Source organism: Myceligenerans indicum, assembly GCF_016742955.1.
Lineage (GTDB): Bacteria > Actinomycetota > Actinomycetes > Actinomycetales > Cellulomonadaceae > Myceligenerans > Myceligenerans indicum.
Map to the genome: position 1 here is coordinate 1 of NZ_JABBYC010000040.1, position 44,318 is coordinate 44,318.

Below are 44,318 nucleotides of genomic sequence, written 5' to 3' on the forward strand. Positions count from 1 at the left end.
CCTTATCGTCGGCAGCGTCAGATGTGTATAAGAGACAGGTTCTCGAGGGCTCCGACCGGCCGGTAGCCCTGCTCGGCCAGATCATCGATCACACCCTGGACCGAGGTCGTGAAGTCTGACGGGGCCGCCAAAACCCGATACCGCACCGTGTCGATCGCCTCGGCCAGCAGGTCCGTCGCCGCGACACCCTCGATCCGCCGCGCACCGGAGGCCAAATCGGCGTACAGCTCCTGATCAGGCTTGAACCGTCCGGCCGTCTCGTCCAACCGAGCCCCGGGATGACCGGTCACGACGTCGGACATCACCCGCGTCCACTCCGGCTCGAGCCTGCGCACGTCGCCCAGGAACTCGTCCGGGGCCGCCTGCTGTCCCGCGCTCAGCACCAGCCGTCCATCGGGACCGCGCCACGAGACCGGCTCCATATCCGCAACCCCGGCGTGCCCGCGGCCACCCGCGGCCGGACCGTTCCCGTCAGCTCCATGGGAACTGTCACCGCCAGAACCGGCGGCAACGTCACGACGACCAACGCCCGAGAAGTCTTGGCCATCACCAACCTGGTCCGGCGTTCCGCCCTGGCCGTCGGTGTGTTCCAGACGCGTGTCTGCCTCCTGGCCGCCGACCACGACCGGGTCTCGTTCGAGCACGCCCGCCCGGGCTTCCGCCGTCGCGCCTTCCACCCGGAAATGCGCCGGGTCGCCGGAATGAGACGGCACGACGTCGTTGTCCCGCATATGCGGCGGACTTGCGAGCTCCGGACCGTTGCGCCGTGGGAGCGGGTTGTCGTCAACGCTCCGGACGCCGTCGGTGGTGAGCGGCTGGGTGGGCGCCTGCTGGGTCGCGTCGGGGACCAGTTGCGGATCCGGCTGGCGCATCGGCGCAGCGCCGGACCTCCCGTCGGGCGTCGCCGCGGAGGCGGCGTCGGAGGTGGTTCCGGCGGTCGTCGTGGAGCTGGCCGCGACCGTGGTCTCGCCCGCCGCGCCCATGGCCGGCGGGCGCGGGTTCGCGTCGCCGCTGCCCCGGCTTGCGCCAGTCAGGTCGAGGTTGTCGATCAGCTTGCGCGTACTGACGAACCCTGCGTCGGTGAGCGTGCCCAGCGGGTCCATCGCCCGATCGATCCGCGCAGCGACCTCCAGCGCCCTGTCGCTGGTGGCCACATCCAGGACCCGGCCGGCCACACCCAGAATCTTCCCAGACCCGGTGCCGGGGCGCGTGTTGGGGCGGATGCCGTCAGCATCAAGACCGCGTGTCGTTCTCGCCCCGCCACGCACCGCCCGCAGCGTCTTGACCACACGGACCGCGCCCAGACCGGGTAACGCGAGCAGCGCCACGTTCCCCGCCGCACGCATGGGATCGGTAGCCCACAGGTCCCAGGCAACCAGGCCTTTACCCATCTCGAGCCACGCGTCCCCGGCCGCGCCCGCCTGCCACCAGTCGCCGGTCTCCGCATCCCGGCCCAGTAGCTCGCCTACCCCGGCCCACGTCTGGCCGAATGCGTCGGCGCCGGCCAGCCCCACCATCGCGCCCGGGCCCTGCAGCCCGCCCCAGATCCCATCCACCCACACGCCCTTGAGCAGGCTCGTGACCGGAGCCAGCGGGTCCCACCAGTCGTGCTCCACGGGCGGACCCCACGGCAGAGCCTGCTGCGGCGCGGGGTTGTAGATGTTGGACGCCGACCACATGCCCGGGGTCGCTGCACCCCAGCGCGCCGCACCGTCCAGGCCGCGGACCTTCCGCGCGCACCGCTCCTCCGCCTCGGCCTGGTCGGCCCTCAGCTTCGTCATCGCGGCGATCAGCCGGTTGTACTCCGCGACCGCCAGCGAGCTCAACTGCCACGCAGGCTTCTCACCAGCGACCCAATCGCTCACTTCCACCAGAGCCCCCGCCCACTCGGGGTGGACCTTGCCGTTGAACGCCTCCACCTGCGAGATCAGCAAGCCCCGACGCCGCACCACCTCCCGGTAGTCCTCGGCCAGGTGGCTCAACGCATCGGCGACCGTGCGCAGTTCGTCGGCGAACTGGGCCGCCTGGTCCCTGACCGGATCCATCACCCGATACAACTGACCCGCCTCAGGGGCCCGATACGACTCCCGCAACCCCTGCCACACCGCGGCCACTCGCGCACCGCGCACGTGGATCCTGCCGGCGACCGCTCTCAGGCTCGCCGCAGCCGCCTCCACCTTCTCCGGATCCAGGCCCCCGCCCGGAACCTGGACCGGATCGATCACCGCCGCCATCCCTGCGCCCTACTGCCCGCGCTCGAACGACGCCCGACCCCCACGCGGCGTCGACACACCCGAGGCCGTCTCACCCGCCGCCACCCGCTGCTCGGCCGCCATCTCCTCGTCCCCCTGCAGGTACACCCGCAGCGCGGTACCGGCACCCGTGATCCCGTCCTGGACACGCTCAGTCATGCCCCGCAGCGTCGCGGTGCGGTTCTCCAGGAACCCCGCCAACGCGTCGGCGACCGGCTCCGCACCGGCCGCACCCTCCACCGCGGCCTCCACATGCACTGCGGGTTCGCGCAGCGCCTCGGCCAGATCCTCACCAGCATTCTGAGCGTTCACGAGCACCCGCCGGATCGCCTCCGGATCAAGGCCCCAGCCCTCACCGCCGTGCATCCCTCATCCCCTGTTCAACTGGCCGTCGCCGTCGCCGTGAAGTTCACAGTGATCGTCGTGAAGTTCGCCGTCATCAAGGTCGCCACTGCCGCGCTCTACGCCACCGCGGGAGCCGCCACCGCCTCGGCCTCGGGCCCCGCCGCTCCCGTACAGAGCGGTCCGGTCACCGCCGATCTGCCTGTCACTGGCTCAGGACCTGGTACTCGCCGACCCTGATCCGGGTCGTGGCGGTGAAGTCCAGCGGGATCGTTCCGGACTGGCCGCCACCGGTCCACTCCACGACCCAGTACGACGTGGCCGCCACCTCGTACGGGTCGCCCTGCTTCTCATACCGGTGACCGCAGTCCGGCGAATCGGCGATCCCGAACCGGTCCTCGTACGGCGTGCCCGTGCCGTCGCACGTGATGACGGTCCCGTCCCCGAAGTCCCAAACCACCCGCCGCACCCGCGCCTCCGCGCGCACGGTGACGCCGCCCGCGCTGGCCTCCGCTGAGATGGGGCCGTACGTCGCCGGGGCAGGCTCCGAGACCCACGCCCACACCGGCAGGCCCACCGCGCCGATCTTGCCGGACTCGTCGTCGGGCACGATGCCGATGTCGATCGGCCGCAACTGCATCTGATCGATCGCCCGCATCGCCAGCACCTCCGGATCCGGACCCTGCTCCGGCGGACCGGGACGCCACACCAGGCCGGCACCACAATCCGCGTTGTCCTGATCCGGCCGCTGGATACACGGGTACGGGAGGCACTCCACGATCACGCCGTCGTCGCGCCCCTCCCAGACAGGGTCATCCTTCGCCGGCCACTCGCTCTCCGGGACCCGGGACACGTAGCAGCGGCCGTCCCAGATGGCGTCACCGCGGGTGCACGAGATCTTCCTCTCGCCGTGGTAGCAGGCACGCTCCCTACCCGAGACCGGCGCCGTCGTCCCCGGCTCCTCGCCAGGAAGTTGGCCAGGACAGACGATCTCTGTCTTGACGACGCCCTCGGTATCCGTGGTCACTTTCTTGTAGCACCCGGGCGGCACGTCCTGCTGCTCGGACCCTGCGGCAGCAGCCGGTGACGCCACAACGATCGCGCCGAGCATCAGCGACATCGCCAGCACGGCGACGGAGACGAAGGAGCGCACGTCAGCACCCCTCATTCGAGACCTCGCTCTTCACGAAACTCCACTGCCCGCCCGGCTGACCTTGCAGGGCAATGTTCAGCAGGACCCGCTCGGCGCCCCCCAGAATTGCTGAGCTGCCGTCAGGGTTGACGATGTCACGCTTGCTGTTGTCCAAACAGACGCGAAAGTGCACACGCTGGCCGGTGATCTCCTCGCGCAGCGGATTCCCTTCGAAGTGCGCAAACTCGATGCTCTCGATCGAAGGCGCGCCGACCCACTTCTGCTCGAGCAACTCGAACGACTCCCAGCTCTGCTGCTGGGCCTCCGCTACGTCTCCGGCGATGTAGTGGTTGTCGTTGAGCTCCCAGAACGGACTCTCACCCTTCTGCGCGTACTTCGCGGAGATCTTGAGGTACTCGCGGTAGCTCTTCTCCGCCGCAGCCGCCCGCTCCGCGATGGCCTCCTCGGCGCGGTCAGCCGATGGAGACGGCGACGGGCTCGGACTGGCAGCTTCGACGCTGGGCGTCGGCATCTCGACCGGCTCCCCCTGGCACGCAGCCAGCGCCAACCCCAGCACGACGACGGCGGCCAGCCCCGCCAGGCGCTTGATCTTGCGAGTCATGTTCTTCCGGCACTCCCCGGTAGCGGTTGGGTGGTCACGCCCCGAGGCACCGCGCCCCCAGCACGACAGTGGACAAACTAGCGCAAACCTAGCCGTGAGCTGGACGCGGCCCGGGCGCGACACGCGGAGACCTGCCAACCAGCTGGAAGCACCCGAGACCCTGACAAAGGTGGCAAGATACCGACGGCATCAGCCATCCCCCGAGGGCACCCGAGCAGGACTCGGGCCCAGCCAAGGAGCGATCGGAACCAACGTGGCGACGGACACCCCACCCGCGACCGGATCCGGTCCCCCGGCCGGCATGACCACGGCGCATGTCCGCCAGGCCGGCATCGCACTTCCCCCGGCGGCCGACTTCATCACCTCAACGTGGCTGCAGCATGAGTCGCGCGCCGCCGTCGTCGGACTGTCCGAGGCGCGCTCCGACCTGCTGCGCCGCACCCTCGACCCGGAGCTCGACGGCGACAAGATGTTCGTCCTGGTCACGGACGAGCGCAGCATCCTCACACCCGTCATGCACGCAGCGCTCCGTTCGTCCGGCGCGGCCTGGGTGGTCCGCGAAGACGCCGGCACCCTGCGCGACGGCTTCACCGGCCGCGGCGCCACCCGCATCGCCGACCTGATCGCCAGCCGGTCCGCCGGGCCCGCCGGACCGTCGTCGTACCCAACGGACACGCCGACGCGCCGGCCCGACGCCGATCCCCCCACTCCGTCCGACGGCGCCATTCCCGGCGAGGCAATTCCCGGCGACGACGTCGCCCCGGACAAAGGCTGGGACGACAACGCAGCCGGCCTGCACACCGCCTCCCGGCCCGCGCCCACAGACACAGACACAGACACAGACACAGACACAGACACACGATCGCCGATCTTCCTGCGCCAGATCCCCGACGACGTCCCCGACCACGCCCGCGCACACCTGCTCCGCGCCGCCGCCTTCCCGCAGGCCCGCCAGCTCCACGTCTCGCTGTCGGTTCACCACCACCCCCGCGCCACCACGGCCCTGGGCGGCACCACGCAGACCATCCTGGAACACGTCCTGGGCACGCACCCCACGTCCTGGGGCACCCGCGAGCCCGCCCTGGCGCCGTGGGACCCCGCCGCACTGACCGAGTACGCCCGCGAACACATCGCGAACGGCCCGCGGCTCGTCGTCGTCGGCGAGAACGCCGTGGGCACCATCACCGCACGCCGCACACCCGACGGCATCGAAGAAACCACCCGCCTGTGGCTGAACGCCGGCCCGCCCGGCACCGAAGCGAACGCGCGACTCGCCCGCGTCACCGACGCCCTGGCCCTCGTCTCACGACAAGCCATCATCGGCTCCGGCCTCGCCCTGACCCACACCGGCCGAGCCGACCTCAACATCCCGCCCCTGCTCGAACCACCTCCCACACCACTTGCACTGGCCATCGGGGCATCCACGCTCGAGACGGCCGGCATCAACGTGGACGACGCCGCGACCCGGTTCGGCGGCCTCCGCGCAGGTTCCCGCCACCTGCCCGCCCTCGTCATCCCGCTCGGCACACCCGAACGCCCGGACCATGCCCGCCTCACCGAGATCCTGCGCGAGCTCGGACCAGCCACCCGCCCCCTACAGAAGCACCACTGATGCCCCGCGAGATCACCATCCTGGCGCCCCGCCCCCTGACCGACGCCGAGATCCTGCACGCCGCCACAGGCGTCCTGCCCGACATCGGCGTGCGCCGCATCAATCCCGGCGCACTACTCCAGTTCGCTGCCCCCACCGACGACGGCGTCCAGATCGTCCTGACCCTCGAGCAACCTGCCCTCCTGCGCGCGCCCAAGGAGGTCGAGCGCCTCCACCCCGACGTCGTACTCCCCCACACGTTGCGCGAGGCGATCGCGCGGGCCGCCGATGACCCGGCCACCGCCGAGTGCGTGTGGATCGAAGCGACCGCACCCGCCACCCCGTTCGGGCTGGTCGGAATCCAGATCTGCCGGACCCTCGCCGACCTGACGGACGGCACCTGCATCATCCAGGACGGCCGGTAGGAGCCGGAGCCGGCACGACGGGCGCATCGTCGCCGGTCAGCTCGTGGCCCTGGATCTCCTCGATGACCGGACCGGCGAATGCCTCCGCGACGTCCTCAGGAGCCTTGGCTTCATCAGTGACTCCAGCCTTGAAGCCACCGAAAGCGGGCCTCTGTCAGGCTCGCCGGCCAAGGTCGTCTCAGCGGCTGGGGCGCTCGAAGATGAGCTCCAGGCCGTCCTCCTCATCCCACTGTTCGCCGTTCTCGACGAAGCCGAATCCGGCGATGGTGGCCAGCGATGCTTGGTTGGTCGGGCTGATCGTGGCCCGCACGGTCCGTACCGCGGGTTCGGCCGCCGCACGTTCCAGGAGCGCGGTCACGATCGCCTTGGCGAAACCCTGTCGCCGGTACGCCGGGTCGACGGTGTAGCCGATCTCCACCATGCCGGCCTCGTCCGGTGGACCGTGGAATCCGGCATAGCCGACCACGATCTCGTCGGCCACGACCAGCTTGACGAGCCACCCGAAGGTGCCGGGGTCCCGGGTCAGCTGATCGAGGCGGTACTGCCACAGCCACTTGGCCCTGTCGGTCAGGAACTCGTCGCCGAGTGGGAAGCCGAGCTCGGTCTGTGCCGCGGGGCGGTCGCCGGCCAGCAACGCACGCAGCGCCGCACCGGTCATCTCGACGAAGCGAACCGATCGGGAAGGAGTAGTAGTCATCGCGCACATCCTCAGCCCCTGCGGCCCCGCCGGACCAACCATTTACCTCAACGCCGTTCGGTGAGGGAGGACCTGTCCGGACTCACCCAGCCGGGGCGTAGATCACGACCCAGTGGTCCCGCTCGGCGTCGTGCAACATCTCGCTCTGAAAGACCTGCCACCCACGAGCCGGGTGGTACAGGTGCTTCTCTGCGGACTGCGTCACGGATACCTCGCCAAGCGCCCAGTAGTTCTGGAAGGCGACGCTGGTCGTCGAGAGATCTGCGCGGAGTGACCGGAGGTATTCGTCACCCGGGTACCGTCCCATCGCCGCGCGTAGCTCGGCGGTGGCCCACTGGGCGTACTTGTGCGCTCCCTCGTCTCCGAGGACGACGCGCGCGGTAGCCATGAAGCCATGCCAGACGATGTTGCGCCTGAAGCGTCCCTCGGTGGGGAGGGATCCGAGGATCTCGGTGGCGGCCGCGTTGCGTGCCACCACGTCCAGCCGTCCGTCGTGAACTGTGACGGGGACCGTGTCATCGAGGCAGCGCAGCAGTCGGCGGAGTCCTGGCCGGAGCTCACTGTCGGGCGCCAGCGGCTCGGGCGGTACCTCACCTGCGAGTCGGAACAGGTAGTTCCGTTCGGCAGCCGTGAGGCCTACGGCTCGGGCCAGCGCGGTGAGGACCCCGCGTGACGGGCGAGGGGCACGCCCCTGCTCAAGACGGGTGTAGTAGTCGACGGATATCCCTGCGGCCTCGGCCAGCTCCTGGCGACGCAGTCCGGGAACCCGTCGCCGCGACACCCGCCCTGCGGCCCTCTGCTCGGGAGCAGCCACCATGGCTCGTCGACTACGCAGGTATTTCGCGAAGTCTGCCCTTGTCTCCATCGGCATGAAGACAGTATGAGCCCTCGTCCCTCGCGTGGCCCTGCCAGTACCAGGCTCAGGTGGGCCTTCCCCCGGCCTGGAACGGCGCCGCATAGTCGTCGCAGAGCATGCCGCGCGCAGGCAGGCGCGGATGCTCATCGATCAGCAGCAGACCATCCAGAGGGAGGGGCCTCGTGCCCACGAACCGCATCGCACTCGTCACCGGAGCCAACCAGGGCATGGGCAAGCAGGTGGCGAAGGAGCTGGTCGCCGACGGGCTCACCGTGTACCTCGGTTCCCGCGACCTCGTCCGTGGTGAGAAGGCGGCCGTCGAGATCGGTGAGAGCGCCATCGCGCTCCAGCTCGACGTGACCGACGCGGCCTCGGTCGCCCGGGCCGCCGGCCGGATCCAGGAGGAGGCCGGCCGGCTCGACCTGCTCGTCAACAACGCCGCCATCTCCAGCACCCGGAGCGACATCCAGGACATGGAGGAGCTGCGCGCGCTGTCGCGGCCAAGTGTCGCATCGCTCGACGAGATGCGAGCCGTGTGGGAAGTCAACGTCTTCGGCGTCCTGGCGGTGTATCAGGCGATGCTGCCGCTGCTGCGCGAGTCGTCGGACGCGCGGATCGTGAACGTCACCAGCGCGCAGGGCTCGCTCACGACCATGGCCGACCCGGCCTTCCCGTTCCACGGGACCTTCGAGCCGGTCTACTCCGCGTCCAAGACCGCGCTCAACGCCACGACGCTGTCCATGATGATCGAGCTGGAGTCCACCGACATCAAGGTCAACCTCGTCTCGCCGGGGTTCGCGAACACCGCCCTGGTCAACTTCCAGGGCACGGAGTCGGTCGAGGACGCCTGCCGGGAGGTGGTGCGCGTCGCCCGCCTCGGGCCGGACGGGCCGTCCGGCACCTTCACCTTCTGGGAGGGCGCCGACCTCCCGTGGTGACCGGCCCTCGGCATCCGTCGGGGGGTCGGGACACAGGAAACATCCTCTCGGCAGCGCCACACGGCGCTGCATCCCTGTCAGGTGTCGCCCCTCCGTGCAGCAGATCCTGCTGACGGGGTGAGCTCGGTGCCTGCACCTGCAAGACCCCTGGCTGTGGCCTGAAGGAGGCGGGTCAGGCGAGGCTCGAAGTCCAGTGCGACATGACCCCACGCCGGTTCCTCCTCGTAGAGCCGGGCAAGGACGGGAGTGGGGTGCGCGACCTGCCAGAGATTGGCAGCCTCCACCGACCACGAGGGCGCCGAAGGTGACGGCTCCCGCTGGCTCGCCGACAGCTGAACCATGCCGCGTACGCCTTCGCCTGACGCACCGACGCCGATCCTCTTGTCGGCACCGGTGAGGAACGGGATCTTCACAGTCAGGTCCTTTCGTGACGGCCCAGCGGCCGCTCACGTCGAGCGGCCACGAGGAGAGCACCCCAAAGGTGGCGGCTCGGCCGACGGGATCCGGCCGACACATCCTGCCGGTCGCCGAGAATTCCTCCGTCTACGGCCGCCGTTGTCGTCGCCGCCGGTCGACGTGCGGCGTGCTCGTCATCCGGCAGGTCGGCTCGTGGAGGCGTTGTCGACGACGCCGACGTCAGCGCCGACGTCGTCGCCCTCGGCCCCGTGGAGAACGGCGTCCACCAGGCCGGGGAAACGGGCGTCGAGGTCCTCGCGGCGCAGCTCGACGTAGCAGCGCGTGCCCTCCTGCCGGGTGCGGGTGACGCCCGCGTCACGCAGCACCCGCAGGTGGTGGCTGAGGGTGGACTTGGCCACCGGTGCACGCAGTTCGCCCCATTGGCGTTCGCGGCCGTCGGCCAGGACGCGCAGCAGTCCGACACGGATCGGATCGCTGAACGCCGCCACCACGGCGATGAAGGTGATCTCGTCACGTTCGGGGTGTCGCACCTGCCTCATAGGGCCATGCTACGTTGTCGTTCGTCGTTCTACGAACATCGAACAAGGAGAGTCATGGCCGTGCCACCCCTCGAAGACCCCACCGGTCAGGTCGCCGTCGTCACCGGCGCCGGCTCCGGCATCGGCCGCGCCACCGCACGCGCCCTCGCCGACGCCGGAGCACACGTGCTGGGCGTGGGGCGCCGTATCGACGCGCTGGAGGAGACCGCCGCCGGACATCCGGGCATCGCCGTCCACCCGGCAGACCTGCGCGCCCCGGACACCGCCCAGCAGGTGGTGGACGCCGCGGCCGAGCGGTGGGGCCGGCTGGACGTGCTCGTCAACAACGCCGGCGCCACGAAGATGATGCCGCTGGCCGACACCAACGCCGCGGACATCACGGCCCTGTTCGACCTCAACGTCACCGCGCCGAGCCTTCTGGCCGGCGCCGCGCTGCCCCACCTGCGCCACGCCCGCGGCTCGATCGTGAACATCTCCAGCACCTTCGGCCACCGGCCGCTACCCGGCGCCGCCCACTACGCAGCCTCCAAGGCGGCCCTGGAACAGCTCACCCGGAGCTGGGCGATGGAACTCGCGCCCGACGGCATCCGCGTCAACGCCCTGGCTCCTGGACCGACCGAGAGCCAGGCCCTGGCCGCCGCCGGGCTACCGGAAGCGGCCATCGAGCAGATCAAGCAGCAGGAGGCCGACCGCATCCCCCTGGGCCGCCGCGGCGAACCGCACGAGGTCGCCACGTGGGTACTGCACCTGACCGCCCCCGCCACCACCTGGCTCACCGGCCAGGTCCTCACCATCGACGGCGGTCTGGAGCTCACGTAGCCCCGAACCAGAGCGTCGACGCCGGGTGACCAGCGGCGGCCGGGCGACTTCCTGTCGAGCGGCCGACGCGGACCGCCAGAACAGCTCAGGGCGCGTGCGGCGCCGGCCGTTGCACCTGCGCGGCCAAGCTCTGGGGTGCCTGGATGCAGTAGGAGTCGGTGAGCAGCTCGGCCAGTTCCTCCCAGTCGGTGTGCCCGTCGAGCACCATGCCCACGGCGTTGCTCCCCCAGCTCGCCTTGAAGTACTGCGGCCCGAGGTGCTGGAACGCCTGGACCTCGTCAGGCTCGGCGCGGAACGTGATCCGGACCAGGCCGTCCTCCCCTCCGAACACATGCCCCACGGTCGCGTCACGGACCTTCCACGCGACACCGGTCCAGGCGTCGTGCTCACGGCAGTCCGGGAGGCGTTCGAGGACGGCGGCGACTCGCTGGACGAAATCGGTCGGGACGGGTGCACGTTCGCTCACCCCAGGAGTCTCGCACCAGTGACTGACACGGCCCGCGGCCTCTCGGCCCGGATCCGGGGGACGACTCGATGGACCATGCCCCGGCCAGGCATGCTGTACCCATGCCGAAGACCTTGCCCACGGGCCCCACGGTGATCGACGACGACAGCGAGGTGCGCTTCGTCGCCGGCGCCGACCAGTTCGCGATGCGCCTCAAGAACGGACACCTCCATGTGCGCGCCATCGACGCCGGCGGCGCAGAAGCCCAGCTCGCCGTGATCCCCACGTCACGCAGCACCGTCAACCTGCAGATCGAGCACCCGATCCCGCCCGGGCCGGTGGACGTGGAAGGCCCGACATCGCGCTGAGAGCGCGGACCCCTCGTCGGGTGCGGCCCTGATCGCCACTCCCCCGCGTTCCTGACCCCGCGGAACATCGACCCCGCACAGCACAAGGCCGACGCGCTCGACCGAGGGTTCCGCGGCTTCCCCTGAGCCGCGGCACCACGACACACCCCGGCAACACGGCGCTGACTACTCTGCGTCATGAGCACCAGCCTCTCCCTGCGCAACGCCCTGTCGGTCTGGTCCGTGGCCGGCGAGAGCCCCGGCGACGTGCACGTCGCCGACGGGCACGTGGCTCGGACGGCCCGGGAGGGAGCCCCGGAACTCGATGCTTCCGGATGCGTCGTCACCCCGGGACTCGTCAACGCCCACCATCACCTGCTCCAGACCGCCTTCCGCACCCTGCCCGGCACCCGCGGCGTGCCGATGCGGGAGTGGCTGCCGACCATGGCGGCCGCGTACCGCTCCGCGGGCGTCGACGGCGGCCTGTCCCATGCGGCAGCGCGCGCCGGGATCGCGGAGGCCCTGCTCAGCGGCGTCACCACGGTCGCGGACCACCACCTCACCTGGCCTGCGCCCGCCGAGCCGAGGACGAACGCCACCAGCTTGCTCGACGACGACGTCGCGATCGCGGACGGCGTCGTGCGTGCGGCCCGCGAGCTCGGCGGGCGGGTGGCGTTCGTGCGCGGCACCGCGGGCGACGACGCCGCCGTCGCGGCGGCGAGCGCCGAGGCGATCGCGCGGGCGTTCGCTCCGGCGCACGGCGGGGTGGGCGACGACGGGATGGTGCAGGTGGCGGTCGGGCCGGCGGGCGTGCACAGCGACCGGGAGGACACGTTCGCCGCGCTCGGCGAGGTGGCACGCAAGTTCGGCCTGCGGCGGCGGACCCAGGCGAACGAGCAGGTCGACACGGAGATCGCCGCCTCCCGCTACGGGCGGCGTCCGCTGGAGCTCCTGGACGCGTGGGGCTGGCTGGAGGAGGGGGTGACGGTCGCGCACCTGTGCGACGTGCACGACGACGAGATCGCGCTGCTCGCGGATCGCGGCGTGACCGCCACGCACGCGCCCGGGTGCGATGTGCCCATGGGGTGGGGTGTGGCACCCGTCGCGAAGCTTCTCGCGGCCGGGATCACGGTGGGGCTGGGCACGAGCGGCGGCGGGAGCAACGACGCCGGGCACCTGCTCGCGGACGCACGGCTCGCGCTTCAGGTCTCGGGTCTCGTCGGCCGTCAGCTGACGGCGCGTGAGGTGCTCGCTGCGGCCACGGCGGGCAGCGCCGACGGCCTGGGCCGTCCGGAGCTCGGCCGGATCGCTCCAGGAGTCCCGGCCGACCTGTGCGTGTGGGACGTCTCAGGGGTCGCGGACGCGGGCGTCGCCGATCCGGTCGGCGGCCTGCTCTGGGCGTCGCCGGGGCGCCGTCCGCGCCATGTCGTCGTCGGGGGCAGGATCGTGGTGCGCGACTACCGGCTCACGGCCGGGGACGAGGCCGAGATCTCAGCCGCTCTGCGAGAGCGCGTCGGCCGCTGACCCACCCGGTGTCCAGGCGGTCGGGTCACGCGGCGGGGCCCGACCATCTGGCGCGGAGCGCGTGTCCGGCTGCGGTCCGTGCAGGCTCGGATGCCGTCCCGCGGGCGGAGCTGCCCGGCCACGGGCGTGGCCGGGCGCCCGGAGGATCCTCAGACGTCGAGCACGAGGCGCGGGCAGGCCGCGCGGGAGACGCAGACCATCATCACCGGGCTCGTCTCCCGCTCTGCGGGAGTCAGCACACGGTCCCGATGGTCGACGTCCCCCTCGACGACCACCGTCTCGCAGGTCCCGCATGTGCCTTCACGGCACGAGGAGACAGCGAGCACGTCGTTGTCCTCGAGGACCTCGAGGACAGAACGATCGGTGGGCACGTCCAGCACGTCACCGGTCGACAGCAGCTCGATCTCGAAGGGTTCGGGCCGGACGGGCTCGGGAAGGTCGCCCGCGGTGAACGGCTCGACGTGGAGGCGGGTGCCGGGCGTGGCCGCCGCCGCGATCGCGTCGAGCATGCGTGACGGCCCGCACGCCCAGATCGGTGCGTTGTCCGACGCCGCGACGAGGGCGGCGACGTCGAGGCGTTCGCCGTCGTCGGACACGTGGAGGCGCACCCGCTCGCCGTGGGCGGCGAGCTCCTCGGCGAACGGCAGGGCCGCTCGCGAGCGCACGGCGTGGTCGAGGGTCCAGTCGGCTCCTGCGTCGGCCGCGGCGCGGATCATCGGCAGCAGGGGTGTGATGCCGATGCCGCCCCCGACGAACACGACCCGTTCGCCGCGGGCGGGGGCGTCGAAGGCGAAGTTCGACCGCGGCCCGCGAGACCGGACGAACTGGCCTGCCCGGAGCCCGTGGACGGCGACGGAGCCGCCCCGGCCCGCGTCCTGGCGGAGCACGGCGATCCGCCAGGTGCCGCGGTCGGCGGGGTCGGAGCAGAGCGAGTACTGCCGTTCGCGGCCCGAACCGAGCATGAGGTCGATGTGGCTCCCTGGAGTCCACGCGGGCAAGGGGCGGCGGTTCGAGGCGGCGAGGTCGAGCGCGACGATGCCGTCGGCCACCTCGGTGCGTGCGGTGACGACGAGTTCGCGCTCGACGTCGCTGAAGAAGCTCACGTCCTGTGTCCTTTCTCCCGCCGCTGCGGCGACGGGTGCAGCGGCGACCGCTGCGACGACGACCGGGGGGCGATGCGTTCCTTGACGACCAGCAGCCGGTACGGCTCGCCGTCGTGGCTCCCCCAGCGGTGTCGGGTGCCGCCGGGGAAGTACAGGGACTCGTCGACGCCGAGCGTGAAGACGCCGTCGTCGCCGAGGTCCACATCGACCGTGCCGAGGAGCACGGTGACGAACTCGTCCTCGCCGTGAATGTGGTACTCCCCGCGCTCCTGGTGCGTGCCGCGAACGTCGATGGGAGTGAAGCGGGTGTCGCCGTGCACGAGGATGCGGGCCTGTTCCTTGCCATAGGTCCCGGTCGTCGCGTCGCTGCGGGAGACCTGCACACCCGGGACGCCCGCGTCGATCGTGCTGCCCGACATGAGCTCGATCTGGCTCGTTCCCAGTGCGAGCGCGATGCGTCCGAGCGAATCGAGGCTCGGCCGCGCGAGACCGCGCTCGACCTGGCTGAGGAACGGGTGCGAGAGGCTCGCCTGACCGGCGACCTGCACGATCGTCAGCCCCAGCTGTCTTCGCCGCGCGCGGATGCTCGCACCGAGTCGTTCGGCGTCCTCGTTGTCCATCTGTACTCGTCTTCTCCTCGTCCCGGAGCCTGCCCCGCCGATGCGGCAGGGACGGAAATCGCGACGTTACGCCAGGGAAACGTCGGGACCGTACGGTCACTGATGTTGATCAGATCAACATCCGAATTCTGACACAAGGTGCGTGACATGAAGACCTCGGCCCCGATTCGCCTCCGCCGCGCGACGCTCGTGGACGGCTCCGTCGTCGACGTCTCGCTCGCGGCGGGACGGATCGCGTGGATCACGCCCGCCGGCCACGAACCTGCCGGCACACCGCTCAAGGACCTCGCCGACGGCGTGCCCGACAGTCCTGCCGACGGCCCCTCCGGCGCGACGGAACTCGACCTCGCCGGGTATCTCCTGCTGACGGCACCCGCCGACCCGCACGCCCACCTCGACAAGGCGCTCTCATGGGACGCCGTCCGGCCGCCGTCGGGCGACCTGCGCACGGCGATCGCCTCCTGGCGTGCCTACGCCGCCACCATCGACAGCACCGAGATCGCCGGGCGTGCGACGCTCGCCGTCACGCAGTACCTCGCCAACGGCACGACCGCCGTCCGCACGCACGCCGACGTCCCCGCCGAAGGTGATCCCACACGCGCCGTGCGCGCCCTGGCCGAGGTGCGGGAGCGGTTCTCCGGCCGCGTACACCTGGAGATCGCCGCGCTGGCGGGCCCGGACACGGCCGACGACAGGATCACGGCCGCGCTCGATGCCGGCGCCGACCTCGTGGGCGGGTCCCCGCACCTCGCCGACGACCAGCTCGCCGATCTGCACCGGCTGCTGGACATCGCCGAGCGACGCGGCGTCGGCGTCGACCTGCACATCGACGAGGACCTGCGTCGCGGCGACACGCTCATGGCGTTCGCGGAGCGGACGCTCGACTGGACCGTCGTGCGCTCGGCGGGCCACTGCGTCCGGCTGTCGACCATGCCGGCCCCGCAGCTCGACGTCGTCGCCGAGACCGTGGCCGCGTCCGGCATCGGCGTCATCGCCAACCCCATGACGAACCTGTGGCTCCAGGGCCGGCAGGAGCCCGTCGGGACACCCCGGGGCATCGCGCCCCTCGACCGGCTGCGCGCCGCCGGCGTCCTGACCGCCGCGGGCGGCGACAACGTGCGCGACCCGTTCAACCCGCTCGGCCGGGCCGACGCCTTCGAGACGGCGATGCTGCTCGTCGTCGCCGGGCACCTCCCCATCGAGGACGCCTGGCGCGCCGTGAGCGACGACGCACGCTCCGTGATGGGCCTGCCCGACGCCGGCCCCCGGGTCGGCGCGGCGGCCGAACTGCTCGCCGTACGTGCGCGGTCCCTGCCCGAGGCGATGGCAACGGCGCCCGCCGACCGCATCGTCATCTCCCGCGGACGCGTCGTCGCCCGCACCACGACCACCCGCTGGATCGACACCGACATCGACACCGACTCCGGTTCCGCTGCTGGGTCCGGCCCCGGGCCGGATGCCGGACACGGCGACGGCACGTCCCGATCCGACAGGTCCCGAAACGGCATGTCCGGCAACAGCAAGGAGGACGCCGCATGACCATTCCCGCCGTCGATCCCGCGGCCCGCACGACACCTGGCGAGACTCTCGTCGAGTTCCGCGACATCGGCATGACGTACGAGACCGGCACGACAGCGCTCGAAGGGGTCGACCTCACGGTACGTCGGGGTGAGTTCGTCACCGTCGTCGGCCCGTCGGGCTGCGGCAAGTCCACGCTCCTGCGCATCGCCGCCGGGCTCGAGAGTCACACCGACGGCACCTGCGAGACGAGCACCGACCGCGTCGGATTCGTGTTCCAGGACGCGACGCTCCTGCCGTGGCGCTCCGTACGGCGGAACGTCGAACTGCTCGCCGAGCTGAACGGTCTGCCCGCCGCTGAGCGCGCGGAGGCGGCGGCCGAGGCCATCGACCTCGTGGGCCTGGCCGGATTCGAGTCCTCGCTGCCACGGCAGCTCTCGGGTGGCATGCGGATGCGGACCTCGCTCGCCCGATCGCTCACCCTCGACCCCGACCTGTTCCTGTTCGACGAGCCGTTCGGGGCGCTCGACGAGATCACCCGCCAGCGCCTGAACGACGAGCTGCTCCGCCTGTTCGCCGAGCGCGGGTTCGGCGGCCTCTTCATCACCCACTCCGTCGCCGAGGCGGTGTACCTGTCGACCCGCGTGATCGTCATGTCGGGACGCCCAGGACGGATCGTCGACGTCGTGGACGTGCCGTTCGACCTGCCGCGAGACCCCGAGGTGCGCTACACGGCGGAGTTCGGCGAGCTCGTCGGACGTGTCTCGCACTCGCTCAAGGAGGCACACGCATGACCCAGCTCGCCAACACCCCGAGCACGACGGCGCCGGACACCACGACGCCCGGAGCGACCGCGCCCGTCTCGGGACGACGTCGTCGCGCCCTGCTCGCGACCGTCTGGCCGCCGCTCGCGGTTCTCGTCGTCATCCTCGGCTCCTGGACCGCCGCGAGCGCCCTGCTGGGCGACCAGAGCTTCCTCCTTCCCGCGCCGCACCGCGTGATCACCGAGGGGCTCGGGGACCCGATCGTGCTGCCGGAGATCGTCGAGGCGCTCGGGCAGACGGTCCTGGTGGCCTTCATCGGTCTGGCGATCGCAGTGGTCCTGGGGGTCGGCTGGGCGATCGTCATGCTCCAGGCCCAATGGGCGGAGCGGTCGCTCTACCCGTACGCGGTCATCCTGCAGTGCATCCCGATCCTCGCCCTCGTCCCGCTCATCGGGTTCTGGTTCGGCTACGGGCTGCCCGCCCGCGTCATCGTGTGCGTGCTCATCGCCCTGTTCCCGATGGTGTCGAACACGCTCTTCGGCCTGCAGTCGGTCGATCGATCGCACCACGAGCTCTTCCGGCTGCAGCGGGTGAGCCGCTGGACCACGCTGTGGAAGCTCCAGCTTCCCGCCGCTCTGCCCGCGATGTTCGTCGGCCTGCGCACCTCGGCCGGGTTGTCGGTCGTCGGCGCGATCGTCGGCGACTACTTCTTCCGCCGGGGCACCCCTGGCCTCGGCTCCCTGATGAGCACCTACACCTCGCGCCTGCTCGCGCCCGAGCTCTACGCCTCGGTCCTTGTCGCGGCACTCCTCGGCGTCGTCATCTTCGTGACGTTCGGCTTCCTGGCCCGCCTCGTCGTCGGCCGCTGGTACGGCGCGACGAAGTCCTGACCCGCCCCCCCCGGAAAGAGAGAACCATGCCCTCCAACCCGCGCCGCCGCCACCTGGCCGCCACGTCCCTCCTGGGTATCGCCGCGCTTGCGCTCACCGCGTGCTCCCCCGGCACCGATGACGCGTCCGCTTCGGCCACCGACCTCGAGATCGGCGCCGTCGACCTGTCCGAGGTCTGCCCCGCCACGATCGTCGTCCAGACCGACTGGAACCCCGAGGCCGAGCACGGCCATCTCTACGAGATGCTGGGGGACGAGTACACCGTCGACGCCGACAACAAGTCGGTGTCCGGCCCGCTCATGGCCGGTGACGAGTACACGGGCGTGGACCTCGAGGTGCGTTCCGGCGGTCCGGCCGTCGGCTTCAGCACCGTCCAGTCCCTCATGTACCAGGACGACTCGATCACGCTCGGCTACGTCCACTCGGACGCGGCGATCTCCAGCTCCGCGACGACACCTGTCGTCGGCGTGCTGGCGCAGATGGACGTCAACCCCCAGATGGTGATGTGGGATCCCGAGACCTATCCCGACGTCCATGACATCCCGAGCCTCGTGGACGCACTCCAGGAGTCGGGCGGCGCATGGCGCTACTTCGGGGGCGCGGCCTACATGGAGTACCTCATCGCCTCGGGCACCGTCCCCGAGGAGCTCACCGACGGCAGCTATGACGGCACTCCCGCCGGGTTCGTGACGGACGGCGGCATCTCCGCGCAGCAGGGCTTCGCGTCTGCCGAACCCTACATCTACGCCAACGAGGTCCCCGCATGGGGCAAGCCGATCGACTACGCGCTCATCTCCTCGACCGGCTGGGACATCTACGGCTCCGCCGTGTCGGTGCGCGCCGACCGGCTCGACGAGCTCTCACCGTGCCTCACCGAGCTCGTGCCGGTCATGCAGCAGGCCGTCGTCGACTTCGTCGAGGAACCCTCCGACGCGACCGCCCTCATCCTCCAGCTCGTGGAGGAGTACGACAACGGCTGGACCTACACCGACGCCGGCGCGCGGTACGCCGTCGAGACCCTCGTGGCGGACAGCATCATCTCCAACGGCGACAACGCGTACATCGGGGACTTCGACCCCGAGCGCGTGGAGTCGTTCTTCGGTATCGGGATGGACCTGTTCAGCGGAATCGCCGCCGACGTCGACCCCGACCTCACGCCCGAGGACATCTACACGAACGAGTTCATCGACCAGTCGATCGGGCTCTGATGACCTGCCAGGACACCGACCGCCAGGTCGCGGCCGGACAGGACACGGTCGATGCGGACACCATCGCCGTCCTGCACGAACGCCTCGTGGCGGTGCTCGGTTCCCGCGGCGTCTCCAGGGACACGCGCCTGCTCGAACGCGCGTCCGTCGACGGGGCACGGATGTCGCCGGTCATCAGCGAACTCCTCCCCCTCGGCCTCGCGCAACTCGTCGCCTTCCCGACCACGGCCGCTCAGATCGAGGAGGTGGTCCACGCCGCGGTCACGCTCGGCGTTCCTGTGACACCGCGCGGCAAGGGGACGGGCAACTACGGGCAGGCCATCCCTTCGCGCGGTGGCCTGGTCCTGGACATGTCGCGCGCCCGGGCGGTCGTGGCCGTCGCGGACGGCGTCATCACGGCGGAGGCCGGGGCCACGATGCTCGCCCTGGAACAGGCCGCGCGCGAGACGGGGCAGCAGCTGTGGATGTATCCGTCGACGATCAACTCGTCGGTGGGCGGCTTCCTCGCGGGCGGCTCGGGCGGTACCGGGACCATCGAGCACGGCGCGAACCACATGGGCTTCGTCGTCGCGCTCGACGTCGTGGGCGCCGACGGCTCCGGGATGCGGCACGTGGAAGGGGACGCGGCCCAGCACTACGTGCACAACTACGGCACGGCAGGCATCATCGCCCGCACGTGGGTCCGCCTGGAGCCTCTCGTGGACTGGCAGGCGCTCTACGCCTCGTTCCCCGGGTTCGACGGGGCGCTGAGCGTGATCCGGGAGATCGGGCTGCTCGCACCGCGTCCGCGCCTCGTATCGGCCGACCCGGCCGAGATCTCGCAGGCGCTGCCCCCGGACCCCGCCATCCCCGGGGGACGCTCGAGTCTGCGCGCGATCGTCGCCCCTGACGCGCTCGGCCGGACGAGGGCCCTCGTCGAGACCGCAGGGGGACGGGTCGAGGACGTACGCCCCGGTGCGCAGGCGTCGGCCCGGCTCTCGACGCTGAGCTACAACCACCCCATCGAGTGGCTGCAGAAGACGCGACCCGGGTTCTACTACCACCTGGAGGTGGGCGGCGACATCCTGGCCGACGACGCCCGCCTCGTGCAGCAGACGATCGGCGGCGGCCTGCTGCACGTCGAAGCGGGGCACACCGTCCCGATCGGCATGCTCGCGGCGGAGTACCGCGGGCCCGACGAGGTCGAGGGGGCGATCGAGCGCCTCACGGCCATCGGCGTGAACGTGCACAACCCGCACCAGTGGAACGTCGACTTCGAGCTGCCGCGCACGGTCGCGCTCGCGCGGGAGACCGACCCGCGCGGGCTGCTCAATCCTGGAAAGCTCAACCCCGGGTACGCCGGGCCCACGAAGGGATCCATCCGATGACCGAGCCCGGGAGCGGTGACTCCATGAACCGGCTGCTCACCGATCTGCCCCAGCCCAGGGCGGCCCGCCTGCTGGCCGAGAGCTCCATCGTCGTGCAGCCGATCGGCGCACTGGAGCAGCACGGTGCCCACCTCCCGCTCAGCACGGATCTGGTCATCCCCGACGCCATCGCGACGGCCGCCGTCGCGCGGGCGGCTGCGGACGGGGTGGACGCCTGGCTGCTCCCCCCGCTCGCGGTCAGCAAGAGCGACGAGCACCACTGGGCGCCGGGAACCATCTGGCTCGAGGCGTCGACGCTGTGGCGCACGCTCGTCGACGTCGGCCGGTCCGTGGCTGCCACCGGGGCGGGAACCCTGGTGTTCGTCAACGGCCACGGCGGCAACACCGCGCTGCTGCAGGTCGTCAACCGGGAGATCCGGCGGCGCTCCGGGCTGCGGACGTTCAGCATGGGATCGGGCGTCCAGCGTGCCGGCGACGGCACGCAGGGGCGCGACGAGCTCGGCATGGGCATCCACGCGGGGCACTCGGAGACCAGCGTCATGCTCGCGCTGCGTCCGGAGCTCGTGGACATGCGGGCCGCCGTGCGCAACGTGCCCGAGCATCTCGCCGACTACGAGACCATCGGCTTCAACGGCTACCCCGTCAGCTTCGGGTGGACGTCCGACGACTTCGGCGCGAGCGGCGTGATCGGCGACCCGACGGGCGCCACGGCGGAGTACGGCCGGCAGCTCGTCGAAGAGGGCGTGTCCTTCGTCTCGCGCGCGCTGTCAGAGGTCGCGCGCTTCCGGCACGCCGGATGAGCGACAGGAACGACGTCCCGGCGGCGCGGACGCGACGACCGGTCCTCGACGGGCACGCACCCGCGGACCCCTTCGCGCTGCTGCGCGACTGGGCGCCCGCGAACGACGACCCGGACCGGCCGTGCGCGACGCTGGCGACCGTCGACGAGGCGGGCCTGCCTGACGCACGCACAGTCCTGCTCTCCTCGGTCACCCGCGACACGGTGACGTTCCACTCAGCGACCGACAGCCGCAAGTCGGCGCAGCTGCTCGCACACCCGCGTGCCGCACTCGTCGTGCGCTGGGACGCCGAGGCGAGACAGGTGGTGCTGCGAGGCCCCGTGTCGCAGTCCTCGGCACGGGAGCGGCGGATCGCCTTCGCTCGCCGCTCTCGCTACCTGCAGGTGCTGGCCTGGCTCAACACCCCGGAGCTCGCCGGTCTCGACCGCCCCGAGAGGGAACGACGCTGGGCGGCCTTCGACCAGGGGCATCCGGACCTGGAGCCGCCGCCGAACTGGGTGGGCTATGCCCTGCGACCGGCCGACATCCTGTTCTGGGAGGGATCCGCGGACGGACCCAGCCGCCGCGTGCGCTACCGCCGGCCGGCGGGGGTCTGGGAGATGGAGGCACTTGCCGGGTGAGCATCCGGCGGGGCGGCGCCTGCCGGGACCGTAGGCGCCTGTCACGATCGTGACCTCCCCCGTCAGGCGCGCGCCTTGCCACCTGATCCCCTGACGGACGGAGCCGCCTCGGGCGTGAACCGAGGCTGGACGGGCAGCAGGCGTCATTCCCCTGAGCAGGTCGGCCGAGGCTCCGGGCCATCCCGTCCGCAGGCCGCGCCCTGAGAACTACGACACCGCACTCTCGTCCTGCCTTGAGCTGGCGCAGCAGCCAGTTGACGCGGGTACGCGGACGACCGTCCTTCGGGGCGTCGACATCGATCTGTGCGGTCACCGTGCCCGCACGAAGATCTGCGACGACGCCCAGGTCGCCGACCGTGTCAGGAATCCGGACCATCGCGCACCCGCCGTCTGCGAGACTACAACGATGAAAATCCACACCGCCCGCCCACCGATGGGCTGGAACAGCTGGGACTGCTACGGCACCACGGTCACCGAGGACGAGGTACTGGCCAACGCCCGGTTCATGGCCGAGCACCTGCTGCCGTACGGCTGGGACACCGTGGTGGTGGACATCGACTGGTCCGACCCGACCGCCCGGTCCCACGGCTACAACACGGACGCGCCCCTCCACCTGGACGCCCACGGCCGCCTGGTCCCGGACCCGGGCCGTTTCCCGTCCTCGGCCGGCGGCGCCGGCTTCGGCCCCCTCGCCGACCGGATCCACGCGCTCGGCCTGAAGTTCGGCATCCACACGATGCGCGGCATCCCCCGCCGCGCCGTCGCGCGCCGCACACCGATCCTCGGGACCTCGGTGACGGCCGACGTCGTCGCGGACGACACGAACGTCTGCGAGTGGAACCCGGACATGCTCGGCCTCGACCACACCCACCCCGCGGCGGGGGCCTACTACGACTCCACCCTGGCGCTGTACGCGGACTGGGGCGTGGACTTCATCAAGGCCGACGACATGCTCTGGCCTTACCAGGCCGACGACATCGCCGCCTACGCCCGCGCCATCGAGCGCACCGGCCGTCCCATCGCGCTCTCCCTCTCCCCCGGACGCGACCTCTCCCTCTCCCGCCTCGACCACCTGCGCCGGCACGCCACCATGTTCCGGATCTGCGACGACCTGTGGGACCGCTGGGAGGACGTCGAGGCCAACTTCGCGCGGTTCGCCCGCTGGGCGCCCCACGCGGGACCCGAGAGCTGGCCCGACGGCGACATGCTGCCGCTCGGCCGCATCGGCCTCCGCGCCGAACGGGGCGAGCCCCGCGACGACCGCCTCACCCGGCCGGAGCGCATCTCCCTCCTCACGCTCTGGGTGATGGCCCGCTCGCCGCTCATGGTGGGTGGCGACCTGCCGTCGTCGGACCCGGACACGATCGCGCTGCTGGCCAACACCGACGTGCTCGATGTCCACGCCCGCTCCACCGGCAACCGTGAGCTGTTCCGTGAGGGCCCGCTCGTCCTGTGGGGTGCCGAGGGGGACGACGGCGTGCGCTGGGCGGCGGTGTTCAACCTCGGCGACGAACCGCTCGACGCGGTGCTCGACGCCGGGGACCTGGACTTCCCGCCCGGCGGTACCGTCCGCGAACTGTGGAGCGGCGAGCAGGTCCCGCTGGAACCGGTCACCACGCAGTCCGACGACGCCCGCGGCGTCTCCCCCGGCAGCGCGGCGCTCCGCGTCGACCTGCCGCCACACGGCGCGGCGCTGCTCCGACGGGACGGCTGACGGCGGCGAGCACGCGGAGACCGATGTCGTCCCGGCGCGGGACGGCACCGGCCACCTCCTTGCCGCCCGCAAGGACGGTGCTCATCCGGGCGGCGTCGGTCTGCCGGTCGCGCCCTCGGGCTCCGCCGGGACGGGTGCCGGAGCCCCGGCCTTGCGCCAGGCGATGAGTGCCGCGATGAAGACCAGCAGGGCGTTGAGTCCGTGCAGAGCCCCGAAGACCGGGTACGAATGCCCCAGCGCCGGGAGAACCTGCGACTGGATGACCACCAGGACGAAGGTGATGACCCCCCACAGCAGGAGCGCCCTGCTCCTCATGAAGAACGAGATGATCGCGAGAAGAAGTGCGATCACCGGGATGATCAATGACCCGCTGAGGCCATGGATCATGAAGCCTCTCTCCTCGGTGAAGTTCCACGCACAGTCCTCGCACTCCATCATCTCCTGGGTGAAGGTGTTGCCCTCGTCGATCCACTTGGCGAAGCCGAAGAAGGCCCAGGCGATGACGGCGGCCTGCACGAGCACTCCGAGTGCCACCAGCATCGCGAGAATCCTGTATGTCATGCGCATCTTCCTGTCCCTTCAGTGAAATCCGGTCCAGTTGACGTTCTCGGCACAACAACCTGTCACGCGCCGAAATCCTGGTGAGTTCGGCTGAGCCCGACCTCTTTCGACGACAAGAACCCTCCGTTCGAGACTAGGCCAGCCTCGTGATGACGGCACGCTCGCCGAAATGTCTCCGAGGAATCCCCGGCGGCCCTCGCCTCATTCCGTGAACGCCGGCGTCCCGACGCGTAGCCGGCGGCATCACCGACTGGAGGCATTGGCGGCCCCGCGCGAGACTGCCTCCATGGCGACCACCAGCGCGGCCCTCCTGCTCTACCGGCGGCTGCCCGACGACGGGATCGAGGTCCTGCTCGGCCACATGGGCGGGCCGTTCTGGGCGCGCAAGGACGCGGGCGCGTGGACCGTGCTCAAGGGCGAGATCGGTCCCGGCGAGGATCCCCACGCCGCGGCGCTGCGCGAGGCGCGCGAGGAACTCGGGCGGGAGCTGCCGTCGCCGCCGGTCCCGGACCTCGAGCTGGGCGAGGTCCGGCAGCGCGCCGGCAAGAGGGTCCTGGCCTGGGCCCGCGAATGGCCTCGGCCGGCGCCCGGTCTGGAGCGCATCGAGAGCAACACCGTCGAGATCGAATGGCCGCCGCGATCGGGGAAGCGCATCGAGGTCCCGGAGATCGACCGCGTCGCGTGGCTCACGCCCGACGACGCGCGCCGCCTCGCGGTGAGCGCACAGGCCGCGTTCGTCGACCGCCTGGAAGGCCTGCTCGCGGGCGCTGCTCCCTGAGGGGCAAGCCCGGAGCCCGGGCGCACCCGCCTACCGGCCGGGACGACGGCTCGCGGCCGCTCCGCGGTGACACGCACCCTCCCCGCGCCTCACGGGCCGGCTATCGCCCGGCGAGCTCGGCGACCGCCGCTGCGAGCCGATCGGCGGCAACGGCACCGACGACGAAGTAGGTGTAGCCGATCTCCTCCCGCCGCCGCTGGATCTCCTCGGTGGCCGCCACCGGGTCATCGGGAAGGAAGGCCAGCGAGTCCGCCGCCCGCAGTGCGGCCGGATCGAGGTCGGGTGGTGCCATGAACGGTGCCACCGTGTCTCCCACTGCCGGGACATGGAGCGCGAGCTCGACGTCCCGGCCGGGGCGGAAGGCGCGCACCATACCGGTGACGAACGCGCGGGTGTCGTCCGGCATCGCCGCGATGGTGACCGTGTCGGCGACCTCGGCGGCCAGCGCTTGGGCCTTCGGCCCCCGCACCGCCATGACGACCGGCGTGTGCCGGTCGGGACCGTCCAGTTCCCGTAGCGTCGCCACGGTCTCCCGCACCCGGTCCAGGCGCTCGCGCGGCAGGACGGTGGGCATGCCGAGTTCCCGGAGCTCGTCCTCGATCCCGGGCCGGCCGGTACCGATGCCCATCTCGAACCGGCCCTCGGTCAGGACCGACAGGGAGTGCGCCTCCCAGGCGGTGCTCCAGGCCGGGCGGAGCGGCGAGGCGTACACCCAGGTTCCTACCCGCAGGGGTGTGCGTGCCGCCGCGAAGGCGAGAGCCGGGCCGGGCGCCGGTGCCCAGCGCGGCACGTCGGGCATCAGCAGCGTCGAATAGCCGCTGTCGGCGAACCGCCGCACCCGGTCCCGCCACGCAGACACGTCGGTGGCCGGTGGAGCGACCACCCCGAACCGAAAAGACCTGGTCATGCCTGGACTCCCCACGCCGGTGCAGGTCAGCGGTCACGAGCGCGACGGTCGCTGACGTCCAGGCCGCCGTCGTCCCCGACATCCTATGAGATCAGGCCCCTGTCTCCGCGGCCGGGACACGCGGTCCTCCTGGCCAGGGGTCGAGGCGCACACGGCGAGCGGCGCTCACGGGCCGTCCCACTCCACGACGAGCCGGCGGCCGACGGCGGTCACCTCGGTGCCGAACGCCGTGCAGGCGCGCCGGAACCGTTCGGTGATCCAGTGGGCCTCGTGGGGTGCCGCGAGGCGGGTACGGCAGTAGTCCAGCGCCAGCGGCACGGCCTCGAGCCGGACGGGCCGGCCGCCGTCGTCGAACGTCACGAAGAACAGGAGCCCCAGGTCGTTGCGCAGCTGGGGGTGCGTGGCGTAGTCGTCGATGAAGTCGCCGAGGTCGTACACGACGGAGTCGTCGACGCCGTGGAACACATGCGCCGAGTGACCGGCGACAAGGGTCGCACCGGCTTCACGGAAGGCCTTCGCGGCCGACCGGACGTGCGGGAGGGGGTGGGTGACCATGTTCGGGCCCCAGTGCGGCATCACCAGGACGACGTCGGTGTCCAGCCCGCCGATCGTGGCCGACAGCCACTCCGGAGTTCCGCGGTGGAGCTCTGCGAAGGCGACCCCCGGACGGCCGGGGCCCGCGGCGTAGGCGGCGGGGTGGTCCGTGACGGAGACGACGCCGACCCGAAGCCCCGCGGCCTCGAGAACGGCCGGGGCGCGGGCCGCGGCCTCGTCGACACCCGCCCCCGCCCAGGAGATCCCCGCATCGGCGAGGTGGTCGAACGTGTCGAGGAGCGCCTGCTCGCCGAAGTCCAGGGCGTGGTTGTTGGCGAGGGTCACACAGCTCACCCCGAGGTGCCGGAGCACCCGGGCGGCGAGGGGCGGGGCACGGAAGAAGAACGGCTTGGCGGGATCCGGCCAGGGTGTGCCACGGGCGGAGACGGCGCACTCCAGGTTCAGGACGAACAGGTCCGCCTCGTGCGCGACCTCCACGAGCTCGTCGCTGAACAGCGCGACCGGCGGGACGACGGCGAGGCGTTCGGCGACCTTGCGGCCGAGCATGGTGTCGCCCGCCAGCGCGATCTTCATGACACACCACCTCCTACCCAGCTTGCCTCCGCATGCCGCCCGGGGCCAAGAGCGCGCCCGCGCGAGGCCGGGCCACGTGCCGGCACCTGACGGCCCCGCTTCGCCGCGCCCACCTTCCGGACGCCGTTCGCCGCACGGGCCGCCACGGACCGCGAGACATGCGTCCACGGCTGATGCACGACGCCCCGGGCCCGGGCGACACCTCGCCGCGACCCGCCCCGCGGTATACGGTCGTGGCGGCCCGAGGAGGATTCATGAGCAGTGACGAGAACCCGGTCGACGTCAAACCCCGCTCCCGCCAGGTGACCGATGGCCTGGAGGCCACCGCGTCCCGCGGGATGCTCCGTGCCGTGGGGCTGGGCGACGACGACTTCGCCAAGCCGCAGATCGGCGTCGCCAGCTCGTGGAACGAGATCACCCCCTGCAATCTCTCCCTCGACCGGCTGGGCAAGGCCGCCAAGGAGGGCGTGCACGCCGCGGGCGGGTACCCGCTGGAGTTCGGCACCATCTCCGTCTCGGACGGCATCTCCATGGGGCACGAGGGCATGCACTTCTCGCTCGTGTCCCGCGACGTCATCGCCGACTCGGTGGAGACCGTGATGCAGGCCGAGCGGCTGGACGGGTCGGTGCTGCTGGCCGGGTGCGACAAGTCGCTGCCGGGCATGCTGATGGCCGCCGCCCGGCTGGACCTGTCGAGCGTCTTCCTCTACGCGGGCTCGATCATGCCGGGCTGGGTGAAGCTCACCGACGGCACGGAGAAGCAGGTCACGATCATCGACGCCTTCGAGGCCGTCGGGGCGTGCTCCCGAGGGCTGATGAGCGAGGACGACGTCGGCCGGATCGAGCGCGCCATCTGCCCCGGCGAGGGTGCCTGCGGCGGCATGTACACGGCCAACACGATGGCCTCGGCGGCCGAGGCGCTCGGCATGTCGCTGCCCGGCTCGGCCGCGCCGCCGTCGGCCGACCGCCGCCGCGACACCTGGGCCCACCGCTCGGGCGAGGCCGTGGTGAACCTGCTGCGGCACGGCATCACGGCACGCGACATCCTCACCAAGGAGGCGTTCGAGAACGCGATCGCGGTGGTCATGGCGTTCGGCGGGTCCACGAACGCGGTGCTGCACCTGCTCGCCATCGCCTACGAGGCCGAGGTGGAACTCACTCTGGACGACTTCTCCCGCATCGCCGACCGCGTCCCGCACCTGGGCGACCTCAAGCCGTTCGGGCAGTACGTGATGAACGACGTCGACCGCATCGGCGGCGTGCCCGTGGTGATGAAGGCGCTGCTCGACGCCGGGCTGCTGCACGGGGACGCCCTGACCGTCACGGGCCGCACCATGGCCGAGAACCTCGCCGAGATCGCCCCGCCCGACCCGGACGGCAAGATCCTGCGCGCCATGGAGAACCCGATCCACGCAGAAGGCGGCATCACCATCCTGCACGGGTCACTCGCCCCGGAGGGCGCCGTCGTGAAGTCGGCCGGCTTCGACTCGGACGTGTTCGAGGGCACGGCGCGCGTCTTCGAGCGCGAGCGCGCCGCGCTGGACGCCCTGGAGGACGGCACGATCCAGGCGGGCGACGTCGTCGTCATCCGCTACGAGGGCCCCAAGGGCGGGCCCGGCATGCGCGAGATGCTCGCCATCACCGGCGCGATCAAGGGTGCGGGCCTGGGCAAGGACGTGCTGCTCGTCACCGACGGCCGGTTCTCGGGCGGCACCACCGGCCTGTGCGTGGGACACATCGCGCCGGAGGCCGTGGACGCCGGGCCGGTCGCGTTCGTGCGGGACGGCGACCGCATCCGGCTGGACGTGGCCGCCAAGACCCTCGACCTGCTGGTCGAGCCGGAGGAGCTGGACGCCCGCAGGACGGGCTGGGAGCCGCTCCCCCACGGCTACACGCGCGGAGTGCTCGCCAAGTACACGAAGCTGGTGCAGTCGGCGTCCACGGGAGCCGTGCTGCGCTAGGCCCCGGATCGTGCGGCCGCCGGGCCCGGGTCTGCCCCCGGCCCGCTCGGCGGCCCGGTACGCGTGGCGTTCCGGTACGCGCGGGAGGCAGCGACGACCCGGCCGGCAAGCTCTGTCAGCGCGCGCAGGTCCTCCGCCGTGAACCGTGCACCCACGGCGTCCGCCCACTCCTGCTGCTCGACGACGATCGCGCCGATGGCCTCCCGGCCCCGCTCGGTGGGGACCAGGAGCTTCGCACGACGGTGGCGGGGGTTGTCGCTCCACTCGGCCCAGCCGCGGCCGGCCACGTCGTTCGCCACCCGCTGGACGCTCTGCCGGGTCAGACCGATGCGCCGGGCGATCTCCGAGACCGGCAGCGGCCCGTCCAGCACGGCGCCCAGCACCTGCCACTGGGCGGGCGTGAGCTCGTGCGGGGCGGTGATCATGGCAGCCGCGGCCAGGAACTCGCCGTTCAGTGCGAAGGCCGGCAGCACCAGTGCCGTCAGCGCGTCCCCCTCAGGCGTCCTGCCACTCACGGGTGGCCTCCCTCAAGGCGTAGAAATGCTCGGGCCGGCGGGTGTCGTAGAGCTGTTCCCAGGCGTCGACGACGGGCTCGGGCTGAAGACCCGTGAGACGCGCGACCGCCGCGGTGAAGGGGATCGCCTGCAGGCCGCTCGCCGTGGTGATGCCCTGATCGGTCACCACGGGAGCATCCACGTAGTGGTCCCCGCCCTGGTAGCCGCTCATCCGCAGGAAGGACGCGTCGTTGGACGTGTGCCGGCGGGTGTCGAGCAGGCCACCCCGGGCCAGCAGGTAGGTCGCCCCGCAGATGGCGGCCACGGGAACGTCCCGCGCGAGCAGGACGCCGACCAGGTCCAGGAGCCGCTCGTGGCCCTGGCCGTATCGGTCGCCACCGGGGATGACCAGCGCCGCGAGCGACTCGTCCGAGGCGAGCGCCTCCAGGTCCGTGGTGGGCCGGACCGGGAGACCGCCCAGCGAGCGCACGGTGTCCGTGCCGTCACCGGCGAACTCGAGGGTGAACCGGCCCGGCCAGACCGCCTCGGCGCCGGCGACCTGGGTCGTCAGATAGGCGTACTCCCAGTCGGCCATGGTCTCGGTCGTGTACAGGGCGATCGTCCGTCCGCTCATCGCCGCTCCTTCGTCAGAATGTTGTCAGCAGACTGTCATTTTGACAGCATGCTGACATAATGACAAGGGGTGAGCCGGTACCTCCGGATGGCAGAGCGCTGCCCGCGGCCAGGCACTCCGGGACGGGGCGCCCGGCATCGGTGACGTGGAGCCGGCAGGGCTCACCGCTCGTGCGGATGCCCGGCGGGCGAGTCCACAGGGCACTGGTTCATCCGGTGGACGGGAAGCCGCGCACCGGCCTCCTGCCGTGCCCCTGCCCGCGGGCCGGTTCCCGCCAGGCCGAACCAGGACGCGAGCGCCGCGACGCCGAGGAGCCCGGCCCCGATGAGCATCGCCGTGCGGTATCCCGCGGTGAGGCCTGCGCTGTCACCGGTTGCCGTGGTGGACAGGCCTGCGATCACGGGCACCACCGCGATGGCCAGCAGGCCGGCGCTCCGCGCGATGGCGTTGTTGATCCCTGACGCGATGCCCGCCAGGTTCTCCGGCGCGGCACCGAGCGCCGCCGCGGTCAGGGGCGCGACCGCCACCGAGAGCCCGAGGCCCAGCAGCACCGCGGTGGGCAGCACGTCGGTCAGGTAGGTGGCATCGGCGTCGATCCGCAGGCCGAGAAGGAACCCGCAGCCGGCCAGGACGGTTCCACCGCTCATCAGCGGCCGGGGCCCGATGCGTTCGCTCAGCGCCCCGAACCGTGCGGAGAGCAGCAGCATGAGGATCGTGACGGGGAGCCCGGCGAGGCCGGCGGCGAGCGGTGACCAGCCGGTGACCAGCTGGAGCTGGAGCACGACGAGCAGGAAGTAGAGGGACAGCGCCCCGTACATGAAGAGCGTGACGACGTTGCTCGCGGCGAAGACGCGGTCGGTGAACAGGTCGAGACGAACCAGGGGGTCGCGCGCCCGCCGCTCCACGATCACGAACGCCGCCCCGCAGAGGCACGCCAGGCCGACGGCGCCGGTCACCGCCGGGGTCCACCCGGCGGGACCGGCCTCGGTCAGCCCCCAGGTCAGGAAGGCCAGCGTGAGGACCACCAGGGCCGCACCGGGAAGATCGATGCGGCTCCCGGTAGCGGACTCGTCCCGGCTCTCGGGGACGTGCCGGATGCCGGTCCAGATGATCATCGCGGCCAGCGGCACGTTGATCAGGAACACCAGGCGCCAGCTGTACCCGGCCAGCCAGCCACCGAGGAGCGGGGCGACGGCCGTGGAGACCCCCGCCAGGCCGGACCAGGCCCCGATCGCCTTCGCACGGTCGGCACGATCGAACGAGGCGGAGATGATCGCCAGGCTTCCCGGGGTGACCAGGGCAGCGCCGACCCCCTGGAGCGCGCGGGCGGCGATGAGCATCCCTTCGCCGGCGCTGACCGCGCACAGCACCGAGGCGAGGGTGAACCACACCGTGCCGACCAGGAAGGTCCGCCGGCGCCCCCATCGGTCCCCGAGCACGCCGCCGATCAGGATCAGCGCCGCCAGCGTGAGCGTGTAGGCGTTGGTGATCCACTGCAGCCCGGTGAACCCCACGGTGAGGTCCCGGCTGATCGGAGCCAGGACGACGTTGACGACGCTCCCGTCCAGCATGACCAGGCTGGAGCCCATGACGGTGCCGGTCAGCACCCACCGTCCCTGCGCGCTCCCGATCCGGAGCCGGGCCGTCGCCATCCGGGTCAGGCCTCCATTGCGCCGACCGGGTCGGCGTCGTAGGCGGGGAGGCCGTCGATGCTGGTGAGATTCTTGCGGCGGCGGTAGGCCTGCTGCCCGTCCTCGCCCTTGCGCTCGAAGAACGGTCCGAGCAGGTCGCGCTCGCCCTCGTACGACATGAGCGGCACGCTCCAGCCGCAGCTGTCGGACACCCGTTCCACGTCGACCACGATCACCGCCCGGGCACCGGGGATGTCGGTGAACCGGCTCGCGAGGGCGGGGTACTCCTCGTCGTAGCGGGTCACGACGCGGCCCGTGCCGTGGAGACGGACGATGTTGGGCGCTCCCTCGAACGCGCAGAACATCACGGTGATCCGCCCGTTCTCACGCAGGTGCGCCACCGTCTCGCTGCCGCTGCCCGTGCCGTCGAGCCAGGCGAACGTGTGGTCGTCGAGCACGGCGAACGTGCCGGGCAGTCCGCGCGGTGAGACGTTGACGTGTCCGTCCGCGGCGAGGGGAGCCGTCGCCACGAAGAACAGGTGCTGGCGTTCGACGAACTGGCGCAGCCGGTCGTCGATCCGTTCGTGCAGGTTCATGCTTGCATGCTGCCAGCCCCAGGACCCCACGTCACGACCCGACCAGTTCCTCCCCCCGGGTGGCGACGCCCGGGGTGCTCGCGGTCCGCGAGCCCCCCCGGGCGTGAACTGCCGCCTCCGCCGCAGGCGTGCGGGTCGTCAGTGCGGAAGCGGGATGACCGGGCACTCGAACGACTTGACGACGCCGTTGTCGACGGCGAGGCCCAGACCGATCGCGTCGGCCACCTCCTCGGCGCTGCCGAGCACGTTGTCACCGTCGGAGTCGCTCGCCGCGAGCGCGGCGCCGTAGCCGGACGGGAACGACAGGGCGTGGACCATCCAGCGTCCGCCGTTGTAGTCGGTGTCCCCCGGAGCGGCCTCGGCAACGTTGAGCTGGTTGCCGCCGAGGTCGTAGATGATGTCGAACGAGTGGTCCGGCGCTCCGGTGCCGGACAGGTCGGTGGGCGTCCCGACGGTCCGGTAGGCCGTCCCGTCCACATAGAAGGCCTCCCCGCTCACCCCGGCCTGGGCGACGGCAGCGGGCAGCAGCGCGGCTCCGGCCGCGAGGGCGGCGGTGCCCACGACGGTGAGCATGCGGCGACGGTTCATGATTCTCCCCTCCGGCCGGCCCTTGTGGCCGGCTCGTCTCCACCTCACCGCGTGGCGTCCTCCAGATCCATGACGGGAGGCTTACACCGTGCTTACGAGGTGGTGACGCGCCTGCTCGCGGCGTCGGCGCGCCCCGGCGGGCCTCCCTGCGGCATCATGGCAAGTAGTACTCAGGGGCGGGAGGCCTCATGGACGCGGCACCGACCACGACCCACCGGACCATCGCCGTCGTCGGCGCGTCAGGCGCCGGCAAGACGACGCTCACCGAGGCGCTGCTGCACCGAGCCGGAGCGATCTCGCGTGCGGGCCGCGTGGAGGACGGCACCACGGTGAGCGACCACGAGCCCGAGGAGACCGCCCGGGGGATCTCGCTCGGCCTCGCGCTCGGGACGCTCACGTGGAGATGTCCCGACGGCACCGAGGGCACCCTGACCCTGGCCGACGCTCCCGGCCACCCGGACTTCGCCGGAGCGGTGGACACGGCCCTGGCGATCGCGGACCTCGCGCTCGTCGTGGTCAGTGCGGTGGACGGCGTGCAGCCCGGCACCTGGACCGCCTGGTCGGCCGCCGAGGCCCTCGACGTGCCGCGTCTCGTGGTGGTGACCCAGGAGGACCGGTCCCGCGCCGACTTCCGGCGGGTGCTGGGTGAGCTCCACCAGGCGTTCGGCGAGCACCTGTGGCCGATCGAGCTGCCGCTGGGCGAGGGACAGTCCTTCGGCTCCATCGCCGACCTGCTCGGTGAGTGCGTCCTGGTCTACGACGAGGCGGGCGGGCATCACGAGGAGGACCTGCCGGAGGGCGTCCTGGACGAGGAGCACCGCATGCACGTGGACGTCACCGAGGAACTCGTGTCGCACGACGACGATCAGCTCGACGCCTACCTGTCGGGCCAGGAGCCGTCCGCGGCGGACCTGGAGCGGACGCTCGCGCACGAGGTCTTCGTGAACGACGGGGTGCCCGTCATGGTGGCGTCCGGCGTGACGGCCGCGGGCGTGGACCGCGTCGCGGACCTGCTGTACGAGCTCGCGCCCGCGCCGGGTGAGCGGGACGCCCGCATCGTCGTCGGCGCCGGGAGCGACGGCGCACGGGGTGACGGCCCCGAGCCTGCCGGGTCCGGGGACGACGACGGCCAGTCGCTCGCCGTGGCCACCGACCCGTCGGGCGAGCCCCTGGTGCACGTCTTCCGCACCGTCGCCGACGCCTACGTGGGCCAGGTGTCGATGCTCAAGGTGCTCTCCGGCGTCGTACATGCCTCGGACCGGCTGCGCAACGCGACCACAGGCACGGACGAGCGCGTCCACGGCCTGTTCCGGCTGCAGGGCAAGGAGCATCTTCCGCTCGACCGGCTCGCCGCGGGCGAGGTCGGCGCCGTGGCGAAGCTGAGCGGTTCGCCGTCGGGCACCCTGCTGTGGTCGCGGCCCTCGGGACGGGCGCGTCCGTTCCTGCCGCCGCCGCGCGAGCCCGTCTACGCCGTGCAGGTCGTGCCGGAGTCCCAGTCGGACGACGAGCGGATGCCGGCGGCGCTGGCCCGGCTCGTGGCCGAGGACCGGACGCTCGTCGTCGAACAGGTGGGCGACACGACGGTGCTGCGCGGCCTCGGCGACACGCAGATCGCCGTCGCGGTGGAGCGGCTCGCGCGCGTGTTCGGCGTCCACGTGCGGACGGGCCCGGTGCCGGTCGCCTACCGGGAGACGATCGCCCGTCCCGCGCGGGCCGAGGGCAAGGTCAAGAAGCAGTCCGGCGGGCACGGGCAGTTCGCCGTCGTGCAGTTGCGGGTCGAGCCGCTGCACGACGGCGAGTTCGAGTTCGTCGACTCCGTGGTGGGCGGCGCGGTGCCGCGCCAGTACATCGGCGCGGTCGAGCGGGGCGCGCGTGACGCCATGGCGGCGGGCGGGCCGCAGGGGCATCCCGTCGTGGACCTCCGGGTGGAGGTGTACGACGGCAAGGCGCACTCGGTGGACTCCTCCGACATGGCATTCCGCACGGCGGCGGCCACGGGCGTCCGGGCAGCGCTGGCCGAGGCCGGCACGGTGCTGCTGGAGCCCGTGTCGCTGGTGACCGTGACGGTCCCGCCCGAGCGTCAGGGGGCGGTGCTCACCGACCTGTCGGGACGGCGCGGGATCGTCTCGGCGACCGAGCTGGCCGACGGCGGCCGCGCCCGCGTGGTCGCCACCGTGCCGGAGGCGGAGCTCGGCGGCTACGTCCTCGACCTGCGGTCGCTGACGGGAGGCCGCGCGGAGCTCACGATCCGGCCCGCGGGCTACGAGCGCGTACCGGGCGCCGCGCGGACGTAGCCGTCACGGCAGCCGCCGCTGCCGTCAGTACTGCAGCCCATCGGCGGCCTGCCGGTGCGGCCACAGCGCGACGGCCAGGCCGGCGCCGGCGCTGAGGACGTGCAGGACGTTGTCGGCCGCGTTGATGTTCAGGAAGTTGACGTCCGGGTTGCTCACGGCGACCAGGCCGTACGCGAAGGCCGCGCCGTACCCGGCCACGAGCAGCCAGCCGAAGGTGCGGGCCCGGCCCGGGGTGGACGACAGGGCGATGCCGGCGACGCCGATCAGGAGATGCACGATGTTGTGCAACGGGTTGACGGCGAAACCGAGCAGGGTCTGGTCGTGATCGTGCTCCGCGAAGCCGTCGAACCCGGTGACGAAGAATCCCAGCACGCCGACGAGCAGATAGACCGCGCCGATCGTGAGGGCGAGCCATTGGTGGACCGCGCGGGTGCGCTGCGCGGACATGGACTGAGTCATGGTGGTGCTCCGTTCCGGTCGGGGACCCGTCGCCGGATCCCGAGGTCGACAGTTCGTACCCGCCTGCCGCGCGGCCGTGGGGCGGGTCGCTCCGCCGTGGCCGCGGCCCCGGCGAGCCTCGTACCTGGTGTTCGGAGCCGCGCCCGGATCGGATGGGACTGTTTTCGGGTGACTTGTTCCGGCCCTAGGCTGGACCCATGGCGCTGGCCGTATGTCTGCTGTTCGACAGCCCGACCGAACGGACCCTGCGAAGGCTGTGGCAGCGGCTCGAGGCCGACGGCGTGCCCACGCTGGCCACGCACACCCACGGCCGCCATGTGCCGCACCTGTCGCTGGCGGTCCTGCGTTCCTGGGACCTCGACGCGGTGCGCGCCGCCATGGAGTCGCTGCCCGACGCCGGGCCCACCCCCGTCCGGTTCGACGCCGTCGCCGCGTTCCGCCGGGGCCGGATGCACCTGGTCCCCGCCGTGACCAGCACGCTCGCCACGCGCCAGGAACGGGTCGTCGCGGCGCTCGACGCGACGGACGAGGATCTGCACCGGCACTACGTCCCGGGCGTGTGGAGCCCGCACGTCACCGTGGCGCCCCGCGTGCGGCTGGACCAGACCCCCCTGGTCCTCGAGGCGGCCTACGAGATCCTGCCCCTGACCGGCACGCTCACCCGCGCGGCTCTCGTGGACGCCGGCACGGGTACGGTGCACCCGCTACCGACGGTCCCCTGACCGGGGCGGTCGAGGGGTGGGCCGCCGACGCCCCGCGGCTCAGACGGCGGACCAGCCGCCGTCCGAGGCGATGACCACGCCGTTGAGGTTGACCGAGTCGGCGGACAGCAGGAACGTGATCGACGCCGCGAGCTCGGCCGAGGTGGCCAGCGACGGGATGTTGCCGCGGTAGCGGGCGAGCTTCTCGCCGCCGAACTCCGCGTCCTTCGGGACGGTGATGCCGGTGGCGACGGCTCCCGGGGCGACGGCGTTGACGCGGACGCCCGTTCCCGCGTACATCACGGCGGAGGACTTGGTCAGGCCCACGACGGCGTGCTTGGACGTGGTGTAGGCGACGCCCGCGGCCGAACCGCGCAGGCTCGCCTCGGAGGCGACGTTGACGATGCGCCCCTGCCCCGCCTCCAGCATGCCCGGCACGACGGCGCGGGTCAGCCGCATGGTGCCCTCGACGTTGACCCGCATGACCCGCTCCCACACCGCGTCGGTCACCTCGTGGACCGCGGAGTTGTCGTCCATGATCCCGGCCACGTTCGCCAGGGCGTCGACGCGACCGCCCGCGGCTCGCACGATCTCGGCCACCAGGTCCTCGGAGGTGATGTCCCCCGCGACGGCGAGCACGTCGGCGCCCGGCAGGGAGGCGACGAGCTCGTCCAGCCCCTCCTTGGCCAGGTCCACGGCGACGACGCGGCCGCCCTCGCGCGCGACCCGGCCCGCGACCGCGCGGCCGATGCCCGACGCCGCGCCGGTCACGATCACGGTCTGCCCGGCGAACCGGTCCGGCGTGACCGCCTCGGTCCACGTGGCGGCGGCGCCGGAGCCGTCGTCGGCGTCGGCGGCGTCCGGGGCGGCGTCCCTGTAGGCCGCCACGAGGGCGTCGACCATCTCGGCGGGGAACTTCCCCTGGGAGAGCGTGACGAGCTGGTCGAGGGGGAGGTTGCGCGCCGGGGCGAGCGCCTCGGGCGAGCCACCGCCCTGGGCGAGCATCGCGGTGAGGATCGGACCTCCGACGGGGTGGTCGAGCCACTGGCCGACGGTCGAGGAGGCGGTGAGAGACATGGAGTGCTCCTGTCGATGAAAGAACCGGACAATACTGTCCGGTAGATAGGGTACGTCCATGTCAAGCCCTCGCGCGAACCTCGGCCCGGCCGCTGCGGCCCGCAACCGCGCCGCACTGCTGAACGCGGCCCGCACCGTCTTCTCCGAGCTCGGCCCGCACGCTCCGCTCAACGCCGTGGCGCGGGCGGCCGGCGTCGGGCAGGGCAGCCTGTACCGGCATTTCCCGGACCGGCAAACCCTCGTCCTGGCCGTCCTGGAGGAGCAGGTGGTCACGCTCGAAGAGGCCGCCGGTGACCCGGACACCGACCTCACCGGCCTGCTCGGGCAGGTGACCCGGCACGCGATCGACTCCGTCGTGGTCATCGACATCGTCTCCGCGACGCCGGACACGCCGCCCGACCCCCGCCTGATGGAGCTACGCGGCAGGGTCGCCTCGGCGCTCGGCTCCCGGCTCCCCGACGCCGTCGCGACAGGGAGCGCCCCGGCGGGCACGACGGTCGACGACGTCCTGCTCGCCGTCGAACTCGTCGCCACCGCGCTGACCCGCCGGCCCGCGGCGGAGCGCGCGGACTACGCGGCACGCGCCTGGAAGCTCCTCGGGTTCCGGGTCACCGCCGGGGCGTGACCGGACCCCGGCGGGGTGGCCGGGCGCTCATCCCGTACGCAGCACGTCCAGCGCATAGGTGGTGCCCCCGTTGCGGTCCACGCGCCACCGGGGGCGGGAGTCCGCGGTCAGGAGGAACGTGAATCCGGCCGCGACGAGCGCCCGCTCGAGGTCGACCATCGAGGCGGCGCCCACGTCGATCGCACCGCGCGAGGCCCAGGACGTGGCGGAGGTGGCCACCCAGACCTCGCAGGAGGCCAGGGAGGACCGGGTGTCGGCCAGCGTGACGCGCACGGTGACGACCCCGCCGGGTGGCATCGCCTCACCGACCACGGCCGTGACGTCCTGCACGAGCCGCGTCCATCGGCGGCCGGGGGCGGCGTCGTCGGCCCCGGCGGGGGCGCCGCCGGCGGAATCGCCGTTCCAGGCGCGCATCAGGCGCTCACCCCCTGTCCGTGCGGCGGCTCCCGCCTCAGGAGGGGCGGTGGCGAGTGCCGCCGGAAGACCGGTGCGGGGCTCATCTCAGGAAGGGTCGTCATGTCGCGCTCCAGCCGTCTTCGCGGATGCCGTGACCGATACCGTGACCGGCCCGGCGACTCGTCCGGAATCTCGTGCGGTGACTCATTCGGTGACTCGTCCGGTGACTCATCCGGTGACTCATCCAGTGACTCACGGCGTGACTCACGCCGCGACGTGCCGATGACGCCGGCGCGGCACACCCGCCCGCCGTCACAATCCACTCTGATACCTGTAAACCCTCTCAAGTGCCACAGTCGTGTGGCAGTCAGTTCTAGAGTTGCACTCGGGTGCGTTGCGGGGCGTAAGGTGTGAATCTCCCGTCCCGCCGACGTTGGGATACCGATGGACGACGAGTTGATCGGCAAGCGGATCAAGCAGCTCCGGCATGCCCGGGGCGTGACGCAGGTCTCCCTCGCGCAGGAGGCGAAGATCAGCCTGTCGCTGCTGCGGAAGATCGAGCAGGGGGACCGGGACGTGTCGCAGCCCGTGGCCGCGACCGTGGCGCGAGTGCTACGCGTGGACGCGAGCACACTCACCGGGCAGCCGTACGACCGGGAGGGCAGCTCCCCGGACCGCATCCACAAGCTCATCCCCGACCTGCGGCGCGCCCTGAACCGCTGGGACCTCCCGACGGCGGACCCGGACCTCCCGGCCCGCCCGGCCGGCGAGCTCACCCGTGACGCGAGGAACATCGCCGAGCAGCTGCAACAGGGCCACAACACGCAGCTCGCGGAGATCCTCCCGCCCCTGCTCACCGAGGCGTTCGCCATGGTGCACGCCACGGACGACCAGCGCGACCGCGACATCATCGCCGACGCGCTGCTCACCTACGCCCACGCCGCGCACACCGTCGCCCACCAGACCGGTTACGAGGACCTGGCGGCGAACGTCGAGGACCGCATCCAGTGGATCGCCGGGCTCACGGACAACCCGGCAGCGGACGGTTTCGCCGCGTGGATGCGGACCACCTCACTCATGCGTGACGGGCTGTACGACGGCGCCCTCTGGCTCCTGGACACCGTCCGCGCGGCGGTCGACCCGGGCGGACGGGACGACGACGCCCTCCTGACCGTCGGCTCGCTCCACCTGCGCTCCTCGCTCATCGCCGGACGCGCGGGCGATCTGGACACCGCGATGGACCACGTCGAGGAGGCGCACGGCATCGCGACCCACCTGAACACGGACACGGACAACGACTGGTCGCACCTCGCGTTCGGCCCGTCGAACGTCGCGATCTACCGCGTGGCCTGCGCCGTGGAGTCGGGCGACGGACCACGCGCCCTCGCCGTCGCCGACCGGACCCGCCTGCCGAGCCACATGGTCACGCGGCTGCCCACCCGGGTGGCGCACCACAACCTGGACCTGGCGCGCGCGTACTTCTGGCAGGGGATGCACGACAAGGCGCTGGACAGCCTGCTCACCGCCCGGAGGACCGCGGCGCAGCAGACCCGGCACCATCCCACGACACGCGAGGTGACGAACCTGCTCGTCCGCGCCCACCGGCGGGGCAACGAACCGCTGGCCCGGTTCACCGCGTGGCTCGGACCCGGCGACGACGACTGGTAGGCCGCCCGGCCCGCATGCGGCGAAGGCCTTTCGCCCCTTCCCGGCACCCTCCCGGCCACGCAGAATCGGGGGCATGGCGGCGCACCGGACACGACCGACGCACTCCTCGCCCGCCGCCCGCGCGGCATCCCCCCGCTGGCTCGGCACCTATGTCGTCCTGGCCCTCGCGTTCTCCTGGGCGTGGTGGATCCCGATGGCCGTCACCGGTCAGGTCTCCCGCGCGGGACAGGGCTGGCCCACCCACCTGATCGGCCTCACCGGTCCCGCCCTCGCCGCGATCGTGGTCACGGCACTGGCCGACGGCGGCCCCGGGCTGGCCGGCCTCTGGCGGCGCGCCGTGCGCCTGCGGGTCCAGGCCCGCTGGTGGGTACTGGTCGGCGCCACGCTCGCGCTGAGCGGTCTGGGCTTCGTCGTGGGACGGCTCGACGGCACGCCCGTGCCCCTGGGCGACCTGACGCTCTACTCGGGGGCGCCCGCAGCCCAGGGCCTGACCCTCCTGCTCGTGGCCTGCTACCTGCTGGTCGTCAACGGATACGGCGAGGAGCTCGGCTGGCGGGGGTTCCTGGCTCACCACCTGCTGCCCAGGTTCGGGCGGCTGGGCACGGCCACCCTCGTCTGGGTCGCCTGGGCGCTCTGGCACGCACCGCTGTTCCTGGTGGTGCAGAACTTCCGGGACTTCGGCCCGGCCGGAACGGTCGGATGGCTCGTCGGGCTGTGGTTCGGCTCCTACTTCCTGACCTGGCTCTACGAGTCCGCGGGGTACTCGGTGCTCGTCGTCGCCGCCTGGCACGTCGCCTACAACATCGACACCGCCACCGAGGCGACGGCGGGCCTGACCGCGGCCGTGGTCTCGACGCTCGTCATGGCGGCGGTCGTGCTCCTGCTGGTCCGGGCGGCCGTCGTGCGGCACGCTGGATCGCGCGCCCACGGCGCGCCGGCGTCGTCGAAGGAGGAAACGTGAGGGATCAGGAACATCGGCCGGTCACGCTGGACGGCAGCGCGGAACCGGCCGACGTCGTCGCCGTCGCCGACGGCGCCCCGGTCCACGTCCCGGACGACGCCGTCGCCGCCGTCCACCGGACCCACGTCATGTCGCGGCGGCTCAGCACCCGGGTGCCCACCTACGGACGCACCACGGGGGTCGGGGCCAACAAGTCGGTGGCCGTGGCGGACGACGACCAGGGGCTGCGAATCCTGCGCAGCCACGCGACGGAGGCCGGCCCCCGGCTGCCCGCCCGCGCGGTCCGGGCGATGCTCGCGGTACGGCTCAACCAGCTCTGCGCGGCCGGATCGGGGATCGACCCGGCGGTGCTCCGCCCGCTCGAACGGATGCTGAACGACGACGCGCTGCCGACGGTCCGGACCTACGTGTCCGTCGGCACGGGCGACCTGGGCGCCCTCGCGGGCACCGCCCTGACCCTCATGGGTGAGCGGCCCGCGACACGGCCGTTCGCGCCGATGTCCCCGTGGGGGACCGACAGCGCGCTGCCGTTCATCAGCTCGAGCGCGCTGACCATCGGGCGCACCTGTCTCGCGGCCGAGACGCTCGGGCGCCTCGACCGGGCGGCGGCGGTCGTGTACGCCCTCACCTTCCGCGGTCTTGACGGGAACCCGTCGGTGCTCTCCCCCGCCGCGGTGCGCGCCGCCGCCTCGCCCGGGACGGACGCCGTGGCCGAGCGCGCACGCCTCCTGCTGCAACCGGAGGGCCCCGGCGGGCCGGCGGCGTGGCAGCCTGCCAGGATCCAGGACGCGTTCGGGCTGCGGACCTTCGCCGTGAGCCAGGGAGCGGTCACCCACGCGCTCGACACGCTGACGCGCCAGGCCGCCCGGCTGATGGCCTCCGCGCAGGAGAACCCCCTGTTCGACGTCGCGGGCGAGGCGGTGGTCCATCACGGCGGCTTCCAGCAGGTGGCGCTCGGCCTCGCGCTCGACGCGTGCAACCTGGCCGTCGCGCAGACCGGGCCTCTGGTGATGTCCCGGATCGGGATGCTCGACGAGCCGGGACTCACCGGGATGCGGGCGTTCCTCGCGAGCGGTCCGGAGGGTGCGTCCGGCCTGATGGCGGCCGAGGCCGTCGCCGGTGCCACGCTGGCCGAGCTCCGCGCGGCGGCCCAGCCCGCCTCGCTCGGTTCCGTCACGATCTCCCGGGGCGCGGAGGAGGACGCGAGCTTCGCCTCGCAGGCGATCACCCAGACCGAGCGTGCCGCGGCGGCCTACCGGACACTCCTGGCATGCGAGCTGCTCGGGGCGGTGCGCCTGCTGCGCCGGCGGGACCTCGGGCTCCCCGCCGGGCTCCTGCGCGACGCGTTCGACCTGACCCGGACGCTGCCGCGGGACGACACGGACCGGGACCTGAGTGCCGACATCGACATCGCCGAGGGCCTGCTCGACGACCTGGGGCAGGTCCTCACGTAGTCGTGACCACGTCCGCGGCGCCGGTGGACGGCTGAGACGGCCACCCCCGCCGCCAGTTCACGCGAGGAACGGGTTGGTCTCCAGCTCGCGCGCGACCGTCGTCGTCGGGCCGTGACCGGGGACGACGGCGAGGCCCGGGTCCAGCCGCGCGACGACGTCGCGCAGCGTCGCCCGCATCGTCAGGCCGTCACCACCGGGCAGGTCGGTGCGGCCGATCGAACCCGCGAACAGGACGTCGCCGGTGAGCGCGACGCCGGAGGGGGCGTCGTCCGGCGTCGTACCGCCTCTCGCCCCGGCCGCCGGAGCGTCGCCGTCCGGGACGCCGCCGTCCGGGGCGTCCCGGCCGGGCAGCAGGTAGAGGGTGGAGCCCTGGGTGTGTCCCGGCGCATGCACGGCGCGCAGGGAGACCGTGCCGAACGTGAGGTCCGCCCACCCGTCACGGGTCTCGAAGCCCTCGACCGGGACCGGCGCCCGGTACGCAGCGGGATCGAACCCGAGGGCGGACAGCTCCCGCCCGAGGGCACCGCTCACGACGGCCTCGCCTCCGTCGGCGACGAGCGTGCCGAACGGGTCGCCGATCCGGTAGACGTCGGCGGCGTGCAGCCGCAGCGGCACGTCGTAGCGCGCGCACAGCTCGGCCGCGTCCCACGTGTGGTCCACGTGGCCGTGCGTGGCCAGCACGGCACGCGGACGAAGCCCCTGCTCCCGCACCAGCCGGTCGACGCCGGCCGCCACGCCCGCGCCGGCGTCGACGATCACGCAGTCTCTGGACCCGTCGCGCGAGGAGCGCGACGTGACGACACAGCAGTTCGTCCCGAACACAGGCGCCACCACGACCTGGACCTCGGCTGCGACACTCACCGGGACACCGTACCGGCACACCGGGCGACACCTCCCTCGGCGGCGCCGGGACGGCTCGACCACCCCACCGGAGACGGCCCTCACCCTTGGACCGGCCCTCGACCTGTCGACGGCCGCCGGCCGCGGCGCATCGCCGGTGCGTCCCGATGAGGCCCGTCGGGGACGCGATGACCTCACGACGCGGCACACCGGAGCGGACCGCCGGACCCACGGGGAGGAACAACGTGGGATAATTCGGACGTGCGGATCGGGACGACGGACGAACTCTTCGAGGCCCTTGACCATGCCTTCGCCGAGCACGAGCGGGGGGACCGCACGAGCGCCGACGCCGCGGGGTTCTGGGAGCGGCTGCTGCGCAGCGAAGGACACCCGCTGAACACGGACCTCCCCGACGAGCCGCTCGTCGACTGGTACGAGCGCGACCTGCTCGGGGAGACCGACGGGGCCCGCGTGCTCGACGTCGGCTGCGGCAACGGGCGCAACGGGCGCTGGCTGGCCGAGCGGGGCGCGGAAGTGGTGGGCGTCGACCTCGCCGCGGCCGTGCTCGACGAGATCCGGCCCGGGCTCCCGGGCGGGATGGAGGTCCAGGCGCTCGACATCCTGCGCGACCCGCTCCCGGCCGGGCCGTTCGACCTGATCTACGACTCGGGCTGCTTCCACCACCTCGCGCCGCACCGCCGCATCACCTATCTCCGGCGGCTCCTGCCGCTGCTGAGACTCGGCGGCCAGTACGCCGTCGTCGCCTTCTCCGGGGAGCGTCAGCCCAGCCCGAGCGACCTCGAGGTCCTGGCCACGGGAAACACAGCTGGCGGGACGTCGTTCACCCTGGAGGACCTGGAGCGGATCTTCGCGGCCCTGCGCCCCGTCGAACTGCGGCCGGTGCGGGCTGACGCCGACGGCACCTTCGGCGCCGACTTCCTCAACGCCGCCCTCTTCCACCGCTGACCCCCTCTCCCCTGTCTCTTATACACATCTGACGCTGCCGACGATAAGG

Annotated in this window: 46 protein-coding genes; 23 read left to right on the plus strand and 23 right to left on the minus strand. The window is 72.1% G+C overall.

Annotated elements, in window-relative coordinates:
• Nucleotides 1–17: 17 nt before the first annotated feature.
• The 4 genes from HGK34_RS16935 to HGK34_RS16950 form a co-directional block, all read right to left on the minus strand.
• Nucleotides 18–2,114 carry a hypothetical protein gene (locus HGK34_RS16935; RefSeq protein WP_201849544.1) on the minus strand — a complete coding sequence of 699 codons (2,097 nt, stop codon included), beginning with the start codon at nucleotides 2,112–2,114 and terminating at the stop codon, nucleotides 18–20.
• Between the two features lie 129 nt (nucleotides 2,115–2,243).
• A complete protein-coding gene (locus HGK34_RS16940) occupies nucleotides 2,244–2,618 on the minus strand; it encodes a DUF6507 family protein (protein WP_201849546.1) in 375 nt (124 codons plus the stop codon).
• Between the two features lie 181 nt (nucleotides 2,619–2,799).
• Nucleotides 2,800–3,762, minus strand: a complete 963-nt coding sequence (locus HGK34_RS16945; protein WP_201849548.1) for a hypothetical protein — start codon at nucleotides 3,760–3,762, stop codon at nucleotides 2,800–2,802.
• Nucleotides 3,749–4,348 carry a hypothetical protein gene (locus HGK34_RS16950; protein ID WP_201849550.1) on the minus strand — a complete coding sequence of 200 codons (600 nt, stop codon included), beginning with the start codon at nucleotides 4,346–4,348 and terminating at the stop codon, nucleotides 3,749–3,751. Before HGK34_RS16950 ends, HGK34_RS16945 begins: the two co-directional genes overlap by 14 nt.
• A 253-nt stretch (nucleotides 4,349–4,601) precedes the next feature.
• Here HGK34_RS16950 and HGK34_RS16955 point away from each other — a divergent pair, with 253 nt between their 5' ends.
• Nucleotides 4,602–5,960 carry a DUF6177 family protein gene (locus HGK34_RS16955; protein ID WP_201849552.1) on the plus strand — a complete coding sequence of 453 codons (1,359 nt, stop codon included), beginning with the start codon at nucleotides 4,602–4,604 and terminating at the stop codon, nucleotides 5,958–5,960.
• Complete coding sequence (locus tag HGK34_RS16960; RefSeq protein WP_201849555.1) at nucleotides 5,960–6,364, plus strand: hypothetical protein; 405 nt, start codon at nucleotides 5,960–5,962, stop codon at nucleotides 6,362–6,364. The genes HGK34_RS16955 and HGK34_RS16960 overlap by 1 nt, the downstream gene beginning before the upstream one ends.
• Nucleotides 6,365–6,542: 178 nt before the next feature.
• Here HGK34_RS16960 and HGK34_RS16965 read toward each other — a convergent pair whose 3' ends face one another.
• Both HGK34_RS16965 and HGK34_RS16970 read right to left on the minus strand, forming a co-directional pair.
• Nucleotides 6,543–7,061, minus strand: coding sequence for a GNAT family N-acetyltransferase (locus HGK34_RS16965; RefSeq protein WP_201849557.1), 519 nt, complete (start codon nucleotides 7,059–7,061; stop codon nucleotides 6,543–6,545).
• 82 nt (nucleotides 7,062–7,143) lie between these two features.
• A complete protein-coding gene (locus HGK34_RS16970; RefSeq protein WP_201849558.1) occupies nucleotides 7,144–7,932 on the minus strand; it encodes a helix-turn-helix transcriptional regulator in 789 nt (262 codons plus the stop codon).
• Nucleotides 7,933–8,099: 167 nt separating this feature from the next.
• Here HGK34_RS16970 and HGK34_RS16975 point away from each other — a divergent pair, with 167 nt between their 5' ends.
• Nucleotides 8,100–8,855, plus strand: coding sequence for an SDR family NAD(P)-dependent oxidoreductase (locus tag HGK34_RS16975; RefSeq protein WP_201849561.1), 756 nt, complete (start codon nucleotides 8,100–8,102; stop codon nucleotides 8,853–8,855).
• 77 nt (nucleotides 8,856–8,932) lie between these two features.
• On the opposite strand, the gene HGK34_RS23785 is transcribed toward HGK34_RS16975, so the two are convergent.
• Together HGK34_RS23785 and HGK34_RS16985 are read right to left on the minus strand one after the other, a co-directional pair.
• Nucleotides 8,933–9,196, minus strand: a complete 264-nt coding sequence (locus HGK34_RS23785) for a hypothetical protein (protein ID WP_372433147.1) — start codon at nucleotides 9,194–9,196, stop codon at nucleotides 8,933–8,935.
• Nucleotides 9,197–9,445: 249 nt separating this feature from the next.
• Nucleotides 9,446–9,811 carry an ArsR/SmtB family transcription factor gene (locus HGK34_RS16985; protein WP_201849565.1) on the minus strand — a complete coding sequence of 122 codons (366 nt, stop codon included), beginning with the start codon at nucleotides 9,809–9,811 and terminating at the stop codon, nucleotides 9,446–9,448.
• 54 nt (nucleotides 9,812–9,865) lie between these two features.
• Between HGK34_RS16985 and HGK34_RS16990 the strand changes: the two genes are divergently transcribed.
• On the plus strand, nucleotides 9,866–10,630 hold the full coding sequence (locus tag HGK34_RS16990; RefSeq protein ID WP_201849567.1) for an SDR family NAD(P)-dependent oxidoreductase: 765 nt from the start codon (nucleotides 9,866–9,868) through the stop codon (nucleotides 10,628–10,630).
• A gap of 85 nt (nucleotides 10,631–10,715) precedes the next feature.
• On the opposite strand, the gene HGK34_RS16995 is transcribed toward HGK34_RS16990, so the two are convergent.
• Nucleotides 10,716–11,096: an MmcQ/YjbR family DNA-binding protein gene (locus tag HGK34_RS16995; RefSeq protein ID WP_201849569.1), complete on the minus strand. Its 381-nt coding sequence runs from the start codon at nucleotides 11,094–11,096 to the stop codon at nucleotides 10,716–10,718.
• 101 nt (nucleotides 11,097–11,197) lie between these two features.
• Here HGK34_RS16995 and HGK34_RS17000 point away from each other — a divergent pair, with 101 nt between their 5' ends.
• Nucleotides 11,198–11,443 (plus strand): hypothetical protein, encoded by a 246-nt coding sequence (locus HGK34_RS17000; protein WP_201849571.1) that lies wholly within the window; start codon nucleotides 11,198–11,200, stop codon nucleotides 11,441–11,443.
• A 177-nt stretch (nucleotides 11,444–11,620) separates the two neighbouring features.
• The gene (locus tag HGK34_RS17005) at nucleotides 11,621–12,946 is read left to right on the plus strand and encodes an amidohydrolase family protein (protein ID WP_201849573.1); all 1,326 of its coding nucleotides are present in this window, start codon (nucleotides 11,621–11,623) and stop codon (nucleotides 12,944–12,946) included.
• Between the two features lie 149 nt (nucleotides 12,947–13,095).
• On the opposite strand, the gene HGK34_RS23625 is transcribed toward HGK34_RS17005, so the two are convergent.
• Together HGK34_RS23625 and HGK34_RS17015 are read right to left on the minus strand one after the other, a co-directional pair.
• Nucleotides 13,096–14,049 carry a PDR/VanB family oxidoreductase gene (locus tag HGK34_RS23625; protein WP_201849575.1) on the minus strand — a complete coding sequence of 318 codons (954 nt, stop codon included), beginning with the start codon at nucleotides 14,047–14,049 and terminating at the stop codon, nucleotides 13,096–13,098.
• Entirely contained in the window at nucleotides 14,046–14,669 is a 624-nt protein-coding gene (locus tag HGK34_RS17015) for a helix-turn-helix domain-containing protein (RefSeq protein WP_201849577.1), read from the minus strand. Before HGK34_RS17015 ends, HGK34_RS23625 begins: the two co-directional genes overlap by 4 nt.
• A gap of 147 nt (nucleotides 14,670–14,816) precedes the next feature.
• Between HGK34_RS17015 and HGK34_RS17020 the strand changes: the two genes are divergently transcribed.
• The 8 genes from HGK34_RS17020 to HGK34_RS17055 all read left to right on the plus strand — a co-directional run bounded on the left by HGK34_RS17020 (nucleotide 14,817) and on the right by HGK34_RS17055 (nucleotide 23,550).
• Nucleotides 14,817–16,208 (plus strand): amidohydrolase family protein, encoded by a 1,392-nt coding sequence (locus HGK34_RS17020; protein ID WP_201849579.1) that lies wholly within the window; start codon nucleotides 14,817–14,819, stop codon nucleotides 16,206–16,208.
• On the plus strand, nucleotides 16,205–16,981 hold the full coding sequence (locus HGK34_RS17025; protein WP_201849581.1) for an ABC transporter ATP-binding protein: 777 nt from the start codon (nucleotides 16,205–16,207) through the stop codon (nucleotides 16,979–16,981). Before HGK34_RS17020 ends, HGK34_RS17025 begins: the two co-directional genes overlap by 4 nt.
• The gene (locus HGK34_RS17030) at nucleotides 16,978–17,841 is read left to right on the plus strand and encodes an ABC transporter permease (RefSeq protein WP_201849583.1); all 864 of its coding nucleotides are present in this window, start codon (nucleotides 16,978–16,980) and stop codon (nucleotides 17,839–17,841) included. Before HGK34_RS17025 ends, HGK34_RS17030 begins: the two co-directional genes overlap by 4 nt.
• Before the next feature lie 26 nt (nucleotides 17,842–17,867).
• Nucleotides 17,868–19,049, plus strand: a complete 1,182-nt coding sequence (locus HGK34_RS17035; protein ID WP_201849585.1) for an ABC transporter substrate-binding protein — start codon at nucleotides 17,868–17,870, stop codon at nucleotides 19,047–19,049.
• Nucleotides 19,049–20,416: an FAD-binding oxidoreductase gene (locus tag HGK34_RS17040; protein WP_201849587.1), complete on the plus strand. Its 1,368-nt coding sequence runs from the start codon at nucleotides 19,049–19,051 to the stop codon at nucleotides 20,414–20,416. The genes HGK34_RS17035 and HGK34_RS17040 overlap by 1 nt, the downstream gene beginning before the upstream one ends.
• The gene (locus HGK34_RS17045) at nucleotides 20,413–21,216 is read left to right on the plus strand and encodes a creatininase family protein (RefSeq protein WP_201849589.1); all 804 of its coding nucleotides are present in this window, start codon (nucleotides 20,413–20,415) and stop codon (nucleotides 21,214–21,216) included. Before HGK34_RS17040 ends, HGK34_RS17045 begins: the two co-directional genes overlap by 4 nt.
• A complete protein-coding gene (locus HGK34_RS17050; RefSeq protein WP_201849591.1) occupies nucleotides 21,213–21,836 on the plus strand; it encodes a pyridoxine/pyridoxamine 5'-phosphate oxidase in 624 nt (207 codons plus the stop codon). The genes HGK34_RS17045 and HGK34_RS17050 overlap by 4 nt, the downstream gene beginning before the upstream one ends.
• Before the next feature lie 406 nt (nucleotides 21,837–22,242).
• Entirely contained in the window at nucleotides 22,243–23,550 is a 1,308-nt protein-coding gene (locus tag HGK34_RS17055) for an alpha-galactosidase (protein ID WP_244666878.1), read from the plus strand.
• A gap of 81 nt (nucleotides 23,551–23,631) precedes the next feature.
• Here the strand turns inward: HGK34_RS17055 and HGK34_RS17060 are convergent, their stop codons facing one another.
• Nucleotides 23,632–24,111 carry a hypothetical protein gene (locus HGK34_RS17060; RefSeq protein ID WP_201849593.1) on the minus strand — a complete coding sequence of 160 codons (480 nt, stop codon included), beginning with the start codon at nucleotides 24,109–24,111 and terminating at the stop codon, nucleotides 23,632–23,634.
• Between the two features lie 286 nt (nucleotides 24,112–24,397).
• On the opposite strand from HGK34_RS17060, the gene HGK34_RS17065 reads away from it, so the two are divergent.
• Entirely contained in the window at nucleotides 24,398–24,889 is a 492-nt protein-coding gene (locus HGK34_RS17065; RefSeq protein WP_201849595.1) for an NUDIX hydrolase, read from the plus strand.
• Between the two features lie 100 nt (nucleotides 24,890–24,989).
• Here the strand turns inward: HGK34_RS17065 and HGK34_RS17070 are convergent, their stop codons facing one another.
• Both HGK34_RS17070 and HGK34_RS17075 read right to left on the minus strand, forming a co-directional pair.
• Entirely contained in the window at nucleotides 24,990–25,796 is an 807-nt protein-coding gene (locus HGK34_RS17070; protein ID WP_201849597.1) for an LLM class flavin-dependent oxidoreductase, read from the minus strand.
• A 165-nt stretch (nucleotides 25,797–25,961) separates the two neighbouring features.
• Complete coding sequence (locus HGK34_RS17075) at nucleotides 25,962–26,924, minus strand: CapA family protein (protein ID WP_201849599.1); 963 nt, start codon at nucleotides 26,922–26,924, stop codon at nucleotides 25,962–25,964.
• Between the two features lie 254 nt (nucleotides 26,925–27,178).
• On the opposite strand from HGK34_RS17075, the gene ilvD reads away from it, so the two are divergent.
• Entirely contained in the window at nucleotides 27,179–28,885 is a 1,707-nt protein-coding gene (gene ilvD, locus HGK34_RS17080) for a dihydroxy-acid dehydratase (protein WP_201849602.1), read from the plus strand.
• On the opposite strand, the gene HGK34_RS17085 is transcribed toward ilvD, so the two are convergent.
• The 5 genes from HGK34_RS17085 to HGK34_RS17105 form a co-directional block, all read right to left on the minus strand.
• A complete protein-coding gene (locus HGK34_RS17085) occupies nucleotides 28,882–29,400 on the minus strand; it encodes a MarR family transcriptional regulator (RefSeq protein ID WP_201849604.1) in 519 nt (172 codons plus the stop codon). The two genes, ilvD and HGK34_RS17085, sit on opposite strands and share 4 nt — an antisense overlap.
• Entirely contained in the window at nucleotides 29,381–30,013 is a 633-nt protein-coding gene (locus tag HGK34_RS17090; protein WP_201849606.1) for a DJ-1/PfpI family protein, read from the minus strand. Before HGK34_RS17090 ends, HGK34_RS17085 begins: the two co-directional genes overlap by 20 nt.
• A gap of 161 nt (nucleotides 30,014–30,174) precedes the next feature.
• Entirely contained in the window at nucleotides 30,175–31,665 is a 1,491-nt protein-coding gene (locus HGK34_RS17095) for an MFS transporter (RefSeq protein WP_201849608.1), read from the minus strand.
• A 5-nt stretch (nucleotides 31,666–31,670) separates the two neighbouring features.
• Nucleotides 31,671–32,240: a pyridoxamine 5'-phosphate oxidase family protein gene (locus HGK34_RS17100; protein ID WP_201849610.1), complete on the minus strand. Its 570-nt coding sequence runs from the start codon at nucleotides 32,238–32,240 to the stop codon at nucleotides 31,671–31,673.
• 138 nt (nucleotides 32,241–32,378) lie between these two features.
• A complete protein-coding gene (locus HGK34_RS17105) occupies nucleotides 32,379–32,828 on the minus strand; it encodes a hypothetical protein (protein ID WP_201849612.1) in 450 nt (149 codons plus the stop codon).
• 188 nt (nucleotides 32,829–33,016) lie between these two features.
• Here HGK34_RS17105 and HGK34_RS17110 point away from each other — a divergent pair, with 188 nt between their 5' ends.
• Entirely contained in the window at nucleotides 33,017–35,122 is a 2,106-nt protein-coding gene (locus HGK34_RS17110) for an elongation factor G (RefSeq protein ID WP_201849614.1), read from the plus strand.
• A 24-nt stretch (nucleotides 35,123–35,146) separates the two neighbouring features.
• Here HGK34_RS17110 and HGK34_RS17115 read toward each other — a convergent pair whose 3' ends face one another.
• Nucleotides 35,147–35,581: a DUF4383 domain-containing protein gene (locus HGK34_RS17115; protein ID WP_201849616.1), complete on the minus strand. Its 435-nt coding sequence runs from the start codon at nucleotides 35,579–35,581 to the stop codon at nucleotides 35,147–35,149.
• A 197-nt stretch (nucleotides 35,582–35,778) separates the two neighbouring features.
• On the opposite strand from HGK34_RS17115, the gene HGK34_RS17120 reads away from it, so the two are divergent.
• Nucleotides 35,779–36,303 carry a 2'-5' RNA ligase family protein gene (locus tag HGK34_RS17120; protein WP_201849618.1) on the plus strand — a complete coding sequence of 175 codons (525 nt, stop codon included), beginning with the start codon at nucleotides 35,779–35,781 and terminating at the stop codon, nucleotides 36,301–36,303.
• Between the two features lie 39 nt (nucleotides 36,304–36,342).
• On the opposite strand, the gene HGK34_RS17125 is transcribed toward HGK34_RS17120, so the two are convergent.
• Nucleotides 36,343–37,359 carry an SDR family NAD(P)-dependent oxidoreductase gene (locus HGK34_RS17125; protein ID WP_201849620.1) on the minus strand — a complete coding sequence of 339 codons (1,017 nt, stop codon included), beginning with the start codon at nucleotides 37,357–37,359 and terminating at the stop codon, nucleotides 36,343–36,345.
• A gap of 58 nt (nucleotides 37,360–37,417) precedes the next feature.
• Here HGK34_RS17125 and HGK34_RS17130 point away from each other — a divergent pair, with 58 nt between their 5' ends.
• On the plus strand, nucleotides 37,418–37,984 hold the full coding sequence (locus tag HGK34_RS17130) for a TetR/AcrR family transcriptional regulator (RefSeq protein WP_201849622.1): 567 nt from the start codon (nucleotides 37,418–37,420) through the stop codon (nucleotides 37,982–37,984).
• A 27-nt stretch (nucleotides 37,985–38,011) separates the two neighbouring features.
• Here HGK34_RS17130 and HGK34_RS17135 read toward each other — a convergent pair whose 3' ends face one another.
• A complete protein-coding gene (locus tag HGK34_RS17135) occupies nucleotides 38,012–38,398 on the minus strand; it encodes a hypothetical protein (protein WP_201849624.1) in 387 nt (128 codons plus the stop codon).
• A gap of 426 nt (nucleotides 38,399–38,824) precedes the next feature.
• Here HGK34_RS17135 and HGK34_RS17140 point away from each other — a divergent pair, with 426 nt between their 5' ends.
• The 3 genes from HGK34_RS17140 to HGK34_RS17150 all read left to right on the plus strand — a co-directional run bounded on the left by HGK34_RS17140 (nucleotide 38,825) and on the right by HGK34_RS17150 (nucleotide 42,463).
• The gene (locus tag HGK34_RS17140) at nucleotides 38,825–40,048 is read left to right on the plus strand and encodes a helix-turn-helix domain-containing protein (RefSeq protein WP_201849626.1); all 1,224 of its coding nucleotides are present in this window, start codon (nucleotides 38,825–38,827) and stop codon (nucleotides 40,046–40,048) included.
• 73 nt (nucleotides 40,049–40,121) lie between these two features.
• Nucleotides 40,122–41,009, plus strand: coding sequence for a CPBP family intramembrane glutamic endopeptidase (locus HGK34_RS17145; RefSeq protein ID WP_201849628.1), 888 nt, complete (start codon nucleotides 40,122–40,124; stop codon nucleotides 41,007–41,009).
• Entirely contained in the window at nucleotides 41,006–42,463 is a 1,458-nt protein-coding gene (locus tag HGK34_RS17150; protein ID WP_201849630.1) for an aromatic amino acid lyase, read from the plus strand. Before HGK34_RS17145 ends, HGK34_RS17150 begins: the two co-directional genes overlap by 4 nt.
• Nucleotides 42,464–42,520: 57 nt before the next feature.
• Here the strand turns inward: HGK34_RS17150 and HGK34_RS17155 are convergent, their stop codons facing one another.
• The gene (locus HGK34_RS17155; RefSeq protein WP_307816042.1) at nucleotides 42,521–43,324 is read right to left on the minus strand and encodes an MBL fold metallo-hydrolase; all 804 of its coding nucleotides are present in this window, start codon (nucleotides 43,322–43,324) and stop codon (nucleotides 42,521–42,523) included.
• 240 nt (nucleotides 43,325–43,564) lie between these two features.
• Between HGK34_RS17155 and HGK34_RS17160 the strand changes: the two genes are divergently transcribed.
• On the plus strand, nucleotides 43,565–44,269 hold the full coding sequence (locus HGK34_RS17160; protein WP_201849634.1) for a class I SAM-dependent methyltransferase: 705 nt from the start codon (nucleotides 43,565–43,567) through the stop codon (nucleotides 44,267–44,269).
• Nucleotides 44,270–44,318 lie beyond the last annotated feature (49 nt).

Coding starts and splice junctions, on each gene's coding strand:
- HGK34_RS17005 (WP_201849573.1), top strand. CDS start 11,621: ATGAGCACCAGCCTCTCCCTGCGCAACGCCCTGTCGGTCTGGTCCGTG.
- HGK34_RS17020 (WP_201849579.1), top strand. CDS start 14,817: ATGAAGACCTCGGCCCCGATTCGCCTCCGCCGCGCGACGCTCGTGGAC.
- HGK34_RS23785 (WP_372433147.1), bottom strand. CDS start 9,196: ATGGTTCAGCTGTCGGCGAGCCAGCGGGAGCCGTCACCTTCGGCGCCC.
- HGK34_RS16970 (WP_201849558.1), bottom strand. CDS start 7,932: ATGCCGATGGAGACAAGGGCAGACTTCGCGAAATACCTGCGTAGTCGA.
- HGK34_RS17105 (WP_201849612.1), bottom strand. CDS start 32,828: ATGAACCGTCGCCGCATGCTCACCGTCGTGGGCACCGCCGCCCTCGCG.
- HGK34_RS17145 (WP_201849628.1), top strand. CDS start 40,122: ATGGCGGCGCACCGGACACGACCGACGCACTCCTCGCCCGCCGCCCGC.
- HGK34_RS17075 (WP_201849599.1), bottom strand. CDS start 26,924: ATGAAGATCGCGCTGGCGGGCGACACCATGCTCGGCCGCAAGGTCGCC.
- HGK34_RS17060 (WP_201849593.1), bottom strand. CDS start 24,111: ATGACATACAGGATTCTCGCGATGCTGGTGGCACTCGGAGTGCTCGTG.
- HGK34_RS17120 (WP_201849618.1), top strand. CDS start 35,779: ATGGCGCTGGCCGTATGTCTGCTGTTCGACAGCCCGACCGAACGGACC.
- HGK34_RS17015 (WP_201849577.1), bottom strand. CDS start 14,669: ATGGACAACGAGGACGCCGAACGACTCGGTGCGAGCATCCGCGCGCGG.
- HGK34_RS17040 (WP_201849587.1), top strand. CDS start 19,049: ATGACCTGCCAGGACACCGACCGCCAGGTCGCGGCCGGACAGGACACG.
- HGK34_RS17090 (WP_201849606.1), bottom strand. CDS start 30,013: ATGAGCGGACGGACGATCGCCCTGTACACGACCGAGACCATGGCCGAC.
- HGK34_RS16965 (WP_201849557.1), bottom strand. CDS start 7,061: ATGACTACTACTCCTTCCCGATCGGTTCGCTTCGTCGAGATGACCGGT.
- HGK34_RS17110 (WP_201849614.1), top strand. CDS start 33,017: ATGGACGCGGCACCGACCACGACCCACCGGACCATCGCCGTCGTCGGC.
- ilvD (WP_201849602.1), top strand. CDS start 27,179: ATGAGCAGTGACGAGAACCCGGTCGACGTCAAACCCCGCTCCCGCCAG.
- HGK34_RS17115 (WP_201849616.1), bottom strand. CDS start 35,581: ATGACTCAGTCCATGTCCGCGCAGCGCACCCGCGCGGTCCACCAATGG.
- HGK34_RS17130 (WP_201849622.1), top strand. CDS start 37,418: ATGTCAAGCCCTCGCGCGAACCTCGGCCCGGCCGCTGCGGCCCGCAAC.
- HGK34_RS17140 (WP_201849626.1), top strand. CDS start 38,825: ATGGACGACGAGTTGATCGGCAAGCGGATCAAGCAGCTCCGGCATGCC.
- HGK34_RS17070 (WP_201849597.1), bottom strand. CDS start 25,796: ATGACCAGGTCTTTTCGGTTCGGGGTGGTCGCTCCACCGGCCACCGAC.
- HGK34_RS16950 (WP_201849550.1), bottom strand. CDS start 4,348: ATGACTCGCAAGATCAAGCGCCTGGCGGGGCTGGCCGCCGTCGTCGTG.
- HGK34_RS17065 (WP_201849595.1), top strand. CDS start 24,398: ATGGCGACCACCAGCGCGGCCCTCCTGCTCTACCGGCGGCTGCCCGAC.
- HGK34_RS17045 (WP_201849589.1), top strand. CDS start 20,413: ATGACCGAGCCCGGGAGCGGTGACTCCATGAACCGGCTGCTCACCGAT.
- HGK34_RS17100 (WP_201849610.1), bottom strand. CDS start 32,240: ATGAACCTGCACGAACGGATCGACGACCGGCTGCGCCAGTTCGTCGAA.
- HGK34_RS17030 (WP_201849583.1), top strand. CDS start 16,978: ATGACCCAGCTCGCCAACACCCCGAGCACGACGGCGCCGGACACCACG.
- HGK34_RS16960 (WP_201849555.1), top strand. CDS start 5,960: ATGCCCCGCGAGATCACCATCCTGGCGCCCCGCCCCCTGACCGACGCC.
- HGK34_RS16940 (WP_201849546.1), bottom strand. CDS start 2,618: ATGCACGGCGGTGAGGGCTGGGGCCTTGATCCGGAGGCGATCCGGCGG.
- HGK34_RS17095 (WP_201849608.1), bottom strand. CDS start 31,665: ATGGCGACGGCCCGGCTCCGGATCGGGAGCGCGCAGGGACGGTGGGTG.
- HGK34_RS17050 (WP_201849591.1), top strand. CDS start 21,213: ATGAGCGACAGGAACGACGTCCCGGCGGCGCGGACGCGACGACCGGTC.
- HGK34_RS17035 (WP_201849585.1), top strand. CDS start 17,868: ATGCCCTCCAACCCGCGCCGCCGCCACCTGGCCGCCACGTCCCTCCTG.
- HGK34_RS17135 (WP_201849624.1), bottom strand. CDS start 38,398: ATGCGCGCCTGGAACGGCGATTCCGCCGGCGGCGCCCCCGCCGGGGCC.
- HGK34_RS17125 (WP_201849620.1), bottom strand. CDS start 37,359: ATGTCTCTCACCGCCTCCTCGACCGTCGGCCAGTGGCTCGACCACCCC.
- HGK34_RS16945 (WP_201849548.1), bottom strand. CDS start 3,762: ATGAGGGGTGCTGACGTGCGCTCCTTCGTCTCCGTCGCCGTGCTGGCG.
- HGK34_RS17025 (WP_201849581.1), top strand. CDS start 16,205: ATGACCATTCCCGCCGTCGATCCCGCGGCCCGCACGACACCTGGCGAG.
- HGK34_RS17055 (WP_244666878.1), top strand. CDS start 22,243: ATGAAAATCCACACCGCCCGCCCACCGATGGGCTGGAACAGCTGGGAC.
- HGK34_RS16990 (WP_201849567.1), top strand. CDS start 9,866: ATGGCCGTGCCACCCCTCGAAGACCCCACCGGTCAGGTCGCCGTCGTC.
- HGK34_RS17000 (WP_201849571.1), top strand. CDS start 11,198: ATGCCGAAGACCTTGCCCACGGGCCCCACGGTGATCGACGACGACAGC.
- HGK34_RS16985 (WP_201849565.1), bottom strand. CDS start 9,811: ATGAGGCAGGTGCGACACCCCGAACGTGACGAGATCACCTTCATCGCC.